The following is a 55,692-nucleotide window of genomic DNA, read 5'->3' as shown; positions in this document are numbered from 1 at the left end:
TCCCGCATGTGATCGTCACCCATCCGGTCGCGCCGCGCGACAACCTTGCGCTGTACCGGCTGCTGGGCGGCATCTTCGGCGCGCAGGCGCGGGCCGAACGCTTATGCGCAGAATTCGAACGGGAATACGCGGCGCTGCAGGCCGCCCGGAAAGGACCGCCGCAGACGGTGCTGTACTGCATCTGGAAGGATCCCTGGATGACGGTATCGCGCGACACGTATATCGCCCGCATGCTGGAAGAGATCGGCTGGCGGCAATGGGTGCCGGAGGCGCCGGAGGAAACGTCGGGAGCTCCTGCCGCGCGCTATCCTCGCTTCGACTGGTCCGACCGGCTGGCGGCCGGCATCGATGCGGTGCTGCTGTCGAGCGAGCCCTACCGCTTCACCGAGGCGCATGTCGATGCGCTGGAACGGCAGATCGGCAAGCCGGTGCAGCTGGTCGACGGCGAGATGATGTCCTGGTACGGCAGCCGGGCAATCGCCGGCCTGCGCTATCTGCGTTCGCTCGCGGGCGGCTGCTGAACATGGGCGGCTGACGAGCGGCGGGCGGCGTCCTACTTTTCCCGGTTCATCCTGACCAGCATGCGGATGAATTCGCGGGCCAGCGCCTGGTGATGCTTGTCGAGGCGCTGCAGGTCGGTCAGCAGCTTGACGTCGGTGGATTCGAAGCGGGAAGCGGAAGTGCCGGCTTCGGCCGCGGCCTGGTCGTCGCCGCCGAAACGCAGCCACTCGGTCGACACGCCCAGCCATTGCGCCAGGGTACGCAACTTTTCCTGGGTTGGGATGGCTTCGCCGACCAGCCACTTGCGGGCGGCGTGAACCGTGATCGGACGGCCTTCGAAACGGACATTGAATTCCCTCGCCAGCTGCGTCGGGCTGTCGGATGAATATTCTGCGTTGCGCAGCGCTTTCTGAAGCCGCTCGCTAAAGCCTTCTCGTTCTATAGTTGGATTCATGACCGCGCACTATTCCATGTCGACGCTTGACAGTCAGTCTACTGGCGACAGGAACTTCTTGTGACCAAATGTGTAAAGGAAAGGTAACACATTATGTATCAAGTAAACTGGCGCAATGAATAATATAAATTCAACATTTTCATAAAAGGTCGGATTGCTCAATAGTTGCGTCGAAATTTGCAGGCCGCGGCGCGCTGGAGCCGGAAAAAGAAAAAGGCCGGCGCTGCGGCCGGCCTTTCCATCTCCCGATCCAGCGTGCTGGCGTCAGGCGGTGCGAAAGCGGATAACGCCTGCGTCGTCGGTCTCCCTGACCAGCACGCCGTCATGCCAGAGCTTGTTCAGGTGGGCCAGCGCCTCGCCGAGCGCGAAGCTCATCTGGTGCGTGTCGAGCGGGCGGCGGAACATGATGGGCACGATGTCGGCCGCCGTCTGCGGGATCGCGCAGGCAGTGACGACTTCGGCCAGCCGGTCGCGGTGATGGTCGTTCAACTGGCCGATACGGGTATGCAGTCCGCGGAACGGCCGGCCATGGGACGGCAGCACCAGCGTGTCGGCCGGCAGGTGGCTGAATTTCTTCAATGAATCCAGGTACATCTGCACCGCGTTGGACTCGGGCTCGACCGCAAACACGGACACATTGGTCGAAATGCGCGGCAGCACCATGTCGCCGGAAATCAGCAGGTTGAGGCCGGCGCAGTAGAGCGCCGCATGCTCGGGCGAATGGCCGAAGCCGGTGATCACCTGCCAGTCATGGCCGCCGATGCGAAAGACCTGGTTGTCGACGATGCGGTGATACGACTCCGGCATAGCCGGCACCATGCTCGGATAGTAACTCTTGCGGCCCTCGACCTTTTCCCGCATCGACGCCTCGCTCAGGCCGTGGCGCACGAAGTGGGGAATCGCCGCCACGCCGTCGACGCCGGGCAGCGCCGCCGACATCATGCGGGCGAAACCGTAGTCGCCGGCGGTCATCCACAGCCGCACGTTCCAGCGCTTGCACAGCCAGTCGGCCAGGCCGACGTGGTCGGGATGGCAATGGGTGACGATGACCCGCAGCACCGGCAGGCCGCCGAGCGCGGTGGCGAACACCGATTCCCAGGCGTCGCGCGTGGCGTCGCTGCTGATGCCGCAGTCGACGATGGTCCAGCCGTCCCGGTCCTGTCCCCCTGCCTGGCCCGGGCCGTCGCGCAGCAGCCAGAGATTGATGTGGTCGAGCGCGAAAGGCAGGCCGGCACGCAGCCAGAACAGGCCGGGGGCGACTTCCATCACCGTTCCTGACGACGGCAGCTGATCGCCGAACGGATACTCGAGTTGGGATTCCAGGGGATTCATGAGGGCGGCTCCAGGGAAGCATGTTAAGGGCGGCGATCGCCGCAGTTTGCGCCGGTTCACATTTAGGGCGGACACGCCTACAATACGCCAGTGCGCGCCTTTACGTTAACGTAAACTGCAGTTGCTTTACAGTGATTCTAAACACATTCGTTTTTCACTGCTGACGACCCCGGAATTCCTTCATGCCAACCTATACCATCACCGAGCTCGCCCGCGAATTCGACATCACGCCCCGCGCCATCCGCTTCTACGAAGACCAGGGCCTGCTGAACCCCAAGCGCGAGGGCGCGGGCGGCCGCACCCGGGTCTACAGCGCCAGCGAACGCACCCGCCTCAAGCTTACCCTGCGCGGCAAGCGGCTCGGCCTGAGCCTCAGTGAAATCAAGGCCTTGGTCGACATGTACGAATCGCCGAAGGACACCGCGCCGCAGCTCAAGCGCTTCCTGGCGGTGCTGGCCCAGCACCGGGAAACCCTGGAGCGGCAGCGCGAGGATATCGATGTCACGCTCGCTGAAATTTCCGCGCACGAGGAAGAATGCAGGCGCCTGCTCAGCGATGAAAAGTCTCTGAAATCCCCGGAGAAAAAGCCGGCCGCGCGCAGGATCAAGGATGCCGCCTGAGCCGCCTCAACAAGGTAGTTTTACGGTACCCGCTTTACGTTTACGTTAACGTCATTTTGGCGGTATGATGCGCTGCATCGCGCCAGAAGTTTTGCCAACTCAAACAATCGCATCACTCCTATAAAACGAGGACGACATGATCCACTTGCCCGGCTTGACCTTTGACCATGGCGAAGACATCGCCGCGCTGCGCGAAACCGTGCAGCAATTCGCGCAGGCGGAAATCGCGCCGCGCGCCGCAGAAATCGACCGCACCGACCAGTTCCCGATGGACCTCTGGAAAAAGATGGGCGAGCTCGGCCTGCTCGGCATCACCGTCGGCGAGGAATACGGCGGCACCGACATGGGCTATCTCGCCCACATCGTGGCGATGGAGGAAATCTCCCGCGCCTCGGCCTCGGTCGGCCTGTCCTACGGCGCGCATTCCAACTTGTGCGTCAACCAGATCAAGCGCAACGGCACCGAGGAGCAGAAGCGGAAATACCTGCCCAAGCTGATTTCCGGCGAACACGTCGGCGCGCTGGCAATGTCGGAGCCGAACGCCGGCTCCGACGTGGTCAGCATGAAGCTGCGTGCCGATTTCAAGGGCGACCGCTGGGTATTGAACGGCACCAAGATGTGGATCACTAACGGACCCGACGCCGACACCTTGGTGGTCTATGCGAAGAACGACATCGAAGCCGGCCCGCGCGGCATGACCGCCTTCCTGATCGAAAAGGGATTCAAGGGATTCTCGATCGCGCAGAAGCTCGACAAGCTCGGCATGCGTGGCTCCCACACCGGCGAACTGGTGTTCCAGGATTGCGAAGTGCCGGCGGAAAACGTGCTCGGCGGCCTGGGCAAGGGCGTCAACGTGCTGATGTCCGGCCTCGATTTCGAGCGCACCGTGCTCTCCGGCGGTCCGCTCGGCATCATGCAGGCATGCATGGATGCGGTGGTGCCCTATATCCACGAACGCAAGCAGTTCGGCCAGCCGATCGGTGAATTCCAGCTGATGCAGGGCAAGATCGCCGACATGTATTCGACCATGATGGCTTGCAAGGCCTACGTGTACGCGGTCGGCCAGGCTTGCGACCGGGCGAAGAATCCGGAAGCGGTGCGGGCGCTGCGCAAGGATGCGGCCGGCGCCATCCTGTACTCGGCGGAAAAGGCGACCTGGATGGCCGGCGAGGCGATCCAGACCCTGGGCGGCAACGGCTACATCAATGAATACCCGGTCGGACGTCTGTGGCGCGACGCCAAGCTCTACGAAATCGGCGCCGGCACCAGCGAGATCCGCCGCATGCTGATCGGCCGCGAACTGTTCGCCGAAACCAAGTAAGGCCAAGCGGCATGAACGCGGCGCACCCTGCCTGACAAGGGTGCGCCGCAAGCGGAGCCCACATGGAGCGCATACAATGCATTCCCCCGATCCGAATTACCGCCGCGTCGTCGAACAGGGTTTCGGTGAGGCGGCTTTCCTGAACGAAATCGGCATCACCCTTGTCGATTGCGGTCCCGGCTGGTGTGAATCCATCCTTCGCATCGGGCCGCGTCATCTGCAGCACACCGGCGTCATCCACGCCGGTGTGCAGACGACGATCGCCGACCATACCGCGGGCGGCGCCGCGATGACCGTGACGCCGGCCGAGGGCTTCATCCTGACCGTGGAATTCAAGATGCATCTGCTGCGGCCGGGCATCGGCGAATCGCTCCGGTGCCGCGCGCAGGTGCTCAAGCCGGGCAAAGCCTTCCATGTCGTGGAATCCGAGGTTCATGCCGTCAGCGGCGACAGGGAAGTGCTCATCAGCAAATTCAGCGGGACCATGGCGGTCGTCGCCCGCACCGGCGAAGCGGCCGCAATCTAAAAAACTGAACGCCCGTATTTTTACGAGGTGTGGAACAGAGAAAGAACGGATTACCATCGCATCATGGCTTCATTGCACCTCACCACGCCGCTGCTGCGCCACGACAGCCTGTCCGCCGCCATCGGCAAGCAGATCCTGCTCAAGATGGAGAACCTGCAGCCGTCGGGCTCCTTCAAGATGCGCGGCATCGGCCTGTTCTGCCAGCGCGCCGCCGAGCGCGGCGTGCGCCACTTCGTCTGCCCGTCCGGCGGCAATGCCGGCTTCGCCGCTGCGGTGGCCGGCGTCGCGCTCGGCATGCAAACCACCATCGTGGTGCCGCAGACCACGCATGAATCGGTGCGACACCGCATCCGCGGCATCGGCGCCGAAGTGGTCGTGCACGGCAGCGTCTGGGACGAGAGCCACGAACACGCATTGCAATTGTGCGAACAGCCGGACACGGTCTATGTGCCGCCGTTCGACCATGAAGACATCTGGGACGGCAATGCCACCCTGATCGACGAAGCCGCGGTCCAGGGCGCCGACTTCGACGCGGTGATCTGCGCGGTCGGCGGCGGCGGACTGATGTGCGGCGTGATCGCCGGCCTGCACCGCAACGGCCTGGCGCACATCCCGGTGATCGCCGCCGAGACCGAAGGCGCCGCCTCGCTGCATGCCGCGATGAAAGCTAACGAACTGGTGACCTTGCCCGAGGTCAAGACCATCGCCACCTCGCTGGCCGCCCGGCGCGTCGCGCGCCAGGCTTTCGAATGGACGCGCAGGCACGATGTGCGCAGCGTGGTGGTGTCCGATGCGCAAACGGTAAGCGCCTGCCGCCGTTTCGCCGACGACATGCGCACGCTGGTGGAGCCGGCCTGCGGCGCCGCGCTGTCGGCGGTGTACCACAGCGTGCCGGCGCTGGCCGCGTTCGAAAAACCGCTGGTGGTCGTGTGCGGCGGGATCGGCGTGGATCTGGCTAAACTGGAAGCCTGGAAAACCCAATTCGAGCGCTAGCCATGGCACAGACCGCCCAGACTGCCCAGCCTGAATTCCCCAAGCTGCTCCGTTCCCAGATCGCGTTCGATATCGCGCGCGCCATCCTCGACGGCTTCGACAAGCATTACCGCCTGTTCCGCGACGCCAGCCAGGATGCCAAGCGCTATTTCGAAACCGGCGACTGGAAGACGGCGCAGGCCAAGGCGCGGGAAAGAATCGCGTTCTACGACAAGCGGGTGCAGGAATGCGTGCAGGCGCTGGAAGACGAATACGAGCCGGAGGAAATCGGCGGCGAGGTGTGGCGCGAGGTCAAGCTGCATTACATCGGCCTGCTGATCAACCACAAGCAGCCGGAACTGGCCGAAACCTTCTTCAACTCGGTCTGCTGCAACATCCTGCACCGCACCTATTTCCATAACGATTTCATCTTCGTGCGGCGCGCGGTCTCGACCGAATACATCGAGCCGGACGGCCTGCAGCCGACCTACCGGGTCTACTATCCGGCCAAGGACGGGCTGCACTACACCCTGAAGCGCATCGTTACCAATTTCCAACTGGCCGCCCCGTTTGCCGACCTCGACCGCGACATCGGCTTCGTCGAGGCGCGCATGCGGGCCATGTTCGGTTCCGACCTGCTGGAGCCGAACCACCAGATCCAGGTGCTGGCCAGCCTGTTCTACCGCAACAAGGGCGCCTACATCGTCGGCAAGGGCATCAACGGCAACCGCATCTATCCGTTCGTCGTGCCCATCCTGTACAACCGCAGGCGCGAGCTGGTGCTCGACACGGTGCTGTTCGATCCGACCCTGATCACGGTGCTGTTCTCGTTCACCCGCGCCTATTTCATGGTCGACATGGAAGTGCCATCGGCCTACGTGCATTTCCTGCGCACGCTGATGCCGTACAAGCCGAGCAGCGAGATCTACACCATCCTCGGCCTGCAGAAGCTGGGCAAGGCGGCGTTCTACCGCGACTTCCTGCATCACCTCAAGTATTCGTCGGACTGCTTCGAATCCGCGCCCGGCATACGCGGCCTGGTGATGGTGGTGTTCGCGCTGCCGTCCTTTCCCTACGTGTTCAAGGTGATCAAGGATTATTTCCCGCCGCCCAAGGACACCACGCGCGAACTGGTCAAGGAAAAATACCTGCTGGTGAAGAACCACGACCGCGTCGGCCGCATGGCCGACACGCTCGAATATTCCAGCGTCGCCTTTCCGCGCGCGCGCTTCTCGAACGAACTGCTGGCCGACCTGAAGAAGGTCGCTCCATCCATCATCGAGGAAGAGGGCGACGAAATCGTCATCAGGCACCTGTACATCGAGCGCCGCATGACTCCGCTCAACATGTGGCTCGCCGACGCCGAGAAGCGCGGCGACCATGCGGCCATCGAGCACGCGATTGTCGAATACGGCAATGCGATCAAGGATCTGGTCGGCGTCAACATCTTCCCCGGCGACATGTTGTACAAGAACTTCGGCGTCACCAAGCACGGTCGCGTGGTGTTCTACGACTACGACGAGATCGAATACATCACCGACTGCAACTTCCGCGCGATTCCCGCACCGCGCAACGAGGAAGATGAAATGGCCAGCGAGCCCTGGTATCCGGTGGCGAAGAACGATGTCTTTCCCGAACAGTTCGGCACCTTCCTGCTGGGTGTGCCGCAAGTCAGAAAATATTTCCTGAAGCACCATGCCGACCTGCTCACCCCGCAGTACTGGCAACAGGCCAAACAGCGCATCCTGGATGGCCATATCGAAGACGTATTCCCGTATCCGCAGGAATTGCGTTTCAGCTACAAACCCCTACCCCCCGCGGCGCATGCCGCTTGACCTCGGAGACTTCACATGAACAACGATCCTATTGTTATCGTCGGCGCCGCCCGCACCCCGATGGGCGCCTTCCAGGGCGACTTTGCCGGCCTGTCCGCATCCGACCTCGGCGCGGTCGCGATCCGCGCCGCCGTCGAGCGCGCCAATCTCGAACCCAGCCATGTCAACGAAGTCCTGTTCGGCAACTGCCTGATGGCGGGCCAGGGCCAGGCGCCCGCGCGCCAGGCCGCGATCAAGGCCGGCATTCCGACTTCCGCCGGCGCGGTCACGCTGTCGAAGATGTGCGGCTCGGCGATGAAGGCCGCGATGATCGGCTACGACTCGCTGCTGGCAGGCAGCAATGAGGTGGTCGTCGCCGGCGGCATGGAATCCATGACCAACGCGCCCTACCTGATTCCGAAGGCGCGCGGCGGCTACCGCATCGGCCACGGCATGATGTACGACCACATGATGCTCGACGGCCTGGAAGACGCCTATGAAAAGGGCCGTTCCATGGGCACCTTCGCCGAGGAATGCGTCGACAAGTACAAGTTCACCCGCGAAGAGCAGGACGCCTATGCGATCGAATCGGTCAAGCGCGCCCAGGCCGCCACCAACGACGGCTCCTTCAAGTGGGAAATCGCGCCGGTCACGGTGGCCGCGAAAGCAGGCGACGTCGTCATCGATAAGGATGAAGGCCCGCTCAAGGCCAAGCTCGACAAGATTCCCTCGCTCAAGCCGGCGTTCAAGAAAGACGGCACCATCACCGCAGCATCCTCCTCGTCGATCAACGACGGCGCCGCGGCGCTGGTGCTGATGCGCGAATCAACCGCCAAGAAGCTCGGCTGCAAGCCGATCGCCCGCGTGCTCGGCCACTCCACCCATGCGCAGGAACCGAACTGGTTCACCACCGCGCCGGTGGGCGCGATCGAGAAGCTGTACAAGAAGCTCAACCTGACCACCAAGGATGTGGACCTGTTCGAGATCAACGAAGCCTTCGCCGCGGTGCCGATGGCCGCGATGAAGGAACACGACATCCCGCACGACAAGATCAACATCCACGGCGGCGCCTGCGCGCTCGGCCATCCGATCGGCGCTTCCGGCGCGCGCATCATCGTCACCCTGATCGGCGCGCTGCAGAAGACCGGCGGCAAGCTGGGCGTGGCGGCGCTGTGCATCGGCGGCGGCGAAGGCACCGCGATGGCGATCGAGCTGGTGTAAGCCAGGGCGCTCAATGAGCGTCTAACGAAGAGGTCCGCCGGTATCCCGGCGGACATCCGCCCTTTACTCCGAACCGGGAGATCATCATGCCCACCGCACTCATCATCGGCGCCTCGCGCGGCATCGGCCACGAATTCGTGCGCCAGCTGCGCGCCGCCGGCTGGAAGGTCATCGCCACCGCGCGCAGCGACGATGCGCTGCAGGCCCTGCGCGACGAAGGCGCCGAAGCGCTCAAGCTCGACGTGCTCAAGCCGGAATCGCTGGCCGGGCTCGGCTGGCAGCTCGACGATGAAAAGCTAGACCTGGCCGTCTACGTCTCCGGCTTCTACGGCAGCGGCGGCCAGGCGACGGCGATGCCGACCGCCGAGGATTTCGACAAGGTCATGCGCACCAACGTGCTCGGCGCGATGCAGGCCATCCCGCTGATCGCGCCGCTGGTCGAAGCACGGCAGGGAAAATTCGTGTTCATCAGCAGCGGCATGGGCAGCATAGGCGAAACCGAATCCAGCCACGGCTGGGTCTACCGCGCTTCCAAGGCGGCACTCAACATGGCGGTCAAGAGCGCGTCCTTCGATTACCCGAAGGCCACGCTGGCGGCGATGAATCCCGGCTGGGTGAAGACAGACATGGGCGGGCCGGATGCGCCGACTTCGGTCGAGGACAGCGTGACCGGCATGCTGAAAGTGATCGCCGGCCTCGGCCCGGAACACAGCGGATCGTTCCAGAGCTACGACGGCCGCAGCATCGCCTGGTAACAATACACCGCACAACACAACATGGCACGGCCGGCGCAAGCGTGCCGTGCAAGGGGACAGCAGATGGTTCTATCCGAACAGCATGAAATGATCCGCGACGCGCTGCGCAGTTTTTCGCAGGAGCGCCTGGCGCCCAATGCGGCGCGCTGGGACAAGGAGCACCACTTCCCGGCCGACGAGTTGAAGGGCCTGGCCGCGCTCGGCGCCTTCGGCGTCGCGGTGCCGGAAGAACTCGGCGGCGCCGGCCTCGACTATGTGTCGCTGGCGCTGGTGCTGGAAGAAATCGCCGCCGGCGACGGCGGCACCTCGACCGTCATCTCGGTCAACAACTGCCCGGTTTGCAGCATCGGCATGATGTATGCCAACGACGAGCAGAAGGAGCGCTTCCTCAAGCCGCTGGCACGCGGCGACATGCTCGGCGCCTTCTGCCTGACCGAGCCGCATGTCGGCAGCGATGCCTCCGCATTGCGCACCAGCGCCGTGCGCGACGGCGACCATTATGTGCTCAACGGCGTCAAGCAATTCATCACCAGCGGCAAGACCGCCGACGTCGCCATCGTGATGGCGGTGACCGACAAGGCCGCCGGCAAGAAGGGCATCAGCGCCTTCTGGGTGCCGACCGACGCGCCCGGCTACATCGTCGCGCGCCTGGAAGAAAAGCTGGGCCAGCATTCATCGGACACCGCGCAGATCCTGTTCGAGAATTGCCGCATCCCGGCGCAAAACCTGATCGGCGAGGAAGGCCAGGGCTACAAGATCGCCCTGTCCGGCCTCGAGGGCGGGCGCATCGGCATCGCCTCGCAATCGGTCGGCATGGCGCGCGCCGCCTTCGAAGCGGCGCTGGCGTATGCGAAAGAGCGCACCAGCTTCGGCAAGACCCTGTTCGAGCACCAGGCGGTGCAGTTCAAGCTGTCGGAGATGGCAACGCAGATCGAAGCGGCGCGGCAGCTGATCATGCATGCGGCTAGCATGAAGGATGCCGGCAAGCCCTGCCTGAAGGAAGCCGCAATGGCCAAGCTGTTCGCCAGCGAAATGGCCGAGCGGGTCTGCTCGGACGCGATACAGATTCACGGCGGCTATGGCTATGTCAGCGATTTTCCGGTGGAACGGATTTACCGGGATGTGCGGGTGTGCCAGATTTACGAGGGGACGAGCGATATCCAGAAGATATTGATTGCGAGGGCGCTGCAGTAGGGCATATCGAGCGGCCCAGCGGCTCCCCCTTCAAGGGGGAGGTTGGGAGGGGGATGGGTCCAGTGCACGCACGAAAACCTATCCCCACCCCAACCCTCCCCTTGAAGGGGAGGGAGTGATGAGGCCTTGCGGACGGAGCAATGCCGCAAGACCAAAAAACCGAGGAGAACAGCAATGAAAAAAGGCTACAAGGCCCTCGTCGATGAAGCGATGGCTGAAATCAAGACCTATACCGTCGAACAGGCCCGCGCAAAATACGAAGACCCCAACGTGCAGTTCGTCGACATCCGCGATCCACGCGAGCTCGAGCGCGAAGGCGTGATTCCCGGCGCCTTCTCCGCGCCGCGCGGCATGCTGGAATTCTGGGTCGATCCGGAGTCGCCGTATTACAAGCCGGTGTTCGGCGAAGACAAGGAATACATCTTCTTCTGCGCCGGCGGCCTGCGCAGCGCGCTGGCCACCAAGACGCTGCTGGACATGGGCATGGACAAGGTCGCGCACATCGAAGGCGGCTTCGGCGCATGGAAGAAGGCCGGCGCGCCCACCGCGGACAAGACAGAGAAAGCGAAGACGGTCTGATGGTCGAAATGTTGCAGCAAGTATCGAAATGAACAAGCCGCAATCCACCGCCTGCCCCTGCGGCGGCAAGGACTATGCAGCCTGCTGCGGCCGCTTCATCGAAGGCGGCGTGCCGGCGCCGGCCGCCGACCTGTTGATGCGCTCGCGTTATACCGCCTATGTGCTGCGCAATGAAGCGTATCTGAAGGCTACATGGCATGCTACGACCCGGCCTGCCGAGCCGGTGGCGCAGGATGACGACATGAAATGGCTGGGGCTGGACGTGCGCAGGCATGTGCCGAATGCCGAAGATGGCGATCGCGCGACGGTGGAATTCGTCGCCCGCTACAAGATCGGCGGACGGGCGCACCGCCTGCATGAAATCAGCCGCTTCGTACGCGAGGACGGCAAGTGGTTTTACGTGGATGGCAGTTTTCCGGAAAAGACTTAAGACATCGCCGCACACCAGCACTTCACAAGGGTGCAAGGATGAAAGGCGAATGACGACAACATCGCTTGATCACGAATCAACAAGATAAAAAGGATGACAACAACATGCCGCAAATAGAAAGCAAACTGTCGCCGCGCAGCGAAGACTTCAAGGCCAATACCGCAGCGATGCAGGCGCTGGTCGACGACTTGAAAGCCAAGGTGGAGAAGCTGGCGCTGGGGGGCGGCGAAGAGGCGCGCAAGAAGCACACCGCGCGCGGCAAGCTGCTGCCGCGCGACCGGGTGCAGATGCTGCTCGATCCCGGCACGCCCTTCCTCGAACTGTCGCAGATGGCCGCCTACGAGATGTACGACAATGCCGCGCCGGCCGCCGGCGTGATCGCCGGCATCGGCCGCGTCGCCGGCCATGAATGCATGATTGTCTGCAACGACGCCACCGTGAAGGGCGGCACCTATTACCCGATGACGGTCAAGAAGCACCTGCGGGCGCAGGAAATCGCCGACCAGAACCACCTGCCCTGCATTTATCTCGTTGATTCCGGCGGCGCCAACCTGCCCAACCAGGATGATGTATTTCCCGACCGCGACCATTTCGGCCGCATCTTCTTCAACCAGGCCAACCTGTCGGCCAAGGGCATTCCGCAGATCGCCGTCGTCATGGGTTCCTGCACCGCCGGCGGCGCCTATGTGCCGGCGATGAGCGACGAATCCATCATCGTCAAGGAGCAGGGCACCATCTTCCTCGGCGGGCCGCCGCTGGTGAAGGCTGCCACTGGCGAAGTGGTCAGCGCCGAGGACCTGGGCGGCGGCGACGTCCATACCCGGCTGTCCGGCGTGGTCGACCACCTGGCGCAGAACGACCTGCATGCGCTGTCGCTGGCGCGCAAGATCGTCGGCAATCTCAACCGGAAAAAACCGCAGCAGCTGGTGCTGCGGGAGCCGGTGGCTCCGAAGTACGATCCGCGCGAAGTCTACGGCGTTATTCCCACCGATACCCGCAAGCCCTTCGACGTGCGCGAAATCATCGCCCGCATCGTCGACGGCAGCGAGTTCGACGAGTTCAAGGCGCGCTACGGCACCACGCTGGTCACCGGCTTCGCCCACATCTTCGGCATGCCGGTCGGCATCATCGCCAACAACGGCATCCTGTTCTCCGAGTCGGCACTGAAGGGCGCGCACTTCATCGAACTGTGCTGCCAGCGCAAGATCCCGCTGGTGTTCCTGCAGAACATCACTGGCTTCATGGTCGGCCGCAAGTACGAGAACGAAGGCATCGCCCGCAACGGCGCCAAGATGGTGACCGCGGTATCTACAGCTGCCGTGCCGAAGTTCACCGTCATCATCGGCGGCAGCTTCGGCGCCGGCAACTACGGCATGTGCGGCCGCGCCTACTCACCGCGTTTCCTGTGGATGTGGCCGAATGCGCGCATCTCGGTGATGGGCGGCGAACAGGCGGCCAGCGTGCTGGCGACCGTCAAGCGCGACGGCATCGAAGGCCGCGGCGGCAGCTGGAGCAAGGACGAGGAGGAAGCCTTCAAGCAGCCGATCCGCGAACAGTACGAGCACCAGGGCCATCCGTATTACGCGACGGCCCGGCTGTGGGATGACGGCGTGATCGATCCGGCCGATACCCGCATGGTGCTGGGACTGGGCTTGAGCGCCTCGCTCAATGCGCCGATTCCCGAGACCAAGTTCGGCGTGTTCCGCATGTAAGCGGCAATAAGCGGCTGTGACCAACAATAAAGGACAACCATGAACTGGCAGACACTGGATGTGAAGATCGAAGGCAAGCTGGCCACCGTCACGCTCAACCGCCCCGAGGTGCGCAATGCCTTCAACGAGACGACGATCGCCGAGATCACCCAGGTGTTCGGCGAACTCGGCAGGGATGAAAACCTGCGCGCCATCGTGCTGGCGGCGAACGGCCCGGCCTTCTGCGCCGGCGCCGACCTCAACTGGATGAAGAAGATGGCCGGCTACACCCACGAGGAGAACCGCGCCGACGCGGCCCAGCTGGCGGAAATGCTGCGGGCCATCTACGCCTGCCCCAAGCCGGTGGTGGCAAAGATCCAGGGCGACTGCTACGCCGGCGGCATGGGGCTGGCGGCCGCCTGCGACATTAGTGTTGCCTCCGAGACAGTGAATTTTTGCCTGTCCGAGGTAAAACTGGGCCTGATTCCTGCGACAATCTCGCCCTACGTCATCAAGGCCATGGGCGAAAACGCCGCGCGCCGGTATTTTTTGACGGCAGAACGTTTTTCCGCGCAGGAGGCGCACCGCATCGGTTTCGTGCACGCCGTCGCTGCCGCCGATGCGCTCGATGCGACCGTCGCCGAGATCGTCAAGGCGCTGGTGTCGAACAGTCCCCACGCAGTCAAGGAGGCCAAGCGCCTGGTGCAGGATGTGGCCGGCGCGCCGCTCTGCGCCGAGCTGATCGCCGACACGGCGCTGCGCATCGCCGATATCCGCAGCTCCGACGAGGGCCGCGAGGGCGTGCGTTCCTTCCTGGAAAAACGCAAGCCGGGGTGGCTGGAGTAATGGAGTCAGCGAGATAAGCTTCCTGCACCCCGTAACGGAAACACGCCCCCAGGGGTGCAACGAAGTTGTGGAGCCGCTTTTGAATACACGTCAACCTAGCGAACAAACCGGAGACTGGGTCGCGCGCAGCCTGGCCAGCGTCTGGCATCCGTGCACCCAGATGCAGCATCATGAATCGATGATGCCGCTGGTGCCGGTCAGCCACGGCCGCGGCGCCTGGCTGTTCGACGCCGACGGCCGGCGCTATCTCGACGCCATCAGTTCCTGGTGGGTCAACCTGTTCGGCCATGCCAATCCCCGCATCAATACCGCGCTCAAGGACCAGCTCGACCTGCTCGAGCATGCGATGCTCGCCGGCTTCACCCATGAGCCGGTGATCAAGCTGTCGGAAAAGCTGTCCGCGCTTACCGGCCATGCGCTCGGCCACTGCTTCTATGCATCCGACGGCGCCTCGGCGGTTGAAATCGCGCTGAAGATGAGCTTTCATTTCTGGCGCAACAGCGGCAAGACCGACAAGCGCGAATTCGTCTGCCTGCGAGGCAGCTACCACGGCGAAACCATCGGCGCGCTGGCGGTCACCGATGTGCAGCTGTTCCGCGACGCCTACGGTCCGCTGCTGCAGCAGGCGCATGTGGTCGCATCGCCCGATGCACGCGCCGCCGAAGCCGGCGAGAGCGCCGCCGACGTAGCGCGCCGCGCGGCGAAGCAGCTGGAGCAGTTGCTGGCGGAGCGCGGCGACAAGATTGCCGCCGTCATCGTCGAGCCGCTGGTGCAGTGCGCCGCCGGCATGGCGATGTACGACCCGGCTTATCTGGCCGAGGCGCGTGCGCTGTGCGACCGCTACGGCGTACACCTGATTGCCGACGAAATCGCTGTCGGCTGCGGCCGCACCGGCAGTTTCTTCGCCTGCGAGCAGGCCAACATCTGGCCCGACTTCGTCTGCCTGTCGAAGGGCATCAGCGGCGGCTACCTGCCGCTGTCGCTGGTGATGACGCGCGACGAGATCTACCAGGGCTTCTACGATGCCGACGTCAAGCGCGGCTTCCTGCATTCGCATTCCTACACCGGCAATCCGCTGGCCTGCCGCGCGGCGCTGGCCACGCTCGACATCTTCGAGCAGGACGATGTGCTCGAGCGCAACCGAGAGCGCGCGGCGAGGCTCACCACCGCCTTGATGCCGCTGGCCGAAGACGAGCGGGTAATGCATTTCCGCCAGCGCGGCATGATCTGGGCCTTCGATGCCATCACCGACGATCCCGCGTTCTCGAGCAAGTTCTTCGCCAGCGCGCTGCAGCATGAACTGCTGCTGCGCCCGATCGGCCGCACCGTCTACCTGATGCCGCCCTACATCCTCGACGACGAGGAAAGCGACAGCCTCGCCGCCCGCACGCATGCGGTGTTCGACGAAGTGATGAGGGGCTGATCATGCATCTGCTCTCCCAGCTCGAACAGCAACTGCACAGGCTTGATGAGCAAAAGCTGCTGCGCCGCCGCCGCGTCGCCGACACGCCGTGCGCACCGCACGTCACTGTCGACGGCAGGCCCATGCTCGCCTTCTGCAGCAACGATTATCTCGGCCTGGCCGCGCATCCGCGCCTGGTCGAGGCGCTGCAGGAAGGCGCGGCGAAGTACGGCGCCGGCAGCGGCGCCTCGCACCTGATCAGCGGCCATTCCCGCGCGCACGACCTGCTGGAGGAACGCTTCGCCGAACTGATGTCGCCGTACATCGAACAGGCGCGGGCGCTCACCTTCTGCACCGGCTACATGGCCAATCTCGCGGTGCTGACCGCGCTGGCCGCCGCGTCTGCTGCGTCGGGACGCGACACCGACCTGTTTTCCGAATCGCTGAACCATGCCTCGCTGATCGACGGCGCCCGCCTGTCGCGCGCCAATGTGAAGGTCTATGCACATGGCGACATCGAAGCGCTCGAAGGCTTGCTCAAGGCCAGCACATCGAAGACGAAGATCGTGGCGACCGACAGCGTGTTCAGCATGGACGGCGACCTCGCGCCGCTGCCGGCATTGCTTGCCTTGTGCGAACGGCACGATGCCTGGCTGGTGGTCGACGACGCCCACGGCTTCGGCGTGCTGGGCGAGCATGGCCACGGCGCGCTGGAACACTTCGGCCTGCGCTCGCCCAACCTGGTCTACATGGGCACGCTGGGCAAGGCCGCCGGCGTCGGCGGAGCCTTCGTCGCCGCCCATGCGACCGTGATCGAATGGCTGGTGCAGCGCGCGCGGCCCTACATCTACACCACCGCCGCGCCGCCGGCGCTGTCGCATGCGCTGCTGGCCAGCCTCGACCTGATCACCGGCGAAGAAGGCATGCAGCGGCGCGCGCATCTGCGGCAACTTGTCGCGCAGCTGCAGGACGGCTTGCGCCTGAAACACTGGCAATTGCTGCCGTCGCGGACCGCGATCCAGCCGGTGATCATCGGCTCCAACGAGCCGGCGCTGCGGGCCGCCGCGCTGCTGCATGAACAGGGACTCTGGGTGCCGGCGATCCGCCCGCCCACCGTGCCGGCCGGTACCGCGCGCCTGCGCATCACGCTGTCGGCCGCGCATGTCTCCGCCGACGTCGCCCGGTTGGCGCAAGCCTTCAATGCGGCCGAGCGCGAGATCGGAGAGATGCCATGACTGCAACGACAGCCTACTTCGTCACCGGCACCGATACCGAGATCGGCAAGACGCTCACCACAAGCGCGCTGCTGCATGCGCTGGCGCGCACCGGCGTGCGCGCCGCCGGCATGAAGCCGATCGCCGCCGGCACCGAACTGCGCGACGGCGTGCCCCGCAACGAGGATGTCGATGCGATCGCGGCTGCCGCCAATCTGGCTTTGCCGCTGTCGCTGACCACGCCCTACCTGCTGCAGGAACCGGCCGCGCCGCATATCGCCGCCGCGCTGGAAGGCGTGCGCTTCGATATCGACCGCATCCTCGACTGTTACCGGCAGGTCGCCGCAGCCGCCGACGCGGTGGTGGTCGAGGGCGTCGGCGGTTTCCGCGTGCCGCTGACCGAGGATTTCGATACCGCCGACCTCGCGCAAAAGCTGGCGCTGCCTGTGGTGATGGTGGTCGGCCTGCGGCTCGGCTGCATCAGCCATGCGCTTCTCACCGCCGAAGCCATTGAAGCGCGCGGACTGCGGCTGGCTGGCTGGGTCGCCAACGTGGTCGATGCGGAAATGCGCCATCAGATCGACAACATCGACACACTGCGCATGCGGCTGCCCGCGCCGCTGCTCGGCGTCATTCCTCGCCTGCCGGCTGTATCGGCATCGGCCGCCGCGGCCCACCTCGATTTTTCAAGACTGCCGAACTGGCCCGCTGCCGGTACGGCTGCAACGTCCCACCCGTTTTCACCAGAAGCAAAGGAAGCCTGATGTCATCGCAAGCCATTACCTTTCACGAACTCCGCACACCCGCCGCTGCCCGCGCCGAAGCCGCGCAAGCCTGGCCGGTGGAAAAGGTGCTGGAACTGTTCGAGCTGCCGTTCAACGAACTGATGTTCCGCGCCCAGCAGGTGCACCGTGAAAACTTCGATCCGCAGGAAGTCGAACTGGCGACCCTGCTGTCGATCAAGACCGGCGGCTGCCCGGAAGACTGCGGCTACTGCCCGCAGGCAGCGCGCTACGACACCGGCGTCACCGCGCAGAAGCTGCTGGAACTGGAAACCGTGCTCGAAGCCGCCCGTGCCGCCAAGGCGCACGGCGCCACCCGCTTCTGCATGGGCGCCGCCTGGCGCAGCCCGAAGGACCGCGATCTCGACCATGTCGAAGCGATGGTGCGCGGCGTGAAGGAACTCGGCCTGGAAGCCTGCGCCACGCTCGGCATGCTGGAAGAGGGCCAGGCCGAGCGCCTCGCCGCCGCCGGCCTCGACTACTACAACCACAACCTCGATACCGCGCCCGAGTTCTACAACGACATCATTTCCACCCGCCAGTACGAAGACCGCCTGAACACCCTGGACCGCGTGCGCAACGCCGGCATCAAGGTCTGCTGCGGCGGCATCGTAGGCATGGGCGAGTCGCGCAAGCAGCGCGCCGGCCTGGTGGCGCAGGTGGCCAACCTCGATCCCTACCCCGAGTCCGTGCCGATCAACCACCTAGTGCAGGTGCCCGGCACGCCGCTCTACGGCCAGGACCCGCTCGACCCGCTGGAATTCGTGCGCACCATCGCGGTGGCCCGCATCACCATGCCCAAGGCGCGGGTGCGCCTGTCGGCAGGCCGGCGCGAGCTGGGCGAGGCGGTGCAGGCGATGTGTTTCCAGGCCGGCGCCAATTCCATCTTCTACGGCGACAAGCTGCTGACCACCGGCAATCCGGATGCGGATGCCGACATGGCGCTGCTGCAGAAGCTCGGCATTCGCGTCAAGCACACGCAGGTCGATGCCAAGATGGTGGCAAACGGATAGGAAAACGCAGTACCGACGGCTTCTTCCATCCGGGGGAAGCCATCGCGCAGGACATGCATCACAACGAGAGACAACGAAGATAACAAGAGACAACCACCGCACCCCATAAGGAGATAGCGTGTTCACCAAGATCCTGATTGCCAATCGCGGCGAAATCGCCTGCCGCGTTGCTTCAACGGCCCACCGCCTCGGCGTCAAAAGCGTCGCGGTGTATTCCGAGGCCGATGCCAATGCCAAGCATGTCGCCGTTTGCGACGAATCCGTCCTGATCGGCCCCGCGCCGGCCAAGGAAAGCTACCTGCGCGCCGACAAGATCATCGAAGTCGCGAAGGCTACCGGAGCGCAAGCGATCCATCCCGGCTACGGCTTCCTGTCCGAGAACGAAGACTTCGCCGAAGCCTGCGCGAAAGCGGGCATCGCCTTCATCGGCCCGCCGGCTTCCGCCATCCGCGCGATGGGCTCCAAGTCGGCCGCCAAGGCGCTGATGGAAAAGGCCAACGTGCCGCTGGTGCCGGGTTATCACGGCGACAACCAGGATGCCGATTTCCTGCGAGAGCAGGCCGACAAGATCGGCTACCCGGTCCTGCTGAAAGCGTCCGCCGGCGGCGGCGGCAAGGGCATGCGCATCGTGGAAAAAAGCGAGGACTTCAAGGCAGCGCTCGAATCCTGCAAGCGCGAGGCGATCAACAGCTTCGGCGACGACAAGGTGCTGGTCGAGAAATACCTGACCCGGCCGCGCCACATCGAGATCCAGGTCTTTGCAGACCAGCAAGGCAACTGCGTGTATCTCTTCGAGCGCGACTGCTCGGTGCAGCGCCGCCACCAGAAGGTGCTGGAAGAAGCGCCGGCGCCCGGCATGACCGAAGAGCGCCGCCGCGCGATGGGCGAGGCCGCGGTGGCCGCCGCCAAGGCCGTCGGCTACGTCGGCGCCGGCACGGTGGAATTCATCGCCAACCAGGACGGCTCGTTCTACTTCATGGAAATGAACACCCGGCTGCAGGTCGAGCATCCGGTCACCGAGATGATCACCGGGCTCGACCTGGTGGAATGGCAGTTGCGCATCGCATTTGGCGAAGCGCTGCCGAAGAAGCAGGAAGAACTGACCATCCACGGCCATGCGCTGGAGGCGCGCATCTATGCGGAGAATCCGGAGAAGGGCTTCCTGCCGTCGATCGGCACGCTGCAGCACCTGCATACGCCGGACTCGGTCGCGTTCCAGCTGGGCAACGGCAGCGTGGCCGGCAATCCGGCCGCGGTGCGCATCGATTCCGGCGTGCGTGAAGGCGATGCGATTTCGCCGTTCTACGATCCGATGATCGCCAAGCTGATCGTGTGGGGCAACGACCGCGAGGAAGCGCTGGCGCACATGTCGCAGGCGCTGGCCGAATACCAGGTGGTCGGCCTGGCCACCAACGTGGCTTTCCTGAAGCGCCTGGTGGAAAGCCGGCCGTTCTCGCAGGCCGACCTCGACACCGGCCTGATCGAGCGCAACCACGATGCACTGTTCCCGGCACAGCAGCCGGTCTCGCTGCAGATTCTCGGCCTGGCGGCGGCCTCGCTGCTGTCGTCCGAGCAGAGCGCCGGGGCCGCGGCCAACGATCCCTGGGCCAACACCAGCGGCTGGCGCATGAACGGCGCCCTGCTGCGCTCCCTGGAATTCGCGGAAGAAGGCACCACCTATCCGGTGGCGGTTTCCTATCGCGACAGCGGCTGGTCGCTCGGCCTGAACGGCGCCTCCGCGGCGATGACGCTGGTCGAGCGCGCCGGCCAGCACCTGGTGATCAAGGTCGACGGCACGGCGGTGCGCGGCACGGTGGTGCGGACAGGAGACGTATTCCACGTGTTCAGCGGCGGCGCGCATACCGTGTTGAACTACAACGATCCGCTGGCCCATGCCGGTGAGAGCGAAGCCGAAGGCGGCCGCCTGACCGCGCCGATGCCGGGCAAGATCGTGGCGCTGCTGGTGGAGAAGGGCAAGACGGTGGAGAAGGGCGCGCCGCTGCTGATCATGGAAGCGATGAAGATGGAACACACGATCGCCGCGCCGGCCAACGGCACGGTCGAGGACCTGCTGTACGCGGTCGGCGACCAGGTGGCGGAAGGCGCGCAGTTGCTGGCGTTCAAGGCGGCGTAGGTAGCCGGAGTTATTGAACAGTTCCCTTTCTTTGAAGACAGAGGTTTGCCAACTTTGCCAAGACCTTGAGATTCCCTCCCCTTCAAGGGGAGGTTAGGGTGGGGATGGGTTGAATGCACGTTGTTTAACCCCATCCCCATCCCAACCTTCCCCTTGAAGGGGCAGGGGCGACTGAGGGCTTGCATGCGATCGGCAACGAATGGTCTGCAAAGGAAGGGTTGGATAAGGAATTTACCGAAAGGCACACCATGAGCCTCCCCAGTAAAGTGAAAATCGTCGAAGTCGGTCCCCGCGACGGCTTGCAGAACGAGAAGGAAACCATTTCCGCCGAGGTCAAGATCGAACTGGTCGACCGCCTGACCGATGCCGGCTTCGTCAACATCGAAGCCGCATCCTTCGTCTCGCCGAAGTGGGTGCCGCAGATGGCGACCTCAACCGAAGTGATGGACAGGATCCGCCGCAAGCCCGGCGTCGTCTATTCCGCGCTGACGCCCAACATGAAGGGCTTCGAAGCCGCGCTGGCGGCCAAAGCCGATGAAGTGGTGATCTTCGGCGCCGCCTCGGAAGCCTTTTCCCAGCGCAACATCAACTGCTCGATCGCCGAATCGATCGAGCGCTTCCGCGATGTGGCGCAAGCCGCCAAGCAGCACAACATCCGGCTGCGCGGCAGCATCAGCTGCTCGTTCGGCTGCCCCTACCAGGGCGAGGTGCCGGCCGACAGCGTGGCCGACGTTGTGCGCCGCCTGCGTGAACTCGGCTGCGACGAGATCGACATCGCCGACACTATCGGCGTCGGCACGCCGAGGAAGGTGCAGGCGGTGATGGAGCGGGTGGCGAAGGAATTTCCGATCGAGCGCCTGTCCGGCCATTTCCACGACACCTACGGCCAGGCCACCGCGAACATCTATGCCAGCCTGGAAGTCGGCATCTCGATCTTCCATTCCTCGGTGGCGGGCCTGGGCGGCTGTCCGTATGCGAAGGGCGCGACGGGCAACGTCTCGACCGAGGATGTGCTGTTCCTGCTGAACGGCCTGGGCATCGACACCGGCATCGATCTCGACAAGGTGGTCGACGCCGGCCAGTTCATCTCGCAGCATCTCGGCCGCAAGGCGGCCAGCCGCACCGGCAACGCGATTGCCGCGAAGCGGGCGGGGTAAAAGCTTTTGAAGGAAGCGCCGCTGCGCCCGTTGCCGGAACTGCTGGCCGCGATCCGCGCCTGCGAACGATGCAGCGCGCATCTGCCGCATGGTCCGCGCCCGGTGGTGCAGGCAAGTCCAAGCGCACGGCTGCTGATCGTCGGCCAGGCGCCGGGACGCCGCGTGCATGACACCGGCATTCCGTGGAACGACCCCTCCGGCGACCGCCTGCGCAACTGGCTGCAGATGCCGCGCGAAACGTTCTACGACGAAGGCAGGGTGGCCATCGTGCCGACCGGTTTCTGCTATCCCGGCAAGGGCAGGAGCGGCGACCTGCCGCCGCGCCCGGAATGCGCGCCGGCCTGGCATGCGCCGCTGCTGGAGCTGATGCCACGGGTGGAGCTGACGCTGCTGATCGGCCGCCATGCGCAGGAATATTATTTGCGGGACAATGGCCGGCGCACGCTGACCGAGACGGTGGCGGCCTGGCGTGACTACCTGCCCGGGTATCTCCCGCTGCCGCACCCGAGTCCGCGCAACATCGCCTGGTTTCAGGCCAATTCCTGGTTCGAACGGGAGGTGGTGCCGGAACTGCGGCAGCGCATCGCCCTTCTGATGAATGACTGAGATGAGCAACATGAGCAACACCGAAACGAAACTGCCCGACAGCGCGCGGCGCGTGGCCGATCTCCTGGCCGAGCTCGGCCACGACAAGCCGGTCGTGATGCTGCCGGAAACCGGCAAGACCTCCGCCGAAGCCGCTGCCGGCCTCGGCTGCAGCGTCGCCGAGATCGCCAAGTCCATCGTGTTCCGCCGCCTTGCCGATGATGCGGCGGTGATGGTGGTGGCCAGCGGCATCAACCGCGTCGATGAAAGCAAGGTGGCCGCCCGGGTCGGACCGCTCGGCCGCGCCGACGCGAAATTCGTGAAGACCCGCATCGGTTATGCGATCGGCGGGGTCTGCCCGATCGGGCACGTGGACAAGACCGTGATGCTGATCGATGAAGACCTGATGAAGCTGCCCAGCGTCTGGGCCGCGGCCGGGCATCCGCATGCGGTGTTCAACCTCACGCCGCAGCAGCTGCAGGCGATGACCGGCGCGCCGGTGGCGGATGTGGCGCTGCGATGATTTCCTACGATCCGGTTAATGATGAGGGCAGGGTGCCGTCGCCTTGCATCAGCTTGTGCAAGATGAATGCGCAGACGGGGTTGTGCGAGGGGTGCCTGCGGACGATTGATGAGATCGTGCAGTGGGGGGCGGCGAGTGAGGAGGTTAAGAGGGCGGTTTGGGTGGAGATCAAGCGTCGGGAAGAAGAGTTGTTTTAGGTTTTTCTTCGGTGATGCAAAGCGTCATGCTCTCCGTGGATGCTGGCTGGGTCTGGCCCCGGCGGGCCACCTACTTTTTTGCTTCGCCAAAAAAGTAGGCAAAAAAGGCGACACCCCTATCGCCGCCCCTGCGGGGTTCCCAAAAGTGCGGGCGACAAAGCGGGAAGCGCAGAAACTCGCCTGCGGCTCAGACAGTCTGCGCTTCTTTATCCGCTTTGCCGCCCGCACTTTTGGCGTCGCTAGAGGGGGAGCTAACAGCCTCTGTGTGCGAGCTTGGCCTGGTGTGCTTTGTTTGCGTGTTCTGGGCTGGGTTTTCGGGTGTTGGGAACCGTTATTCCCTTGCGACCGCCCTCACCCCCCAACCCCTCTCCCGCCTGCGGGAGAGGGGAGAGACCAAACTCGCGCATAGAGGCTGTTTTGCCGTTCACCGCTTGCGAGCAGCCGGAAAAGTAGGGGTTGAAGCGGATCAGAAGTGAAACTTGTCTGAGCCCGCAGGGCGAGTTTGTTTCACTTCCCGCTTCGGCCCCTACTTTTTCGGGAACCCCGAAGGGGCTGCTTGCCTGCGGCCGCCTTTCTTTGCTTACTTTCTTTGGCGGAGCAAAGAAAGTGAGCGGCTGCCGGGCCGCACCCGGCAAGCCTCCACAAAGAGACTAAGTTATTGCATCACCGGAGAAAAAGCTTACTAAATCAACACAACACAGAAATGGAGAAAAACATGAATGCCACAACCCCCATCATCTGGTACTTCGACTTCATCTCCCCCTTCTCCTACCTGCAGCACGAACAACTCTCCCAACTTCCCCCGCACACCCGGATCGACTTCAAGCCGGTGCTCATCGCCGCACTCCTCAATCACTGGGGCACCACCGGCCCCGCCGAACTCGCGCCCAAGCGGCAATGGACCTACGAGCACTGCCTGTGGCTCGCGCACAAGCACGGCATCCCGATGACGATGCCGCCCGAGCATCCGTTCAATCCGTTGCCGCTGCTGCGCCTGTGCATCGCCCTCGGCAGCACGCCTGAGGTGATACGCCGCCTGTTCCACTGGGTCTGGCGCGAGGGCAATACCCCATCCGATGAAACGCGCTTCCAGGCGCTGTTGCAGGAAATGCATGTCACGCCGGACATGCTGGCCGCCGACGAGGTCAAGCAGCAGCTGCGCGTCAATGCCGAACAGGCCATCGGCGCCGGCGTGTTTGGCGTGCCGAGCGCGGTAGTGGATAATCGCGTGTTCTGGGGATTCGATTCGACCGACATGCTGCTAGCCTATCTGGGCGGCGATCCCTTTTTCCAATCGCCGTCCTACCTGCGGGCCGCCGACCGTCCGGTGGGCATACAGCGGCGCAGATGAACATCCAACGCAACACCTAACGTAGTATCTAACGCAGTATCTAAGGCAATAGCAACCATGCAACTCAACTTCTACAAACCGGAGCAAACCGTCACCGGCCCCGCCTACAGTCTCTGGTTCAAGTTCCTGGCCACCGTCGTCACCATCGTTCTCGTGGTGTATGCCGGCAGCATCACCGCGCGCTTCCCGCTGCTTGAATACGGTTTCGGCATCAAGGCCCTGCTGGCGGCCGCGGCGCTGATGCTGGCCATCAGCTACTACTGGTTCCTGCGCTCCACGGTCACCATCGACGACACCGGCATCACGCAGCGCTGGATGTACAACCGCCATGTCGAATGGCGCGACATCCGCAGCGCCAAGCTGATCGGCGTTCCCTACCTGAGCGCGATCTTCCCGCCGCGCCTCGTGGTCCGCAGCGGCAACAGCTTCACCACCTTCAACGGCGGTTCGCAGGCGGTGCTGGTGGAGTTCGCGAAAATCTCGCTGGCCTACCAGATGAAGAAATGAAGCTGCCCGCCCAATGAAACTGCCATCGTCAATGCAGGTGTTCGAGCGCGGCTGGCTGTCGTCGAACAACATATTGTTCACCGGCCGCGACCGGACCGCGCTCATCGACAGCGGCTATGCGACACATGCGGAACAGACGGTGGCGCTGGTGCGGCATGCGCTGGGCAAGCGCGGGCTCGACCTGCTGGTCAATACCCACCTGCATTCCGACCATTGCGGCGGCAACGCGGCGCTGCAGCGCGCCTTTTCCTGCAGCACCGCAATCCCGGCCGCCGAAGCCGGCAAGGTGCGCGAGTGGAATGCCGAAACCCTCACCTACAAGGCCACCGGCCAGCAGTGCGAACGCTTCGGCTTCAGCGAGACCATCGACCCCGGCGACGTGCTGACCCTGGGCGACATGGCCTGGCAGGCGCTGGCCGCGCCGGGGCACGATCCGCATTCATTGATCTTTTTCTGCGCCGACGAAGGCATTCTGATCTCGGCCGACGCGTTGTGGGAAAACGGCTTCGGCGTGGTGTTCCCGGAACTGGAAGGCGAGTCGGGATTCGCCGAGGTGCGAGCGACACTGGAACTGATCGCGTCGCTCGACGTGAAGCTGGTTATCCCCGGCCACGGCGCGCCGTTCACCGATGTTGGCAAGGCGCTGACGACCGCCTTTTCCCGGCTCGACTATTTCGTCGCCGATCCGGCGCGCAATGCGCAGAACGCGATCAAGGTACTGCTGAAATTCCTGCTGCTCGACAGGCAGGGCATCGCCATGGCCGAGGTCGAAACCCTGATGGGCGACATGCTGCTGGTGCGCGAGGCCAACCGGCGTTACCTCGGCAAGCCCGCGGCCGAACTCGCGCAGTGGGCGGTGGCCCAGCTGCTGCGCGCCGGCGCCGCGCAGGTGCAGGGCGACCGGCTGCTCAACCGGGACTGAGCAGCCCGCCGGGAAGCCTTGCCTCAGGTATCAGGCGCTGCGCTGCTCCCTGTCCTTCTTGTTCTGCGCCTCGATGCGGTCGCGCGCTTCCTTCCACTGTTCTTCGCTCCAGCTGCGCAGGCTGTAGAAATTGCCGCCGGTCGCAAGGTGGTTGCCGCCGTCCATCATGATGGCCTGGCCGGTCAGCCAGTCGCAGCCGTCGCTCATCAGGAAGGTCGCGAGGTTTTGCAGCTCCTCCATCTTTCCGGCACGCCCCATCGGGTTGATCGCGGCCGAACGCGCGCCCGGCTCCTCGCCCGGATTCAGTCGCTTGCTCATGCCCTCGGTGGGAATCTCGCCAGGGCCGATCGCATTCAGGCGCACGCCGTACTGCGCCCATTCGGTCGCCAATGACATGGTCATCGTATGGATCGCCGCCTTGCTCATCGATGAAGGCACGACGAAGGGGCCGCCGTTGAGCACCCAGGTGACGATGATGGAGACCACGCTGCGGTAGCCGTCTTCCGGTTTCCATTGTCCCTTGGCCGCCATCTCCACCCAGCGCCGGCCCACCGCATGCGTGACGTAGAAGGTGCCGTGCATGACAATGTTGGCGATCGCATCGAAGCCGCGCGGCGACAGGGCCGAGGTCGGCGAGATGAAGTTGCCGGCCGCGTTGTTGACCAGGCCGGTCAGCGGTCCCTCGGCGAAGATCTGCTCGATCATGTCGTCGACCGCCGCCGCGTCGCGGATGTCGATGCCGAAGGTTTTCACCGAGCCGCCGTGGGCTGCCATCATTTCCTTCGCGGTATCGTCGCAGACCTGCTTGCGGCGTCCGCAGATATAGATATCGGCGCCGAGCGACAGATATTTCTCTGCCATCGCGCGGCCGAGGCCGGTGCCGCCGCCGGTGACGAGAATGCGTTTGCCCTGCATCAGTTTGGGTTGGAACATGATGGTCTCCTGTGTGTTTGCGGTTTGCGGTGCGGTGTTTACTTCAACTCGTACTTGCCTTCTTCAAAGGAACGCAGCGGCGCAAGATCGTCGAACTGCGCGGCGCGGCCCTGCTGCCTGGCGGTGAAGGCTTCCACCAGGTTGCCGGTCTGCCAGATACCGGACTGCAGCCAGCCCATCTGCTGCAGGGCATCGTGGGTGGAATGGTCGCGCGCATAGTGGATCGCCTGCTTGCTGCCCCAGATCGCCACCGGCGGCTTCTCCGCGATTTCGCGCGCCATCTGCAGGGCCGCCTCGATCATCTTTTCCTGCGTGTCGAACAGCTCATTGACCAAACCGACGGCGAGTGCGCGCTGCGCCGGCAGACGGCGGCCGGTGTACGCGAGTTCATGCACGATGCCCTCGGGAATGAGCTTCGGCAGGCGCTGCAGCGTGCCGAGGTCGGCGGTCATGCCGATGTTGATTTCCTGGATGCAGAAGAAGGCATCGTTCGTGGCGAGGCGGATGTCGCAGGCGGAGATCATGTCGACGCCGCCGCCGATGCAGCCACCCTGGATCGCGGCGATCACCGGCATGCGCAGCTGCTCGATCAGGGTGAAGGCCCGCTGCATGTCGGCAAGCTGCGGCACGATGTTGGCGCGGCCGGCTGCGCTGTTGTCGTTGAGCGAGATGCCGCTGTCGGCGCCGAAGACGTCGAGCGCCATGCCGGCGGTGAAGTGCTTGCCTGTCGAGGAGATGACGAGCGCGCGGGCGGGTGCTTCTCTTTGCAGGGTGGTGAGGGCGTGGGTGAGTTCGCGCCAGAGCACGGGGTGCATGGTGTTGAGGGTGGCGGGGCGGTTTAGGGTGAGGTGGGCGATCTTGTTGGTGATGGTTAGAGTGATCGTTTCGTAGGTCATGATTGTCTCCTGCTTTTATGTGGTCATCTCTTCGGTGATGCAGAACGTCGTGTTCTCCGTGGAGGCTTGCCGGGACTGGCCCCGGCGGGCCACTCACTTTCTTTGCTTCGCCAAAGAAAGTAAGCAAAGAAAGGGGGCCGCCGAGGTGCGACACCCCTACCGCCGCCCCTGCGGGGTTCCCAAAAGAGCGATGCGTAAAGCGGGAAGCGCAGAAACTCGCCTTCGGCTCAAACATCTGCGCTTCTTTATCCGCTTTACGCATCGCTCTTTTGGCGTCGTTAGAGGGGAAATTTAAACAGCCTCTGAGCGCGAGCTTGGCCACTCCCCTCTCCCGCAAGCGGGACGGAGGCCGGGTTTCGCAAACCATGGTTTGCGCTGCCGTAGTCGAACTGGCTTGCAAGCCAGTTCGTGGAGAGGGGTGGGGGTGAGGGCGGTAGCAAGAGAACCTTCAGTTCAATTTCCCTCTATCTGCAACGACTTCAACACCGCACCCACCGCCGCATCGAACAACTCATCCGCCCGCTCCGTCTTCAGGTAATACCCCTTCAGCTCCAGGCTCACCGCGCCATGCATCGCCGCCCATAGCAACCTTGCCGCCGCCGTCGGATTCGACTTCGGCAACGCCCCGCTTTCCATCACCCGCTCAAAGGTTTCGATCAACGCCGCCAGCGACTCCCAGGCCTGGTTGCGCGATTCCACCGGCGGCACGAAGCCGGCGATGGCGTCGCCGAACATCACCATGTAGTAGCTGGGATTGCGCCTTGCATATTCGTGATACACCTTCGCATGCAGCAGCAGCGGCTCCAGCCCCTGCTGCGACGATTTCTTCTTCGCCGCCTGCGCCGCCGCATCGGCGAACGCTGCCTTGAGCCGCGCGAAGCCTTCCAGATAAAGTTCGTTAGCCAGGCCGTCCTTGCCGCCGAACAGCGAGTACAGCAGCGTGGTCGAGCAGTTCACCGCCTCCGCCACGCGGCGCACCGTCAGCGCGGCCGGCCCTTCCTCGGTCAGCAGGCGCGTGGCCGCGTCCAGCATGCCCTGGCGCAAGGTGCCGCGCAGATCCTCCTGCGCCTGGCGAAAATCGACAACCGGTGTTTTTTTAGATTTCATGCTCGAATGAGGCGTGTAAATAACATTGTTTTTTCTGATAACATCATAAACAGAATTCCAGAAAACGCAATCGCGGACACATGCGAGTCCGTCGACAAGCGTCCTTCATCATTCCATCTGCCTGTCCTGCAGGCAGGATTCGCCAAGGAGAATCCATGAGCAACAGTCATTTGCCGGCCGTCTTGCAAAACCTCAGCCTGCCGGTCATCGCTTCACCGATGTTCATCGCCAGCGGACCGGCGCTGGTCAAGGCGCAGTGCAAGGCCGGCATCGTCGGTTCCTTTCCCGCGCTCAACGCCCGTCCCGCCGAACTGCTCGATACCTGGCTGACCGAGATCCAGGCCGAGCTGGAAGAATTCCGCCAGGCCAACCCCGGGGCCAAGGTCGGCCCGATCGCGGTAAACCAGATCGTGCACCAGTCCAACGACCGCCTCGCGCATGACGTCGAGGTTTGCGTCAAGCACCGGATCCCGATCATCATCTCCAGCCTGCGCGCGCCGCCGAAGGAAATGCTCGATGCGATCCACAGCTACGGAGGCATCGTGCTGCACGATGTGATCTCGATCCGCCATGCGCAGAAGGCGCTGGAAGCCGGAGTCGACGGCCTGATCCTGGTCGCGGCCGGCGCCGGCGGCCATGCGGGCGCGCTGTCGCCGTTCGCGCTGGTGGGCGAGGTGCGCAAGTTCTTCAAGGGACCGATCGCGCTGTCTGGTTCGATCGCCACCGGCGACGCCGTGCTCGCCGCGCAAGCCATGGGCGCGGACTTTGCCTACATCGGCTCGCGCTGGCTGGCGACGAAGGAATCGAACGTGGACGAAGCCTACCGCCAGGCCATCGTGGAATCGACCGCCGCCGACGTGGTGTACACCAACCTGTTCACCGGCGTGCACGGCAACTACCTGAAGAAATCCATCGTCGCCGCAGGCCTCGACCCGGACAACCTGCCGCAGGCCGACAAGACGGTGATGAACTTCGGCTCCGGTGGCGGCAGCAAGGCCAAGGCCTGGCGCGACATCTGGGGCGCGGGGCAGGGCGTGGGGCTGATGGATGCGGTGCTGAGCGTGCCGGAAGTGATGGAGAAGCTGAAGGCGGAGTATGCGGCTGCGAAGCTGCGGGTTGGGGTTTGAGATGGCAGCGGTCTTGCGGCCGCCCTTACCCCCAACCCCTCTCCACGAACTGGCTTGCAAGCCAGTTCGACTACGGCAGCGCAAACCATGGTTTGCGAAACCCTGCCTCCGTCCCGCTTGCGGGAGAGGGGAGTGGCTAAGCGCGCGCTCAGAGGCCGTTTAAATTTCCCCCTCTAACGACGCCAAAAGAGCGATGCGTAAAGCGGATAAAGAAGCGCAGATGTTTGAGCCGAAGGCGAGTTTCTGCGCTTCCCGCTTTACGCATCGCTCTTTTGGGAACCCCGCAGGGGCGGCGGTAGGGGTGTTGCACCTCGGCGGCCCCCTTTCTTTGCTTACTTTCTTTGGCGAAGCAAAGAAAGTGAGTGGCCGCCGGGCCACCCCCGGCAAGCATCTTCAGCGCGCCTACTCTCTTATTGATAGACGTCATTTGTGCAGGCACGGAGGCCTGCACTACCCCTTATCCACCGCAATCAGGCCGGATTGCCGCCTGTCTTGATCGCCCAGATCCCCGGCAAATTCCGCCAGTACCCATAAGCATCCATCCCATATCCCACCACGAACTTGTTCGGCAGCGTCAACCCGATATAGTCCGCCGTCACCGGCTTGGCCTTGCCGATATTCTTGTCCGCGAACACCGCAAGAATCACCTCCGCCGCACCCATCTCGAACAGGCGCTCCTTCACATGCGCCAGCGTCTCGCCCTCGTCGAGGATGTCGTCGAGCACGATCACGGTGCGTCCCTCGACGTTCGAGCGCGGAATGACCTTCCATTCGATCTTGCCGCCCTGATCCTTGCTGCCGTAGCGGGTCACGTGCATGTAGTCGAACTCGAGCGGAAATTTCAGGCGCGTCAGCAATTGGCCGCAGAACACGACCGCGCCGCCCATCACGCCCAGCACCAGCGGAAACGGCGCGCCTTCGTCGCAGTCGAAGCGGGCATTGAGTTTTGCCGCCACGTCATCGACCGCGCGCTGCACGGCGGCTTCGTCGAAAATCAGTTCGGCATCCTTGAGCAGCGAACGGGCTTTGTCACGGTGGAATTCGGAATCGATATAAGGCATGGCGCCGGACCTCGGTACAAATGATGAAAATGCCGGCGCATCGGCTTGCAGTCTGATGCGCCGCGGGCGGCCATCATATGCCGCAGCAAGCAATGTGGCAAGATAATGACCTTGTTGAAACAAAGGAGCTTGTCAATGAAGAAAGCCTACGTCGTTGCAGAAATACAAGTGACCAACCCCCAGGACTATGAAGCTTACCGTACCCAGTCGACCGCCGCAGCGGCGCAGTACGGCGGCAAGTTCCTGGTGCGCGGCGGCCAGCGCATCCAGCTCGAGGGCGAGGACGAGATCCACAACGCCGGCTGGCGCACCGTGATCCAGGAATTCCCGTCGCTGGAAGCGGCGCAGCGCTGGTACAACTCGCCGGAATACCAGAAGGCGCTGCCGATCCGGCAGGCCAATTCCGTCGGCAGGCTGTACATCGTCGAGGGCCCGGAAGAGGCCTGATTGATTCATGTTGCCTGATCGGCATTTGGATGGAATCTTTCCGCATCGCTGCCCTCGAACAGTTTTCCCATAGTTATTTCTTCATCAAGCGAGGGAGCGATGGACAGAACACTCAAGCAGCACCAGATTTCCACCCAGCGGCCGTACAAGGAAGGTTCGACACCGCGCATGCCGCACGAGCGCGACGAGTCGAACGACCTGTACGACGACAATGTGCGCGATGACATGAAGCAAGCCTACAAGGACTTGCAGAATGGACAGGTCGATACCGACCTGCGCGAAACCGGCGGCGTCGATGAGGTGGTCAACGACCGGCCGGGCAAGTCGCCGGACAAGGTCGTGAAGAAGGACTTCTGATTCCTGGCCGTTCGGCAGTAATTTGGCAATAAAAAGCGCCGCTACGGCAATCCCGCCGGCAGCGGCGCTTTTCATCTAGCTCCTTCACTGCGCTAAGTTCATCCGCGCCTATTCGTACTTGCGCGCATCCTCGATCACCTTGCCGTCGTTCGGCAAGCTCCCGCGCGCAACGAAGCGCACCTCGCCGCGCAGCTTGGTGATTTCACGGATCGAATCCACGACGGCTTCGGTTGCCACGGCATTGGCCTGGTCGACTTCGCAATGCAGCGTCATCACGTCATTGGCCATCTCGCCGCTGACCACTAGCCGCGCCTTCAGGATCTGCGGATGCCGCTTCACCACCTCCGCCACCTGCGACGGATGCACGAACATCGCGCGCACCTTGGTGGTCTGGTCGGCGCGTCCCATCCATCCCTTGATGCGGGTATTGGTGCGTCCGCAGGGCGAAACGCCCGCCAGCACCGCCGACATGTCGCCGGTGCCGAAGCGGATCAGCGGATAGTCGGGATTGAACGAGGTGATCACCACTTCGCCGACCTCGCCCTCGGCCACCGGATCGCCGGTGCCGGGACGCACGATTTCCAGCAGCAGGTCTTCATCGAGCACCATGCCGGGATTGACCTGGCCGCCGGTCTCGGTCTCGTAGGCGATGTTGCCGATGTCGGCCGAACCGTACATCTGCAGCACATGCGGCACGCCGTTGTCCTGCAGCCACTTGCGCAATGACGGCGGCAGGGCTTCCGCGCCCACCAGCGCGCGCTGCACGCTGCTGATGTCGGCATCCATCTCTCGCGCCTTCTCGATGATGATCTTCAGGAAGGATGGCGTGCCCACATAGGCATCCGGCTTCAGGGCGGCCATCGCCTGCACCTGCATCTCGGTCTGGCCGATGCCGGTGGGGATCACCGGGCAGCCGAGCCTGGCCGCGCCGCCCTCGGCCATGAAGGCGGCAGGCGTGAAATGATAGGAAAAGCAATTCTGCAGCACATGGCCGGCGCGCAGGCCGAGCGCGGTGAATGGCCTGGCAAAGCGCCACCAGTCCTGTCCTTGTCCCTCCGGATCGAAGATCGGGCCGGGCGACATGAACAGCCTGCGCAGCTGCGGCGTGGCGGTCGTGGTCAGGCCGCCAAAGGGGAAGTCCGCCTGCTGCAGGTCCTTCAGGTCGGACTTGCGGGTGACCGGCAACTGCGCCAGCGCCGCGCGCGATGCGATGTCGCCGGCGTTCACGCCGGACAAAATGCGCGCCCAGCCCGGGGCGGCTTGCGCGCGGCCGACCAGCTGCGGCAGCGCCTGCATCAGGCTGCGCTCGCGCTCCTGCGGGTCGCGCGTTTCCAGGGAATCGAAATAGTCGGACATGGTTTGCCTGCGGTTGCGATGATGGGAGTCGATGTGGCAGCGGCGCCGGCCGCGCCGGCGTTCAGGCCAGCCAGCGCTTGCGCCGCTTGTAGCTCTTCACGTCCCTGAAGCTCTTGCGCTCTTCGCCGCCGACGCCGAGGTAGAACTCCTTGACGTCTTCATTGCTGGCGAGGTCCGTGGCGCTGCCATCCATCACGATGCGGCCGCTTTCCATGATGTAGCCGTAGTCGGCGTATTTCAGCGCCATGTTGGTGTTCTGTTCCGCCAGCAGGAAAGTCACCTTTTCCTTCTGGTTCAGGTCCCGCACGATGTCGAACACTTCCTCGACGATGCGCGGCGCCAGGCCCATCGAGGGTTCGTCCAGCAGCACCATGCGCGGACTGGTCATCAGTGCGCGGCCGATCGCGCACATCTGCTGCTCGCCGCCGGAGGTGTAGGCGGCCTGCGAGGTGCGGCGCGTCTTCAGGCGCGGGAAATAGCTGTACACCTTGTCCAGGTTGGCCGAGATATCGCCCTTGTTCTTCAGCGTGTAGCCGCCGGTCAGCAGGTTCTCTTCAATCGTCAGGTGGGCGAAGCAGTGCCGGCCTTCCATCACCTGCACCACGCCGCGCTGCACCAGGTCGGCGGGCGACAGATTCTCGATGCGCTCGCCGCGCAGCTGGATCATGCCCTTGGTGACTTCGCCGCGTTCGCCGCGCAGCAGGTTCGACACCGCGCGCAAAGTCGTGGTCTTGCCGGCGCCGTTGCCGCCCAGCAGCGCAACGATGCGGCCCTCGGGCACGTTCAGCGACACGCCCTTGAGTACCAGGATCACATGGTTGTAGATGACTTCAATGCCATTGACTTCCAGCAGATTGGCAAGCTGCGGCGATGGCGCGGATTGAGCGGGCGCGCTCGCGGGCGCGGCGGACAGCACGGCGGAGGTCATAGGATTTCCTTGTTGCTTGATCGTTGAACCGGTAGAAACCTGCAGAGGCTGCCCGATGAAAGGGCGCCTCTGCAGCAGACATCAATGACGCATCAGCAGCTGCGCGGCTTGACGTTCTTTTCCTTCGCATACTTCTCCGCATACTCCTTGACCAGCGGATCGATCAGCGACTTGTCGGACTGGTACCAGTCGGAAGTGATGTTCCACTTCTTGCCATCCCACTGCACGATGCGGGCCCAGTCGGCGCCCATGTGGTTGCTGCAGGAAGTCTGCACCGGACGCATGATTTCGCCGAAGCCCAGCGCCTTCAGGCGCTCGGCGGTCAGGTTCAGGTTCTCGAAGCCCCAGCGCACCTGCTCCGGCGTCAGCGGCTTGCCCTTGCCGTATTTCTCCTGCGCGGTGCGGATCGCCTCGACCTGCATCATCGAGATCATCATGCCGCGGGTATGCGCCAGCGTGCCGATCTCGCTCGCGTCGGACGCGGTGCCCTGGCCCTTGTCGTAGACCAGCTTCTTCAGGTCTTCATGCACCTTGTCGCGCGCGGCGCTGTTGTGGATGGTGATCGCGTTGTAGCCCTTGGCGCCGTCGCCGAGGTCTTTCACGTCATGGTCGGAGCCGGCCCACCAGATCGCATACATCTTGTCGCGCGGATAACCCGTGGCCTGCGCCTCGCGGATCGCCGCCGGCGTCATCACGCCCGCGCTCCAGAACAGCACATAGTCGGGACGCTGCTGGCGGATCTGCAGCCAGGTCGACTTCTGTTCCACGCCAGGCGGCGTGACCGGGAACAGCGACAGCGTGAAGCCATCCTTGGCGGCGCGCTTCTGCAGCAGCGGAATCGGTTCCTTGCCATAGGGCGAGTCGTGATAGACCAGCGCGATCTTCTTGCCCTTCAGGTTGCCCTTTTCCTTCTTCATGATGTCCTGGATCATGACGTCGGCCGCGGTCCAGTAGGTGCCCAGCAACGGGAAGTTCCATTCGAACACGGTGCCGTCGACCGACTGCGACAAGCCGTAGCCCAGCGTCTCGATCGGCATCTTGTCGGCATAGGCCTTGTCGGTCACGGCGAAGGTGATGCCGGTCGACTGCGGGTCGAAGCCGGCGGCGCCGGTACCGCGTCCCTTCAGGCGCTCGTAGCATTCGACACCTTTGGCCGCGTCATAGGCGGTTTCGCATTCCTCGTACGTCAGCTTGACGCCGTTGACGCCGCCGTCGCGCGCATTGATCAGCTTCAGGTAATCCTGCTTGCCGTTGGCCCAGGGAATGCCGAGCGGCGCGAACTGGCCGGTGCGGTACACCAGCAGCGGAATGAACTGTTCGGCATTCTGCGCGTAGGACAGCGACGCGGTGGTCAGTGCCGAGAAGCCGGCGACTGCGATGGCGGCGGTGGCAGCGATGTTCTTCAACTTCATGTTGGTCTCCTTGTTGTGGGCGTGCTTTGCGGTACGGGGTCAAACCTGTTTTAGCTCCCTCCCCTTCAAGGGGAGGGTTGGGGAGGGGATGGTTTTTGATCTGCGCATTAAACCCATCCCCCTCCCAGCCTCCCCCTTGAAGGGGGAGGAGTTTTCTTTATCCATGCTCAATGCGGGAACGGCCAGACCCGCAGCTTCTGCCGTGCCGTCTGCCACAGCCTTGCCAGGCCGTGCGGCTCGACGATCAGGAAGAATACGATCAGCGCGCCGAAGATCATGTGCTCCAGGTGCGAAGCGGTCGCGGTCGACAGCGGCAGGCCGAGCCAGTGCGGCACGTAATTGAGCAGCAGCGGCAGCAGCACCATGAAGGCAGCGCCGAAGAAGCTGCCGACGATCGAGCCCAGGCCGCCGATGATCACCATGAACAGCAGCTGGAAGGACTTGTCGATGTTGAACGCCGCCGGCTCCCAGGCGCCGAGGTGGATGAAGCCCCACAGCGCGCCGGCCACGCCGATGATGAAGGAACTCACCGCGAAGGCCGACAGCTTGGCGAACACCGGGCGGATGCCGATCACCGCGGCGGCCACGTCCATGTCGCGGATCGCCATCCATTCGCGGCCGATGGCGCTGCGCACCAGGTTCTTGGCCAGCAGGCCGAACACCAGCACCACGCTCAGGCAGAACACGTATTTTTCCATCGGCGTATCGAGCGTGATGCCGAGGAAGTTGAGCGTGCCGACGCTGACCGAACCGGACGAGGAGTTGTTTGTGACCCATGCCACGCGGTTGGTGAACCAGTCGGTGAAGAACTGCGCGGCCAGCGTGGCCACGGCAAGATACAGGCCGCGGATGCGCAGGCTGGGAATGCCGAAGAACACGCCGAACACCGTTGCGCAAAGGCCGCCGCCGATCAGTGACACCAGCAGCGGCATGCCGGGAAAGCGCGCATGCAGGTTGAAGGCCGCATAGGCGCCGATGGCCATGAAGGCGCCGGTGCCGAGCGAAATCTGGCCGCAATAGCCGACCAAGATGTTGAGTCCGATCGCCGCCAGCGACAGCACCAGAAAGGGAATCAGCACCGCGCGGAAGAAATAGTCGCTGGCGAAGGCCGGCAGCACGACGAAGCCGACGATGAGCAGCAGCCACATCGCGATGCGGTCCTGCGAGACCGGGAAGATCTGCTGGTCGGTGAGATAGCTGGTTTTGAACTGACCGTTTTCGCGGTAAAACATGATGCCGTCTCCAGTGTGCCGGGTGGTCCCGGTGATGTTTGTTGCTGCCTCGCTCCCTTCTCCCGCAGGCGGGAGAAGGGCTGGGGATGAGGGGGCTCGCGAGACCTGCTGCCTTGGCACTCCCCCTCACCCCTGCCCCTCTCCCGCCTGCGGGAGAGGGGTTCTATTCTTGCCGCTTAATGAGTGAATACTTCATCAAACCCGATCAATAATCTTGTCCCCGAACAAGCCCTGCGGACGCACCAGCAGGAACCCCAGCGCCAGCACATACGCAAACCAGTTCTCAATGCCGCCGCCGAAGAAAGGCCCGATATAAACCTCCGACAATTTCTCCCCCGCGCCGATGATCAGCCCGCCGATGATCGCGCCCGGCACCGAAGTCAGGCCGCCGAGGATCACCACCGGCAGCGCCTTCAGCGCCACCTGCGAGATCGAGAACTGCACGCCCAGCTTCGAGCCCCAGATGATGCCCGCCACCAGCGCGACGATGCCGCCGACCGACCAGACGATCACCCAGATCCGCGACAGCGGAATGCCGATCGACTGCGCCGCCTGGTGGTCGTCGGCCACCGCGCGCAGCGCGCGGCCGGTCGCCGTCTTCTGGAAGAAGATCGACAGCGCGGCAACCAGCGTGGCCGCGATCAGCGCCGCATACAGGTCTTCCTTGCTGATCAGCAGGCCGCCTTCGAAGGTGCTCTCGAACAGCATCATCGGGTCCTTCGGCATGCCGACGTCGATCTTGTAGGTGGCGCTGCCGAACAGCAGCTGGCCCGCGCCGTCCATGAAGTAGCCGATGCCGAGCGTGGCCATCAGCAGCGCGATCGGTTCCTGGTTGACCAGCTTGCGCAGCGCGAAGCGCTCGATCAGCCAAGCCACCACCACCATGATTGCGATCGATACGATCAGCGCCAGCGCATTGGCAAGAAACATATTGCTGAAGCCCAGCCACTGCGGCAGCCATTCGGAAAAGCGCGCCATCGCCAGCGCGGCGAACAGCACCATCGCGCCCTGCGCAAAGTTGAATACGCCGGAGGCCTTGAAGATCAGCACGAAGCCCAATGCCACCAGCGCATAGAGCATGCCGGCCATCAGCCCGCCAAACAGTGTTTCAATGAAAAAACCCATGATGCCGCCCCTAGTCTCTTAGTCTCGTATGTTTCTTGTCGGTGCAGTCGATGCGATCAGTGCTCGGTGCCCAGGTAGGCGGCGATCACATCCTCGTTGCGACGGACTTCGTCCGGGGTGCCGTCGCCGATCTTCTTGCCGTAGTCGAGCACCACCACGCGGTCGGAGATATCCATCACCACGCCCATGTCATGCTCGATGAGCACGATGGTGGTGCCGAACTGGTCGTTGACGTCGAGGATGAAGCGGCACATGTCCTGCTTCTCTTCCACGTTCATGCCGGCCATCGGTTCGTCGAGCAGCAGGATGGAAGGCTCGGCGGCCAGCGCGCGGCCGAGTTCGACTCGCTTCTGCAAGCCGTAGGGCAGGCGGCTCACCGGCGTCTTGCGGATGTGCTGGATCTCCAGGAAGTCGATGATTTCCTCGACCTTCTTGCGATGCTCGATTTCTTCCCTCTGCGCCGGCCCCCAGTACAGCGCCTGCAGCAGGAAGCTGGTCTGCATCTTCAGGTTGCGGCCGGTCATGATGTTGTCGAGCACCGACATGCCCTTGAACAGCGCGATGTTCTGGAAGGTGCGGGCGATGCCGCTCTTGGCCGCCGCGTAAGTGTTCATATCCTTGCGCTGCTGTCCGCGGTAGGTGATCACGCCCTGCTGCGGGCGGTAGACGCCGTTGATCACGTTGAGCATCGAGCTCTTGCCGGCGCCGTTGGGGCCGATGATGGAGCGGATCTCGTGCTCGCGCACGTCGAAGGAAATGTCGGTCAGCGCCTTGACGCCGCCGAAGGACAGCGAGATGTTCTTCAGGTCGAGAATGACGTCGCCGATCTTGCGTGTACTGCTCATGTCAGGCCGCCTTCTTCAGAGTGGAAAACGTCTTCACGTCGACGATGCGCAGATCGGCCGCCACCATGCCTTCGCGGCCGTCCTCGAACTTCACCTGCGTTTCGATGTACTGAGAAGTCCGGCCGCCGTACAGCGCGTCGATCAGCACCTTGTACTTCTCGGCGACGAAGCGGCGCCGCACCTTGCGGGTGCGGGTCAGTTCGTCGTCGTCGGCGTCGAGCTCCTTGTGCAGCACCAGGAAACGGTGGATCTGGGTGTCGGCCATCATCGGTTCCGAGGCAAGGTCGGCATTCACCTTTTCCACGCATTCGGCGATCAGGTCGTAGGTCTCGTGCTTGCCGGCGAGATCGGTGTAGCCGGAGTAGGCGATGCCGCGCCGCTCCGCCCAGTTGCCCACCGCCTCGAGGTCGATGTTGATGAAGGCGCACACCATGTCGCGCTCGTTGCCGAAGGCCACCGCTTCCTTGATGAAGGGGAAGAACTTCAGCTTGTTCTCGATGTAGTTGGGTGCGAATATCGCGCCGCTGTTCATGCGGCCGACGTCGGCCGCGCGGTCGATGATCTTCAGGTGGCCGTCTTCGTCGAACATGCCGGCATCGCCGGTATGGAAATAGCCATCGCTGTCGATCACTTCCGCGGTCGCATCCGGCCGCTTGTAGTATTCCTTGAGCATGGCGGCGGACCGCACCAGCACTTCGCCGTTGGGCGCGAGCTTGACTTCGACGCCGGGCGCCGGCAGGCCGACGCTGTCGAACTTGATGTTGCCGTTCGGCTGCAGGCAGACATAGGCGCAGGTTTCGGTGGCGCCGTACAGCTGCTTGAGGTTGACGCCGATGGAGCGGTAGAAGCGGAACAGGTCGGGGCCGATCGCCGCGCCCGCGGTATAGGCCACGCGCACCCGCGACAGGCCCAGCACGTTCTTCAGCGGCCCGTAAACCAGCAGCTTGCCCATCGCATAGCTGAAGCGGTCCATCGCGCCGACCGGCTTGCCGTCGAGCAGATCGGAGCCGACGCGGCGCGCGACTTCCATGTAGTGATGGAAGATCTTGCGCTTGATGGCGCCGGCGTCTTCCATGCGGATCATCACCGTGGTCAGCATGTTCTCGAAGACGCGCGGCGGCGCGAAGTAATAGGTGGGGCCGATCTCGCGCAGGTCGTTGAGCACCGTCTCTCCCGATTCCGGGCAGTTGACCGTATAGCCGGCCACCAGCGCCTGCGCGAAGGAGAACAGATGGTCGCCGCACCAGGCCATCGGCAGGTAGGACAGGATGTCCTCGTCCGGCGTCAGTGCATCGAATTCGATGCTGCCGCGCGCGGCGGTGATGAAGGCGCCGTGCGTCTGGCATACGCCTTTCGGCTTGCCGGTGGTGCCGGAGGTGTACAGCATCACCGCGATATCGTTCTCGTCGCCGGCATTGATTTCATTGAGGAAGAAGTCGGGATGGCTGCGCTCGAATTCGCGGCCGAACTCCTGCACTTTCCGGAAGTAGGACAGTTCCGGCTGGTTGTAATGGCGCATGCCGCGGTCATCGTCATAGATGATGTGTTGCAGCAGCGTAGTGCCGGGCAGGAGGTCTTCCTTGATCTCGAACAGCTTGTCGACCTGCTCCTGGTCTTCCGCCACCACGAACGTCACTTCCGCATCCTGCAGCACGAAGGCCATGTCGGCCGCGCGCGCATCCTGGTACAGCGGTACCGCGACGCCGCCCAAACATTGCGCGGCGATCATCGACCAGTACAGCCGGGGCCGGTTGTCGCCGATGATGGCCAGGTTCATTCCCCGCTTGAAACCCATCGCGGCAAGGCCGCAGGCCAATGTGCGCACCTCGTCGACCACCTGCGACCAGTTCCAGCTTTGCCAGATGCCGAGGTCCTTTTCACGGAAGGCAGGCCGGTCCGGGCGGGCCTGGCCGTGTTGCAGCAGCATGCGGGGGAAGGTGCTTCCGCCCGTCTTGATCATCTCTACCATCGTCCCACTCGCTCTCTGATAACAGGTGTACCGTCATGAAGCATCGGAGTCCGGAGTGCCGAGGATTGCTCAGGGCGTGCAAGCGGCATTGCCATGCATGGGGCAAGTCGGCTTACAATGTCTCCGTTGTTTGTATTCTTTTGTTGTCAGCATACTAGACAGAGGAAGGTCTGTGCGCTGTCATCTGACCGACAATCTCCATTCGATCACAAGACTATCGTTGATGCAGCGCACCATGAATCCGCCCAAGTCCCAGTCGCAGCCTCTGCTCAGGGATGTGCTGCGCCAGTCGATCTGGGCCAAGGGCCTGACGCCCGAGCAGATGGCGCGCGTCGAGGCGGAGACGGTGGAAGCCTTCGTGCCCAAGGGCGGCTATGTGTGCCGCAAGGGGGAGCCGGTCGATGCCTGGATGGGCATCATCGAAGGCTTGGCGAAGATGACCAACCTGTCACCCGAAGGCAAGTCGATCACCTTCACCGGCATGCAGGCCGGCGCCTGGTTCGGCGAAGGCTCGCTGCTGAAGAAGGAGCCTCGCAAATACGATGTGACGGCCCTGCGCGACAGCCGCATCGCCCGCATGCCGGCCTCCACCTTCCAGTGGCTGCTCGATACCAGTTTGCCCTTCACGCATTTCCTGTTGATGCAGCTCAACGAACGCCTTGGCCAGTTCATCGGCATGGTCGAGTTCGACCGCCTGCTCGATGTCGATTCGCGCGTGGCCCGCTGCCTGGCGGCGATGTTCAATTCCCACCTGTATCCCGGCGCCAATCCGCTGCTGCAGATTTCGCAGGAAGAAATCGGCTATCTCTCCGGCGCATCGCGCCAGCGCGTCAACCAGGCGCTGCAGGTGCTGGAGAAGGAAGGCTTGCTGCGGGTGGATTACGGCGGCATCCACATTCTCGATCTCGACGGCCTGCGCCGTTTCCAGGCCTGATACCGGGGACAAGCCATTTGATGACTTGGGATCGCATCGTTCCCTGTCAACTTATGGTGGAGACCTGCGCGATGGATCGGCATATCGCCGTGGCGGCATTCAAGCACTCCGGCGACACGTGGAGCGACGGCACGGCGTAGGACATGCCGGCGGTCGAAGTATGGCATGGATGCCACCTTGCGCATGCGCGTAACGGAATGAAGAATGAAGCACGATGGATGCGCGGACCGTGCATGATGCGGGCGGGAGAGAATGACTGCGGCGCGCGCCAGGCACCTAACCGCCACAGTCCTTGATGCCGAGGGGCAGCCGCATCAGCTGCCGGCGAGACCCACCGCATGCTCGTCCCCGGTGCCGCGCAGATGCTCCTGCATGCGGTTGGCGATCACTTCCACCATCTTGTCGTTGAATGCGGGAATGTCTTCCGGCGTGCGGCTGCTGACGAGGTTGCCGTCGACCACCACTTCCTGGTCCACCCAGTTACCGCCGGCGCTGCGGATATCCTGCTCCAGCGCGGGAAAGCTGGTCATGGTGCGGCCTTCCACCAGGCCCGCCGATACCAGCAGCCAGCCGCCGTGGCAGATCACCGCGATCGGCTTGTTGTCTTCCTCGATGTTCTGCACGAAGCGCTGTGCCTCGTCCATTTCACGCAATGCCGCCGCATTGACCTTGCCGCCGGGAAGCAGCACCGCGTCGAACGCCTTGGCGTCGGCTTCGCGCAGCAGCAGGTCGACGGTGAACTGGTCGCCAGGCTGGTCGTGATTCATGCCCTGCACCTTATCGAATTTGTCCGACACGATCCGGGTCAGCGCGCCTGCGGCTTCCAGCGCCTTCTTCGGTTCCGTCAATTCGACTTGCTCGAAACCGTCGGTGACGAGAATGGCGATATTCATGCCGTTCAATGCTGGATCCATGATTGACTCCTGAAGCTGAAAATCAGGTGGAGTGAAGCGCATGGGGAAAAGTTCGGGCAGCTTGAAGTTGGCTTGCTGCAAAGCAGGAAAGGGCCTGATTGATGCAACTCGGTTATAAGGAAAACTTGCGCCGGCGCTAAACCCGCGCGGTGTCTCAAGCCAGGGGTACACCAGGCATGCACACGATCTCTTCGACCACCATGCGAGTATATGTTCGTCGAATGCCGGGACAGGCATGCAGCATGCTGGAAAGAAATGCGGTGCAGGCACTGACGTCCTTGGCCCGCATCTTGACCAAAAAATCGAATTTACCGGTTACCCGGTGACACTCCAGCACCTCGGGCACTTCGGAAAGTACCTTGGGCAAGCGGCCGAACGCCTCGGGATGCGTACGGTCGAGTGTAATCTCGATGAACATCAAAAGCGGCATGCCAAGCTTCACCGGATCGAGCAGCGCGGTGTAATCCAGAATGTAGCCCGCCCGCTCGAGATGCTGCAGGCGGTTGCGGCAACTCGTTGGTGTGGAATCGACATGCGAAGCAAGCTCGGTATGGCTCAAGCGTGCATTCGACTGGATCACAGCAAGAATATGCTTGTCGAGGGGGGCGAGCATGCAGGTGGTATTGATCCTATGTAGCGACGTGCATGCGGGCGGACCGCATGCACTGGCGGAGGTGGCAGCATTGGTGGCATCTGTTGCATCCATGGCGCCTGCAGCGGCGTCCGGGAGCGTTTCCGGCAGGCGCTCTATCGTTGGTTTTCATTGCCCTGTCCGGCGTCTTTCAGGCGCAGCAGACTGAGCGACGGTTTCCATGTCAACACCATGCCGAACAGCACGCCGGCCAGCAATCCCCACAGCGCCGAGCCGAGTCCGAAAAAGGACATGCCCGATACCGTGACCAGGAAAGTGATCAGCGAAGCTTCACGCTGGCTGTCGGCTGCAAGCGAACTGGTCAGACTCGAGACCAGCGTGCCGAGCAGCGCAAGACCCGCCAGCGTGGTCGTCAGGCCCGGGGGCAGCAGGGCAAACAGCGCAACGACCGACGCGCCGAAGATACCGACAGCCAGATAACCGACGCCGCACACGACCCCGGAAATGTAGCGACGCTTCGGATCGTCATGGCATTCGGAACTCGCGCAGATGGCGCCGACGATCGCGGCGGGATTGATGCCGCAGGACCCGAACAGGGAAAGCGGGATCGAGATCAATCCGCAGGTGCCGACGACCGAGCGGGGGGAAATGTCATAACCGGCGTGGCGCAAAATATGGATCGAGGTTGCATACTGGGTCAGTCCCAGCAGCAGCAAGGGCAGGCCCAGGCCTAGCAGGGCGTCCGGGGCAAAGGTGGGAAGCGTCAGCAAGGGCACCGCGATGCGCAGGTCGATCGACTGCGGATCAACCTGCATTCCGGGCAGGGCGCAGGCAAGGCCGGCAAACAGGGCGAAAGCGACGGCGTAGCGTGGAATGAAGCGCCGGCAGACCACGTAGGCGGCAATCACAGGGAGTACGACGTCGGGAAAGGATTGCAGCGACTGGAAGATCTTCGCGCAAAATTGAAACAGGACGCCCGCGATCATGGCCGACAGTAGATGTGCCGGAAGCACCGCCATGAAGCGCGTGAACAGGCCGGACAAGCCGAGTGCCGCAACGATGATGGTCAATACCAGAAAGCATCCGATCACATCGCTGAACGGATATTGCGCCAGGCCGGTGATCAGCAGCGCCACGCCGGGCGTCGACCAGGCGCCGATGACTGGCATCCTGTGCTTCAGGCTGAGCAGCAAGCCTGCCGCACCCGCGCCGATGGACAGCGCCCAGATCCAGGTCGACAGCAATTCATGCGGCAGGTGCCCGGCTTGCGCGGCCTGCACCACGATGAGTACCGGACCGCTGTAAGTGGCAAATAGTGCGATCAGCCCGGCAATGGCCGCGGAGACGGAAAAATCGTTCTTCAGTCTTGAAAGCATGCATCTTCCTGTCAGGTCGGCCGCGTATCGGTATTGCGGCGGGGCGCGTCACGGCGGCGAGTAGTTTAAGTACGGATTAGATCACAAGATAATTTACATTTAGTAAACATAGTGTCTAAAATTCAACAAATGTCGTGATGCGGGTAAATACCGGCCCGACTTCAACTGCTCATGCAAAAGTTCTACACCGGTTTCCGCGTGATCGATAAACGATTCCCGTTGCGTGAAGGGCTGGTCAAAGTCTGACGCGGGACGCTGGAGCGGTTTCACCCTGACCTGCTTGCCGATCCCGGGCGTGGCCTTTGGTACCGCGTTGCGTGGGGCCGCCGCCATGCCGGTGCGCAGAGCACCGTCCCGGCACTGGTATCGGTCCTCAAGGAAAGTTGCCCGATTGGTTTAAGCTACGCGCCTTGGAGCCGCCTGCGCGAGCAGGCGAATGCCCGTTCCAGCGCCAGTCTGTTCAACTCAATGACTCCGTTCCATTGCCATCCGCCATGAATGCCGCCGTCCTGCAGCTCCACCTTGCCACCTTCCTGTTTGGCCTGTCCGGCGTCGTCGGCCAGCTCAACACGCTGGATGTGCTCATGGTGGTCGCCGGGCGGGCAGGTCTCGCAGCACTCGGGCTGTTCGCGTGGGCGCGCATCAGGGGCATCGGCCTGCGCGCAAGCCGCGCGCAGCAATGGCGCTTCCTGCTGATCGGCATATTGCTGGCCTTCCACTGGACCAGTTTTTTCCTGTCGATCCGCTTGTCGAGCGTGGCGGTCGGCCTGTTGACGTTTTCCTGCTTTCCGATCTTTGTCATCCTGCTCGGCCCGCTGTTCGGCAACGCGCGCATGCGTCTCGGCGATTTCGTGCTGGTGGCGGTGCTGATGGCGGGCCTCAGGCTGGTGGTGCCGGGCTCGCTCGATGATGCGTCCGATCTGGCGGGCCCGCTGTGGGGCATCGCCTCCGGCCTGTCGTTCGCGGTAATCCAGCTGCTCAATCATGCGCTGGTGCAAAGCGAAGATCCGGTCAAGATCTCGGTCTATCAAAACGGCGTCGCATCGCTTGTGCTGCTTCCACTGCTCGATGCATCGATGTTGCCCGCCTCCGCTTCCGACCTGGCGCAACTGGTCTTTCTCGGCCTGGCCTGCACGGCGCTGGCGCATACCCTGTTCATCGCCGGCATGCGCCGCGTCAGCGCGCAGACTGCCAGCATGTTCACCTATCTCGAGCCGGTGTACGGCATCGCGCTGGCGGCGCTGCTGCTGGGAGAGATACCGACGCCGGGCATGATGGCGGGCGGCGCGATCATACTCGGCGCGGTGTTCTTTGCTGCCAGGAGGCAGCAGGCGGCAAGCTGCTCATGAGGAGTGACCGCGGGCAGCTTAATTGCGGAAAAGCTTGATGCGGGTCTGACTTCTTGCGGATAGGAAGAACATGCGGCGCTTGATGATGTCGCAATGAAAACGGCTTGATGCATGCGGCTTGATGCATGCGGCTTGATGCATGGAATTCGCCTGCCGGGTCGTTGGAATCCACGAACATTTTCAAGCGAGGCCATCATGAACAAACCCAGCAGTGTCCTGCTCGCATGCGCGGCGTTTGCGCTGCTCGCGGGCTGTCAGAAAACCCCGGAACCGAAAACCTCGGACGTCACCAGCGGCGCGCCGTCGATCACGCCGTCGTCTTCCAGTGCCAGCCAGTCGGTTGCATTGCCAGCCAACCAGATGCCGCCTTCGGATGCCGCAATCGCGCCGCAGGCTGCCGCCGCACCCGGCACCAGCGGCAGCGCCAATACACCGACCCAGGCCAATCCGGTTACGCTCACCGAGCAACAGGAAAAGACCACGCTGCCGCATTCCGGCCAGGTGAACAATCATTCGGTGCCCGAGACGACGGGAGAGAAGAAGCAGTAAAGTTTTTCCTGTCTCGCCGCAGCATTACGCACGGCGGTCAGGGAAACTTCCCTCAAAGGTAGTGCGGCCTCCGTGCCTGCACCAGCCTCGCTCGCCTGGAGCACGTGCAGGCACGGAGGCCGCACTACCGGATCGTGTTTTCCGGCGAGGTTTTTCCGCCAAGCTTATTGCATTGAATCAAGCCGCGCGCACGCGCTGCTGGCGCATCTGCAGCCGTCCTTCGCGCAGCTTCAGCCGCTGCACGCCGGGCAGCGCGATCAGGTCGCGGTCATGGCAAGCCATGATGACGCTGCTTCCGCCGCGCACCAGCGACGGAATCAGCGAGATCACCTGTTCCCGCGCGGCGCCGTCGAGGTTGGAAGTCGGCTCGTCGAGCAGCAGCAGCTTGGGCGACAGCACCTTGGCGCGCGCCAGCGCGATGCGCTGCTTTTCCCCGCCGGACAAGGTCAGCGGCTTGCTGTCGCGCAGGTGTTCGACGCCGGCCCATTGCATCGCCTCTTCCACCAGCCGCGCAATTTCCGCTTTCGGCATGCCGCGCGCTTCCAGCCCGTAGGCGATATTGTGCGCAACGCTGGTGGAAAACATTACCGGGTGCTGGTGCACGTAGACCACCGCTTCGCGCATCGCGCGGCAGTAGGGCGACAGGCTCGCGTCCTTTCCCAGGAAGCTGACGCGCTGCGCGTCCGCCTGCTCCAGGCCCGCCAGCACCCGCAGCAGCGTGCTCTTGCCGGCGCCGTTGAGCCCGGTCAGCACATAGGCGGCGGCCTGGTGGATGAACAGCCTGTCGATATTGAACAGTTCCCGCTCGCCGAAGCGCTTGCACAGGCGTTCGATGCTGAGCAGCTCGCTCATGCCGCACCTCGCGCGGCACGCGGATCGCCCTGCACCGCCACCATGAACGCATTGATTGCCAGCGCGATGGTCACCAGCACGATGCCGAGCGCGATGCCCTGCGCGAACTCGCCCTTGCTGGTCTCGAGCGCGATGGCGGTGGTGATGGTGCGCGTCTCGCCGGCGATGTTGCCTCCCACCATGATCGCGCAGCCGACCTCCGAGATGACGCGGCCGAAGCCGCTGATCACCGCCGCCATCACGCCGTAGCGCACCTCGTGCAGCACGGTGCGCATCACCCGCCATGGCGAGGCGCCGAGCGTGACGGCGGTTTCGGCCACGCGCAGGTCGGCCGCCTGCACGGCGGCCAGCGTGAAGGCGGTCAGCACCGGCAGCGAGATCAGCACCTGCCCGGCCACGATAGCGGATTGCGAAAACAGCCAGCGCAGGTCGCCCAGCGGCCCCTGGCGCGACAGCGTCAGGTAAAGCAGCAGGCCGATCAGCACGGTAGGCAGTGACATCGATGCCTGCACCAGCCAGATCAGGATGCGGCGTCCGGCGAAGGAACGGGCGGCGATCAGGTAGCCGAGCAGCACGGCCAGCGGCGCGGCGATCAACAGCGCGAGCAGGGTGGTCTTGATCGAGAGCCAGATAATGCCCCACAGGTCGGCATCGCCGGATAGCAGCAGGAGAAAGGCATCGCGGATGGCGTCGAGCAAATGCATGGGGTGCGGCGGAGATTGACCGAAACGGAATAGGGCAAGTGTGCCAGAGCGGCGGCGCTTATGCTATTAGGCTTTCAGGGGATTACGCGATGCGCAGCACGTCGGCCAGGTGCGGCTCCATGATCAACCGTTCGCGCCCCGTCAGCGCCAGGAAATGCTTGCCGGTGCAGCGCGCCAGCAGCGACATGCCGAGCTTGGCGGCCACCATGTGGCCCATCTGGGTGGTGCCCGAGCGCGACAGCAGGAAGGGAATGCCCATCTGCGCGCCCTTGATCACCATTTCCGAAGTCAGCCGGCCGGTGGTGTAGAACACCTTGTCGTTGCCGCCGACGTCGTCGAGCCACATGCGGCCGGCGATGGAGTCGACCGCATTGTGGCGGCCCACGTCCTCGACGAAATGCAGCAGCTCGCCGTCGCCGGAAAACAGCGCGCAGCCGTGCACCGAGCCGGCCTGCTTGTAGATCGACTGCTGGGTGCGGATGGTGTCGACGATCCGGTACAGCGTCGATTGCTTGAGCCGCGCCTCCGGCGGCAGGGTGATCTGGTCGACCTCATCCATCAGTCCGCCGAACACCGAGCCCTGGCCGCAGCCGGTGGTGACCACCTTCTTCGAAGTGCGTTCCTCGATGTCGGCGATGCCGGTGTAAGTCTTCACGGCCACCGCGCCCACTTCCCAGTCCACGGTGACCGATTCGATGTCTTCCACCGAGCGCACCAGGCGCTGGTTGCGCAGGTAGCCGAGCGTCAGCGCTTCCGGCGCGCCGCCCAGCGTCATCAGCGTGACCAGTTCGCGCTTGTCGACATAGACGGTGAGCGGCCGCTCGGCGGGAATGGAAATCGTGGAAAGCCTGCCGCGCTCGTCCATGACCTCGACTTCCTGCGTCAGATTGGCGGCGGCATTGGTGAGGTGAGGGCGGCGTGGCATGCGGGAGGCTTTTCTGCTTGGGACGGCAAACAGTGTATCAGCGATACGCGGGTTACTTCGTGGCAGGCGCGCCTGTTGTTGATGCTGTCGATGTTGCCGGGGTTGCAACTGCAGCAGCGGGGGTTGCAGCTGCAGGCGCGGCCGGAGTTGCCGGAGCCGCCGCTGCTGCCTGCGGCGCCGGCGGCACATACGGTCCGGGGTCGGTGCAGGCCGGCGTTTCCACGGTCGGCTTCTTCGCGCCTTCCTTGTTCTTCTGGTAATACGCAGCGGTCTTGTCCTGCGACAGGCAAAGTTTATAGGCCGCTACCTTCTCGCCCCATGCCGCCTTGTCCTTCGCGGCATCGGCGGCGGCCTTGGCTTCCGGCGTGGGAGGCGGCAGCTTGGCATGCGCCGCGCCGGCCGCCAGACCGAAAGCTGTGAAGGCAGCCAGTGTCAGACCAGATAAGCATTTCTTCATTGCATTCTCCTCAAACCGTCTTGACCGGTGCGCCGCCGCCTGCGGGCGGATTCGAGCGCACGCGCGGCACTTCGCCGCTCTGCACCTGCTCGTACCACAGCTCATGGTGTTCCCTGGCCCAGGTGTCGTCAACATAGCCGCTGCGCATCGCTTCATAGGCGCCCTCGGTGCCGATCGAGCCCATGTAGATGTGGCCGAGCGACATCGCGAACACCAGCACCGCCGCCACCAGGTGGATTACGTTGGCGACCTGCATCGTGCCTCGGGTATACAGCATGCCGGGCACCAGCATGTCGAGCACGAAGCCGGAGGCGCTGACGATCAGGCCGAGCAGCGTGACGCCGCCCCAGAACCACATCTTTTCGCCGGCATTGAAACGGCCGGATTTGACATGCTCCTTGCCGATAGCGCCGCCCAGGCGCTTGATCCATACCGCATCGGAACGGTTGGGCAGGTTGTCCTTGACGAAAATGACGAACATCACGATCAGCGACAGCGAGAACAGCGGGCCGACGAAGTTGTGGATGTTCTTGCAGGCATAGGCCAGCCAGCCGAACAGCGTATGGCCGAACACCGGCAGCAGCACGTATTTGCCGAATAGCATGATGACGCCGGAGATGGCGAGCGTCAGGAAGGTAATGGCCACCGTCCAGTGAGTGATGCGCTCGAGCGAGGTGAAGCGCTCGATCAGGCGGCCGGTGCGGGCGCCCTTCAATCTGATCGGACCCTTGATGAAGTACACCGCGGCCAGCGCGAGCACCGCGAGGATCAGCAGCCAGCCGCCGATCTGCATCAGCGGGCCGTTGCGGTATTGCCTCCATGCCTCGCCGGCGGTGGTCGCGCGGTCCTGTCCCGGGAACTGCGCCTTGGGCTGGATCAGCACGCCCATCTCCGGGCCGGGCAGGCTGGTATAGTGGTTCGTGCCTTCCTTGACCTGGCGCCAGACCGGCGCGTTGTTGCCGGGCTGGGTGAGGCTGCGTTCGGCCTGGTTCTGCTTCAGGATGTCGATCGATTCGACATTGAGCGGCGTTTGCGCCTGCGCTGCCGGCGCTGCGGCTGCGGAAGCCGGTGCTGCAACCGGCGTCTTCGCCTCTTGCGCATGCGCCGCGCCGCCGAGCATCAGCGACAGGGCAAGGCCGGTGATCCATGTTTTCATGATGGTTTCCCTTCTGCGGACCGGAGCGGCGCCGAGGCGCCGCCCTGACTGGAACGCTAGTTGGACTTCAGGTATTCGTTCTGCGCCTGTCCGCGCGTCTGCAGCTGCTTTTCCCAGCTGGCCTTGTCGCCGGCCTTCCAGCCCTGCTCCACATAGCTGTTCTTCGCGCCCTGCCAGGGAGCGGCATCGCTGCGGTTGGTGTTGTCGGCCGTCATGCTCTGGTCGAGTTCGCCGCAGCCGGCAAGTCCGGCCAGCATGGCCGCGCAGGCGGCGGATATCAGGATGCGCATCATGACTTGGTTCCTTCCGGCGCCTTGGCCTCACCGTTGGGCGCCTTGCCGTAGGCGGTGCCCCAGCCCCAGACTTCGCTGCCCTTGCCGCGCCGCAGGACGCGGCTGCGGAAGATGTCGGCCACCATGTCGCCGTCGCCGCCGAGCAGCGCCTTGGTCGAGCACATTTCGGCGCAGGCCGGCAGCTTGCCTTCGGCCAGGCGGTTGCGGCCGTACTTGTCGAACTCGGCCTTGGATCCGTTCTCCTCGGGGCCGCCGGCGCAGAAGGTGCACTTGTCCATCTTGCCGCGCAGGCCGAAGGTGCCGGAGGAGGGGAACTGCGGCGCGCCGAACGGGCAGGCATACGAGCAGTAGCCGCAGCCGATGCAGGTATCCTTGTTGTGCAGCACCACGCCTTCGTCGGTGCGGTAGAAGCAGTCGACCGGGCAGACCGCCATGCAGGGCGCATCCGAGCAATGCATGCAGGCCACCGAGACCGATTTTTCCTGGCCGACGATGCCGTCGTTGACGGTCACCACCCGGCGGCGGTTCACGCCCCACGGAACCTCATGCTCGTTCTTGCAGGCAGTGACGCAGCTGTTGCACTCGATGCAGCGCTCCGAGTCGCAGATGAATTTCATTCGTGCCATGTCGTGTCTCCGTCAGGCAGTAAAGCGTTCGATGTTGCAGATGGTGGTCTTGGTTTCCTGCATCATGGTCACCGAGTCGTAGCCGTAGGTGGTCGCGGTATTGACCGCCTCGCCGCGCACCACCGGGGCCGCGCCCTGGGGGTAGTACTCGAGCATGTCCTTGCCCTGCCACCAGCCCGAGAAATGGAACGGGATGAACGCGGTATCGGCGCCGACGCGCTGCGTCACCAGCGCTTTCACCTTGATGCGGGCGCCGGTCGGGGTCGACACGATTACGTATTCGCCGTCCCGGATGCCGCGGTCGGCCGCCGCCTTCGGATTGATCTCCACGAAGTTGTCCTGCTGCAGTTCGGCCAGCCACGGGTTGGAGCGGGTTTCCTCGCCGCCGCCTTCGTATTCCACCAGCCGTCCCGACGTCAGGATGATCGGGAATTTCTCGTGCAGCTTGGCTTCCACGTTCTTCTGCTGCACCGATTTGTACAGCGTCGGCAGCCGCCAGAAGGCCATCTTGTCGTCATGCGTCGGATACTTGGCCACCAGATCCGGACGCGTGCCGTACAGCGGCTCGCGGTGCTTCGGCACCGGGTCGGGGAAGTTCCATACCACCGCGCGCGCCTTGGCATTGCCGAACGGATGCACGCCGTGCACCTTGATGCAGACGCGCTGGATGCCGCCCGACAGATCGGTCTTCCAGTTCTTGCCTTCGGCCGCCTTCTTCTCCGCATCGGTGAGGTCGTCCCACCAGCCGAGCTTCTTCAGCAGCACATGGTCGAATTCCGGATAGCCGGTGGTGATGTCGGCGCCCACCGAATGCGAGCCGTCCTCGGCCAGCAGATTGACGCCGTCGCGCTCGACGCCGAAGTTGGCGCGGAAGTTGCCGCCGCCGTCCATCACGTGCTGGTTGGTGTTGTACAGGATGTGGGTGCCCGGATGCTTCATCTCCGGCGTCCCGTAGCAGGGCCAGGGCAGGCCGAAGTAGTCGCCGGTCATGTCGTAGCCGGTGGCCGCATCCTTGCCGCCCTTGCAGCGCAGCGTCTTCACGTCGAACAGGTGCATGTTCTTCATGTGCGCCTTGAGCCGCTCGGGCGACTGGCCGGTGTAACCGATGGTCCAGGTGCCGCGGTTGATCTCGCGCAGCATGTCTTCCGGCTCCGGTTCCATCATGCCGCCCTTGCCGGGCACCAGCTTGATCTTGGCGACGAGCTCCTTGCCGAAGCCGAGCTTTTCCGCCAGCTGATACATGATCATGTGGTCGGTGCGCGATTCGAACAGCGGCTCGATGACTTTTTCGCGCCACTGGATCGAGCGGTTCGACGCGGTGACCGAACCGGAGGTCTCGAACTGCGTCGCCGCCGGCAGCAGGTACACCGCGCGGTTCGGATTGAGTTCCTGGCCGTCGACCTTCATCGCCGCCATCGCCGCGGTGGCCGACGGATAGGGGTCGATCACCACTAGCATGTCGAGCTTGTCGAGCGCCTTCTTCATGTCCAGGCCGCGCGTCTGCGAGTTCGGCGCATGGCCCCAGAACAGCATCGCCTTGACGTTGTTGTCCTGGTCGATCAGCTCGTTCTTTTCCAGCACCGCATCGACCCAGCGCGAGACGGTGGTGCCGGACTTTTCCATCATCGCCTGCGACACGAACTGCTTCTTGATCCATTCATAATCCACGCCCCACACCGCCGCCCAGTGCTTCCAGGAGCCGGTGGCCAGGCCGTAGTAGCCGGGCAGGGAATCGGGGTTGGGGCCGACGTCGGTGGCGCCCTGCACGTTGTCGTGGCCGCGGAAGATGTTGGCGCCGCCGCCGGAGACGCCGATGTTGCCCAGCGCCAGCTGCACCAGGCAGGAAGCGCGCACCATCGCATTGCCGATGGTGTGCTGGGTTTGGCCCATGCACCAGACCAGCGAGGACGGCCGGTTCTTGGCCATGGTCTCGGCCGCCTTGTACAGCTCGGCTTCGGTCACGCCGCAGGCTTCCTCGACGCGTTCCGGCGTCCAGGTCATCACCTCTTCGCGGATCTTGTCCATGCCGTAGACGCGGTCGTTGATGTACTGCTTGTCTTCCCAGCCGTTCTTGAAGATGTGGTACAGCATGCCGTACAGGTACGGGATGTCGGTGCCGGAACGGATGCGGATGTACTGGTCGGCCTTGGCCGCGGTGCGGGTAAAGCGCGGATCGACCACGATCATCTTGGTGCCGTTTTCCTTCGCATGCAGCATGTGCAGCATCGACACCGGGTGCGCCTCGGCGGCATTGGAACCGATATACATGACCGCCTTGGCGTTCTGCATATCGTTGTAGCTGTTGGTCATCGCGCCGTAGCCCCAGGTGTTGGCAACGCCGGCGACGGTGGTCGAGTGGCAGATGCGGGCCTGGTGGTCGGTGTTGTTGGTGCCGAAGAAGGACACGAACTTGCGCAGCAGCGCCGCCTGTTCGTTGTTGTGCTTGGAGGAGCCGACGAAGAACACCGAATCCGGGCCGCTGGTCTTCCTGATATCGAGCATCCTGGCCGAGATCTCGTTGAGCGCCTGGTCCCAGCTGATGCGCTGGTACTTGCCGTTGACCAGCTTCATCGGGTATTTCAGCCGGTATTCACCGTGGCCGTGCTCACGCAGCGCCGCGCCTTTCGCGCAGTGCGCGCCGAGGTTGATCGGCGAATCGAACACCGGTTCCTGCCGCACCCAGACGCCGTTCTCCACCACCGCATCCACCGCGCAGCCGACCGAGCAATGGGTGCAGACCGTGCGCCGCACCTCGACCTTGCCGTTGCCGGTCGGCTTGGCGCCGTCGGCCGCCCTGGCCTTCTGGATCAGGTTGAGCTGGGAAGCGGCGATGCCGGCGCCGATGCCGATGCCGGAACGTTTAAGGAAAGTGCGCCGGTCCATTGTCGGCAGCGCGCGCGACAGGCTCTCGGACAGGCTGGACGTGAATCGATTGGGCGAGCGCTGGCCTGACTGGCCTTTGCGAGTCAACAGCATGGTCGTCTCCCGTAAGGGTTGAACGGTGGATTAAATGGTGGTAGTTCGGTAGTACTTCTTGATGTGTTCGGTCAGGCGGTAGCCGTCGCCCTGGGGCTCGGCGGCCTTGCCGTCCGCCTCGGGTGCGCTGGTCTTGGGGGAAAACTTTGCGGCGATGCCGGCCGCGGCGGCCAGGCCCAGTCCCGCGAAGAAAGTCCTGCGGGCTACCTTGTTCTGCTCTGCCATGATGTCGTCTCCTGGAGCGTTGTTCGCTCTGCCTGCTATTTTTTTTGAAACGCGTGAATTGCGTTTGGGTTGTTTCATGTACGCATATTGTGCATTTCAAAGTAGCACAATTTTTGTTGAATTGCACTGATTAGAACATTTGTCCATGTAGATTGATTGCAGGTGAAAAATTTTCATCTACGGAAAGTGTTCCCGTTTCAAGCCATGTCGAATGCCTGCATCTCCACCTCGAAAAAGCTCTTCGCCAATTGTGCGACCGCAGCATAGAAGCCTGCCTGCGGATGCTCGATGACGGCATCGCACATCTGTATCACCCACGGCTGCAGGTGGTCGGCGAAGAATTGCTTCTGTGTCGCCAGGTTGGCGTGCAGCGCATCATCCGACGCGATCAGGTAGCGCATCACTTCACACAGCGTGGCGATATGGTCTTCGCTTTCGGGCACATGTTCGTCGCGCTGCAGGCCCATCCGGTCGAGATCGGCGCGCAGTGCCGCCAACGGCTTTTCCATCAGGAAGCCGGACATGTAATATGAACCGTAGAGCATGAGGTCCGGCTTGCCCACGCCGATGAAGAGCGACTCGTACAGTTCGCGCAGGGATTCCGGATCGGTTTGCCTGCAAGCGGCTGCGACCTCGCCCCAGGCCTGCTGCAGGATGCCTTCGCCTTCCGTGGAGGAAGCGGCGATGGCCGCCAGCAGCTCTGCCGGCGGCGGCGCATAAAACAGCGCTGCCAGCAAGCCGTAGAGGTCGGCGCGGGCGGTTTCCTCGCCCTGGTCGGGAGCTTCGAATTTGAGCGCTTGGGCAGTAGTCATGTGTTCGTCGGCTTATCGGAGGTCGGTGCGATCGGCTTCGCGGCTTTAGCTTTACTGAAGCGCGCCATCATCGCTTCAGCTCCAGGATCGAGGTTTCCTTCCTGTTGTCCATCA

General features: G+C 63.5%; 58 protein-coding genes (2 of these 58 running past the window's edge). 31 read left to right on the top strand and 27 right to left on the bottom strand.

The genetic code is table 11. The features are described from left to right. On the top strand, window positions 1-521 hold the 3' portion of the coding sequence (locus tag RY831_RS07595) for a helical backbone metal receptor (RefSeq protein WP_326505716.1). 298 nt of this gene lie to the left of the window's left edge; only the last 521 of its 819 coding nucleotides appear in the window; its start codon lies off the left edge, out of view; it ends in the stop codon at window positions 519-521. Between the two features lie 32 nt (window positions 522-553). Here RY831_RS07595 and RY831_RS07590 read toward each other — a convergent pair whose 3' ends face one another. Together RY831_RS07590 and RY831_RS07585 are read right to left on the bottom strand one after the other, a co-directional pair. Next, window positions 554-955 (bottom strand): hypothetical protein, encoded by a 402-nt coding sequence (locus RY831_RS07590; RefSeq protein WP_326505715.1) that lies wholly within the window; start codon window positions 953-955, stop codon window positions 554-556. 264 nt (window positions 956-1,219) lie between these two features. Further along, complete coding sequence (locus tag RY831_RS07585) at window positions 1,220-2,287, bottom strand: MBL fold metallo-hydrolase (RefSeq protein ID WP_326505714.1); 1,068 nt, start codon at window positions 2,285-2,287, stop codon at window positions 1,220-1,222. A gap of 182 nt (window positions 2,288-2,469) precedes the next feature. Between RY831_RS07585 and RY831_RS07580 the strand changes: the two genes are divergently transcribed. From RY831_RS07580 to RY831_RS07465, 24 genes are all read left to right on the top strand, one after another. Further along, window positions 2,470-2,907: a MerR family transcriptional regulator gene (locus tag RY831_RS07580; RefSeq protein WP_326505713.1), complete on the top strand. Its 438-nt coding sequence runs from the start codon at window positions 2,470-2,472 to the stop codon at window positions 2,905-2,907. A gap of 136 nt (window positions 2,908-3,043) precedes the next feature. Beyond that, the gene (locus RY831_RS07575) at window positions 3,044-4,228 is read left to right on the top strand and encodes an isovaleryl-CoA dehydrogenase (RefSeq protein ID WP_326505712.1); all 1,185 of its coding nucleotides are present in this window, start codon (window positions 3,044-3,046) and stop codon (window positions 4,226-4,228) included. Window positions 4,229-4,304: 76 nt separating this feature from the next. Further along, window positions 4,305-4,754: a PaaI family thioesterase gene (locus tag RY831_RS07570; protein ID WP_326505711.1), complete on the top strand. Its 450-nt coding sequence runs from the start codon at window positions 4,305-4,307 to the stop codon at window positions 4,752-4,754. A gap of 63 nt (window positions 4,755-4,817) precedes the next feature. Beyond that, entirely contained in the window at window positions 4,818-5,747 is a 930-nt protein-coding gene (locus RY831_RS07565; RefSeq protein WP_326505710.1) for a pyridoxal-phosphate dependent enzyme, read from the top strand. Between the two features lie 2 nt (window positions 5,748-5,749). Next, a complete protein-coding gene (gene aceK / locus RY831_RS07560; protein WP_326505709.1) occupies window positions 5,750-7,561 on the top strand; it encodes a bifunctional isocitrate dehydrogenase kinase/phosphatase in 1,812 nt (603 codons plus the stop codon). Between the two features lie 15 nt (window positions 7,562-7,576). Beyond that, a complete protein-coding gene (locus RY831_RS07555; protein ID WP_326505708.1) occupies window positions 7,577-8,761 on the top strand; it encodes an acetyl-CoA C-acetyltransferase in 1,185 nt (394 codons plus the stop codon). Between the two features lie 86 nt (window positions 8,762-8,847). Further along, entirely contained in the window at window positions 8,848-9,516 is a 669-nt protein-coding gene (locus RY831_RS07550) for an SDR family oxidoreductase (protein WP_326505707.1), read from the top strand. Window positions 9,517-9,579: 63 nt separating this feature from the next. Further along, on the top strand, window positions 9,580-10,710 hold the full coding sequence (locus RY831_RS07545) for an acyl-CoA dehydrogenase family protein (RefSeq protein ID WP_326505706.1): 1,131 nt from the start codon (window positions 9,580-9,582) through the stop codon (window positions 10,708-10,710). 174 nt (window positions 10,711-10,884) lie between these two features. After that, a complete protein-coding gene (locus tag RY831_RS07540) occupies window positions 10,885-11,289 on the top strand; it encodes a rhodanese-like domain-containing protein (RefSeq protein WP_326505705.1) in 405 nt (134 codons plus the stop codon). A 28-nt stretch (window positions 11,290-11,317) separates the two neighbouring features. Then, complete coding sequence (locus RY831_RS07535) at window positions 11,318-11,719, top strand: YchJ family protein (protein WP_326505704.1); 402 nt, start codon at window positions 11,318-11,320, stop codon at window positions 11,717-11,719. Between the two features lie 104 nt (window positions 11,720-11,823). Beyond that, window positions 11,824-13,431: a carboxyl transferase domain-containing protein gene (locus tag RY831_RS07530; protein WP_326505703.1), complete on the top strand. Its 1,608-nt coding sequence runs from the start codon at window positions 11,824-11,826 to the stop codon at window positions 13,429-13,431. Window positions 13,432-13,470: 39 nt separating this feature from the next. After that, window positions 13,471-14,256 (top strand): enoyl-CoA hydratase/isomerase family protein, encoded by a 786-nt coding sequence (locus RY831_RS07525; RefSeq protein ID WP_326505702.1) that lies wholly within the window; start codon window positions 13,471-13,473, stop codon window positions 14,254-14,256. Window positions 14,257-14,335: 79 nt separating this feature from the next. After that, window positions 14,336-15,679: an adenosylmethionine--8-amino-7-oxononanoate transaminase gene (gene bioA / locus RY831_RS07520; RefSeq protein WP_326505701.1), complete on the top strand. Its 1,344-nt coding sequence runs from the start codon at window positions 14,336-14,338 to the stop codon at window positions 15,677-15,679. Between the two features lie 2 nt (window positions 15,680-15,681). Beyond that, on the top strand, window positions 15,682-16,893 hold the full coding sequence (bioF, locus tag RY831_RS07515; protein ID WP_326505700.1) for an 8-amino-7-oxononanoate synthase: 1,212 nt from the start codon (window positions 15,682-15,684) through the stop codon (window positions 16,891-16,893). After that, a complete protein-coding gene (gene bioD / locus RY831_RS07510; RefSeq protein ID WP_326505699.1) occupies window positions 16,890-17,636 on the top strand; it encodes a dethiobiotin synthase in 747 nt (248 codons plus the stop codon). Before bioF ends, bioD begins: the two co-directional genes overlap by 4 nt. Further along, complete coding sequence (gene bioB, locus RY831_RS07505; protein ID WP_326505698.1) at window positions 17,636-18,667, top strand: biotin synthase BioB; 1,032 nt, start codon at window positions 17,636-17,638, stop codon at window positions 18,665-18,667. The genes bioD and bioB overlap by 1 nt, the downstream gene beginning before the upstream one ends. A 118-nt stretch (window positions 18,668-18,785) precedes the next feature. Beyond that, window positions 18,786-20,801 carry an acetyl/propionyl/methylcrotonyl-CoA carboxylase subunit alpha gene (locus RY831_RS07500; protein WP_326505697.1) on the top strand — a complete coding sequence of 672 codons (2,016 nt, stop codon included), beginning with the start codon at window positions 18,786-18,788 and terminating at the stop codon, window positions 20,799-20,801. 248 nt (window positions 20,802-21,049) lie between these two features. After that, window positions 21,050-21,958, top strand: coding sequence for a hydroxymethylglutaryl-CoA lyase (locus RY831_RS07495; protein WP_326505696.1), 909 nt, complete (start codon window positions 21,050-21,052; stop codon window positions 21,956-21,958). A gap of 6 nt (window positions 21,959-21,964) precedes the next feature. Further along, a complete protein-coding gene (locus RY831_RS07490) occupies window positions 21,965-22,564 on the top strand; it encodes a uracil-DNA glycosylase family protein (protein ID WP_326505695.1) in 600 nt (199 codons plus the stop codon). 10 nt (window positions 22,565-22,574) lie between these two features. Beyond that, window positions 22,575-23,066: a YbaK/EbsC family protein gene (locus RY831_RS07485; RefSeq protein WP_326505694.1), complete on the top strand. Its 492-nt coding sequence runs from the start codon at window positions 22,575-22,577 to the stop codon at window positions 23,064-23,066. Beyond that, window positions 23,063-23,263, top strand: coding sequence for a DUF1289 domain-containing protein (locus tag RY831_RS07480; RefSeq protein ID WP_326505693.1), 201 nt, complete (start codon window positions 23,063-23,065; stop codon window positions 23,261-23,263). The genes RY831_RS07485 and RY831_RS07480 overlap by 4 nt, the downstream gene beginning before the upstream one ends. Before the next feature lie 715 nt (window positions 23,264-23,978). Continuing rightward, window positions 23,979-24,614 carry a 2-hydroxychromene-2-carboxylate isomerase gene (locus tag RY831_RS07475; RefSeq protein ID WP_326505692.1) on the top strand — a complete coding sequence of 212 codons (636 nt, stop codon included), beginning with the start codon at window positions 23,979-23,981 and terminating at the stop codon, window positions 24,612-24,614. A gap of 57 nt (window positions 24,615-24,671) precedes the next feature. Next, window positions 24,672-25,121 (top strand): hypothetical protein, encoded by a 450-nt coding sequence (locus RY831_RS07470; RefSeq protein WP_326505691.1) that lies wholly within the window; start codon window positions 24,672-24,674, stop codon window positions 25,119-25,121. Between the two features lie 13 nt (window positions 25,122-25,134). Continuing rightward, entirely contained in the window at window positions 25,135-26,043 is a 909-nt protein-coding gene (locus tag RY831_RS07465) for an MBL fold metallo-hydrolase (protein WP_326505690.1), read from the top strand. Window positions 26,044-26,073: 30 nt separating this feature from the next. Here the strand turns inward: RY831_RS07465 and RY831_RS07460 are convergent, their stop codons facing one another. The 3 genes from RY831_RS07460 to RY831_RS07450 form a co-directional block, all read right to left on the bottom strand. Then, on the bottom strand, window positions 26,074-26,976 hold the full coding sequence (locus RY831_RS07460) for an SDR family oxidoreductase (protein ID WP_326505689.1): 903 nt from the start codon (window positions 26,974-26,976) through the stop codon (window positions 26,074-26,076). A 38-nt stretch (window positions 26,977-27,014) separates the two neighbouring features. Further along, the gene (locus RY831_RS07455; RefSeq protein ID WP_326505688.1) at window positions 27,015-27,872 is read right to left on the bottom strand and encodes an enoyl-CoA hydratase-related protein; all 858 of its coding nucleotides are present in this window, start codon (window positions 27,870-27,872) and stop codon (window positions 27,015-27,017) included. Window positions 27,873-28,325: 453 nt separating this feature from the next. Further along, window positions 28,326-28,979 carry a TetR/AcrR family transcriptional regulator gene (locus RY831_RS07450; protein WP_326505687.1) on the bottom strand — a complete coding sequence of 218 codons (654 nt, stop codon included), beginning with the start codon at window positions 28,977-28,979 and terminating at the stop codon, window positions 28,326-28,328. 155 nt (window positions 28,980-29,134) lie between these two features. On the opposite strand from RY831_RS07450, the gene RY831_RS07445 reads away from it, so the two are divergent. Further along, window positions 29,135-30,106, top strand: coding sequence for an NAD(P)H-dependent flavin oxidoreductase (locus tag RY831_RS07445; protein WP_326505686.1), 972 nt, complete (start codon window positions 29,135-29,137; stop codon window positions 30,104-30,106). A 470-nt stretch (window positions 30,107-30,576) separates the two neighbouring features. Here the strand turns inward: RY831_RS07445 and RY831_RS07440 are convergent, their stop codons facing one another. Then, complete coding sequence (locus RY831_RS07440; RefSeq protein ID WP_326505685.1) at window positions 30,577-31,167, bottom strand: hypoxanthine-guanine phosphoribosyltransferase; 591 nt, start codon at window positions 31,165-31,167, stop codon at window positions 30,577-30,579. Between the two features lie 135 nt (window positions 31,168-31,302). On the opposite strand from RY831_RS07440, the gene RY831_RS07435 reads away from it, so the two are divergent. Next, window positions 31,303-31,614: a DUF1330 domain-containing protein gene (locus tag RY831_RS07435; RefSeq protein ID WP_326505684.1), complete on the top strand. Its 312-nt coding sequence runs from the start codon at window positions 31,303-31,305 to the stop codon at window positions 31,612-31,614. A gap of 99 nt (window positions 31,615-31,713) precedes the next feature. Then, window positions 31,714-31,971: a hypothetical protein gene (locus tag RY831_RS07430; RefSeq protein ID WP_326505683.1), complete on the top strand. Its 258-nt coding sequence runs from the start codon at window positions 31,714-31,716 to the stop codon at window positions 31,969-31,971. A gap of 108 nt (window positions 31,972-32,079) precedes the next feature. On the opposite strand, the gene RY831_RS07425 is transcribed toward RY831_RS07430, so the two are convergent. From RY831_RS07425 to RY831_RS07395, 7 genes are all read right to left on the bottom strand, one after another. Next, window positions 32,080-33,327 carry a phenylacetate--CoA ligase family protein gene (locus RY831_RS07425; protein ID WP_326505682.1) on the bottom strand — a complete coding sequence of 416 codons (1,248 nt, stop codon included), beginning with the start codon at window positions 33,325-33,327 and terminating at the stop codon, window positions 32,080-32,082. Window positions 33,328-33,388: 61 nt separating this feature from the next. After that, window positions 33,389-34,255, bottom strand: coding sequence for an ABC transporter ATP-binding protein (locus RY831_RS07420; protein WP_326505681.1), 867 nt, complete (start codon window positions 34,253-34,255; stop codon window positions 33,389-33,391). A gap of 92 nt (window positions 34,256-34,347) precedes the next feature. Further along, the gene (locus tag RY831_RS07415; protein ID WP_326505680.1) at window positions 34,348-35,667 is read right to left on the bottom strand and encodes an ABC transporter substrate-binding protein; all 1,320 of its coding nucleotides are present in this window, start codon (window positions 35,665-35,667) and stop codon (window positions 34,348-34,350) included. A gap of 167 nt (window positions 35,668-35,834) precedes the next feature. Next, on the bottom strand, window positions 35,835-36,899 hold the full coding sequence (locus tag RY831_RS07410; RefSeq protein ID WP_326505679.1) for a branched-chain amino acid ABC transporter permease: 1,065 nt from the start codon (window positions 36,897-36,899) through the stop codon (window positions 35,835-35,837). A gap of 195 nt (window positions 36,900-37,094) precedes the next feature. Then, window positions 37,095-38,024: a branched-chain amino acid ABC transporter permease gene (locus RY831_RS07405; protein WP_326505678.1), complete on the bottom strand. Its 930-nt coding sequence runs from the start codon at window positions 38,022-38,024 to the stop codon at window positions 37,095-37,097. Between the two features lie 56 nt (window positions 38,025-38,080). Further along, entirely contained in the window at window positions 38,081-38,869 is a 789-nt protein-coding gene (locus RY831_RS07400; RefSeq protein WP_326505677.1) for an ABC transporter ATP-binding protein, read from the bottom strand. Between the two features lies 1 nt (window position 38,870). Continuing rightward, the gene (locus RY831_RS07395) at window positions 38,871-40,829 is read right to left on the bottom strand and encodes an AMP-dependent synthetase/ligase (RefSeq protein ID WP_437126232.1); all 1,959 of its coding nucleotides are present in this window, start codon (window positions 40,827-40,829) and stop codon (window positions 38,871-38,873) included. A 244-nt stretch (window positions 40,830-41,073) separates the two neighbouring features. Here RY831_RS07395 and RY831_RS07390 point away from each other — a divergent pair, with 244 nt between their 5' ends. Further along, window positions 41,074-41,772, top strand: a complete 699-nt coding sequence (locus tag RY831_RS07390; protein ID WP_326505675.1) for a Crp/Fnr family transcriptional regulator — start codon at window positions 41,074-41,076, stop codon at window positions 41,770-41,772. 314 nt (window positions 41,773-42,086) lie between these two features. On the opposite strand, the gene RY831_RS07385 is transcribed toward RY831_RS07390, so the two are convergent. The 3 genes from RY831_RS07385 to RY831_RS07375 form a co-directional block, all read right to left on the bottom strand. Continuing rightward, window positions 42,087-42,686: a type 1 glutamine amidotransferase domain-containing protein gene (locus tag RY831_RS07385; protein WP_326505674.1), complete on the bottom strand. Its 600-nt coding sequence runs from the start codon at window positions 42,684-42,686 to the stop codon at window positions 42,087-42,089. Between the two features lie 154 nt (window positions 42,687-42,840). Beyond that, window positions 42,841-43,392, bottom strand: coding sequence for an Lrp/AsnC family transcriptional regulator (locus tag RY831_RS07380; RefSeq protein ID WP_326505673.1), 552 nt, complete (start codon window positions 43,390-43,392; stop codon window positions 42,841-42,843). Between the two features lie 41 nt (window positions 43,393-43,433). Continuing rightward, a complete protein-coding gene (locus RY831_RS07375) occupies window positions 43,434-44,654 on the bottom strand; it encodes a benzoate/H(+) symporter BenE family transporter (RefSeq protein WP_326505672.1) in 1,221 nt (406 codons plus the stop codon). A 494-nt stretch (window positions 44,655-45,148) separates the two neighbouring features. On the opposite strand from RY831_RS07375, the gene RY831_RS07370 reads away from it, so the two are divergent. Both RY831_RS07370 and RY831_RS07365 read left to right on the top strand, forming a co-directional pair. Then, on the top strand, window positions 45,149-46,003 hold the full coding sequence (locus tag RY831_RS07370) for a DMT family transporter (RefSeq protein WP_326505671.1): 855 nt from the start codon (window positions 45,149-45,151) through the stop codon (window positions 46,001-46,003). 195 nt (window positions 46,004-46,198) lie between these two features. Then, entirely contained in the window at window positions 46,199-46,552 is a 354-nt protein-coding gene (locus RY831_RS07365; protein WP_326505670.1) for a hypothetical protein, read from the top strand. Between the two features lie 177 nt (window positions 46,553-46,729). On the opposite strand, the gene RY831_RS07360 is transcribed toward RY831_RS07365, so the two are convergent. The 11 genes from RY831_RS07360 to RY831_RS07310 form a co-directional block, all read right to left on the bottom strand. Next, window positions 46,730-47,404: an energy-coupling factor ABC transporter ATP-binding protein gene (locus RY831_RS07360; protein ID WP_326505669.1), complete on the bottom strand. Its 675-nt coding sequence runs from the start codon at window positions 47,402-47,404 to the stop codon at window positions 46,730-46,732. Further along, window positions 47,401-48,108 carry an ABC transporter permease gene (locus RY831_RS07355; protein ID WP_326505668.1) on the bottom strand — a complete coding sequence of 236 codons (708 nt, stop codon included), beginning with the start codon at window positions 48,106-48,108 and terminating at the stop codon, window positions 47,401-47,403. Before RY831_RS07355 ends, RY831_RS07360 begins: the two co-directional genes overlap by 4 nt. Window positions 48,109-48,190: 82 nt before the next feature. After that, the gene (locus RY831_RS07350) at window positions 48,191-49,033 is read right to left on the bottom strand and encodes a formate dehydrogenase accessory sulfurtransferase FdhD (RefSeq protein ID WP_326505667.1); all 843 of its coding nucleotides are present in this window, start codon (window positions 49,031-49,033) and stop codon (window positions 48,191-48,193) included. A gap of 52 nt (window positions 49,034-49,085) precedes the next feature. Further along, on the bottom strand, window positions 49,086-49,490 hold the full coding sequence (locus tag RY831_RS07345; protein WP_326505666.1) for a hypothetical protein: 405 nt from the start codon (window positions 49,488-49,490) through the stop codon (window positions 49,086-49,088). A 10-nt stretch (window positions 49,491-49,500) separates the two neighbouring features. Then, window positions 49,501-50,646, bottom strand: coding sequence for a formate dehydrogenase subunit gamma (locus RY831_RS07340; protein ID WP_326505665.1), 1,146 nt, complete (start codon window positions 50,644-50,646; stop codon window positions 49,501-49,503). Between the two features lie 56 nt (window positions 50,647-50,702). Continuing rightward, the gene (locus RY831_RS07335; RefSeq protein ID WP_326505664.1) at window positions 50,703-50,939 is read right to left on the bottom strand and encodes a hypothetical protein; all 237 of its coding nucleotides are present in this window, start codon (window positions 50,937-50,939) and stop codon (window positions 50,703-50,705) included. Then, window positions 50,936-51,565, bottom strand: coding sequence for a formate dehydrogenase FDH3 subunit beta (fdh3B, locus tag RY831_RS07330; RefSeq protein ID WP_326505663.1), 630 nt, complete (start codon window positions 51,563-51,565; stop codon window positions 50,936-50,938). The genes RY831_RS07335 and fdh3B overlap by 4 nt, the downstream gene beginning before the upstream one ends. Before the next feature lie 12 nt (window positions 51,566-51,577). Continuing rightward, the gene (locus RY831_RS07325) at window positions 51,578-54,541 is read right to left on the bottom strand and encodes a formate dehydrogenase subunit alpha (protein ID WP_326505662.1); all 2,964 of its coding nucleotides are present in this window, start codon (window positions 54,539-54,541) and stop codon (window positions 51,578-51,580) included. A gap of 30 nt (window positions 54,542-54,571) precedes the next feature. Beyond that, window positions 54,572-54,766 (bottom strand): hypothetical protein, encoded by a 195-nt coding sequence (locus RY831_RS07320; RefSeq protein ID WP_326505661.1) that lies wholly within the window; start codon window positions 54,764-54,766, stop codon window positions 54,572-54,574. A gap of 197 nt (window positions 54,767-54,963) precedes the next feature. Further along, complete coding sequence (locus tag RY831_RS07315) at window positions 54,964-55,578, bottom strand: TorD/DmsD family molecular chaperone (protein WP_326505660.1); 615 nt, start codon at window positions 55,576-55,578, stop codon at window positions 54,964-54,966. 67 nt (window positions 55,579-55,645) lie between these two features. After that, window positions 55,646-55,692, bottom strand: the final stretch of a protein-coding gene (locus tag RY831_RS07310; protein WP_326505659.1) for a 4Fe-4S binding protein. Its footprint extends 2,056 nt past the window's final position; only the last 47 of its 2,103 coding nucleotides appear in the window; its start codon lies off the right edge, out of view — the gene reads right to left on this strand; the stop codon is at window positions 55,646-55,648.

This window comes from Noviherbaspirillum album (assembly GCF_035916955.1).
Lineage (GTDB): Bacteria > Pseudomonadota > Gammaproteobacteria > Burkholderiales > Burkholderiaceae_D > Noviherbaspirillum > Noviherbaspirillum album.
This window is presented reverse-complemented; position numbering and strand designations above follow the sequence as displayed.

Excerpts from the sequence above, each read along its gene's own strand:
- RY831_RS07450 (WP_326505687.1), bottom strand. The coding sequence starts at position 28,979 with ATGAAATCTAAAAAAACACCGGTTGTCGATTTTCGCCAGGCGCAGGAG.
- RY831_RS07400 (WP_326505677.1), bottom strand. The coding sequence starts at position 38,869 with ATGAGCAGTACACGCAAGATCGGCGACGTCATTCTCGACCTGAAGAAC.
- RY831_RS07360 (WP_326505669.1), bottom strand. The coding sequence starts at position 47,404 with ATGAGCGAGCTGCTCAGCATCGAACGCCTGTGCAAGCGCTTCGGCGAG.
- RY831_RS07470 (WP_326505691.1), top strand. The coding sequence starts at position 24,672 with ATGCAACTCAACTTCTACAAACCGGAGCAAACCGTCACCGGCCCCGCC.
- RY831_RS07540 (WP_326505705.1), top strand. The coding sequence starts at position 10,885 with ATGAAAAAAGGCTACAAGGCCCTCGTCGATGAAGCGATGGCTGAAATC.
- RY831_RS07355 (WP_326505668.1), bottom strand. The coding sequence starts at position 48,108 with ATGCATTTGCTCGACGCCATCCGCGATGCCTTTCTCCTGCTGCTATCC.
- RY831_RS07420 (WP_326505681.1), bottom strand. The coding sequence starts at position 34,255 with ATGACCTCCGCCGTGCTGTCCGCCGCGCCCGCGAGCGCGCCCGCTCAA.
- RY831_RS07555 (WP_326505708.1), top strand. The coding sequence starts at position 7,577 with ATGAACAACGATCCTATTGTTATCGTCGGCGCCGCCCGCACCCCGATG.
- RY831_RS07395 (WP_437126232.1), bottom strand. The coding sequence starts at position 40,829 with ATGATCAAGACGGGCGGAAGCACCTTCCCCCGCATGCTGCTGCAACAC.
- RY831_RS07315 (WP_326505660.1), bottom strand. The coding sequence starts at position 55,578 with ATGACTACTGCCCAAGCGCTCAAATTCGAAGCTCCCGACCAGGGCGAG.
- RY831_RS07580 (WP_326505713.1), top strand. The coding sequence starts at position 2,470 with ATGCCAACCTATACCATCACCGAGCTCGCCCGCGAATTCGACATCACG.
- RY831_RS07590 (WP_326505715.1), bottom strand. The coding sequence starts at position 955 with ATGAATCCAACTATAGAACGAGAAGGCTTTAGCGAGCGGCTTCAGAAA.
- RY831_RS07485 (WP_326505694.1), top strand. The coding sequence starts at position 22,575 with ATGAGCAACACCGAAACGAAACTGCCCGACAGCGCGCGGCGCGTGGCC.
- RY831_RS07415 (WP_326505680.1), bottom strand. The coding sequence starts at position 35,667 with ATGAAGTTGAAGAACATCGCTGCCACCGCCGCCATCGCAGTCGCCGGC.
- RY831_RS07465 (WP_326505690.1), top strand. The coding sequence starts at position 25,135 with ATGAAACTGCCATCGTCAATGCAGGTGTTCGAGCGCGGCTGGCTGTCG.
- RY831_RS07340 (WP_326505665.1), bottom strand. The coding sequence starts at position 50,646 with ATGAAAACATGGATCACCGGCCTTGCCCTGTCGCTGATGCTCGGCGGC.
- bioB (WP_326505698.1), top strand. The coding sequence starts at position 17,636 with ATGTCATCGCAAGCCATTACCTTTCACGAACTCCGCACACCCGCCGCT.
- aceK (WP_326505709.1), top strand. The coding sequence starts at position 5,750 with ATGGCACAGACCGCCCAGACTGCCCAGCCTGAATTCCCCAAGCTGCTC.
- RY831_RS07530 (WP_326505703.1), top strand. The coding sequence starts at position 11,824 with ATGCCGCAAATAGAAAGCAAACTGTCGCCGCGCAGCGAAGACTTCAAG.
- RY831_RS07565 (WP_326505710.1), top strand. The coding sequence starts at position 4,818 with ATGGCTTCATTGCACCTCACCACGCCGCTGCTGCGCCACGACAGCCTG.
- RY831_RS07325 (WP_326505662.1), bottom strand. The coding sequence starts at position 54,541 with ATGCTGTTGACTCGCAAAGGCCAGTCAGGCCAGCGCTCGCCCAATCGA.
- RY831_RS07585 (WP_326505714.1), bottom strand. The coding sequence starts at position 2,287 with ATGAATCCCCTGGAATCCCAACTCGAGTATCCGTTCGGCGATCAGCTG.
- RY831_RS07380 (WP_326505673.1), bottom strand. The coding sequence starts at position 43,392 with ATGGATGCAACAGATGCCACCAATGCTGCCACCTCCGCCAGTGCATGC.
- RY831_RS07370 (WP_326505671.1), top strand. The coding sequence starts at position 45,149 with ATGAATGCCGCCGTCCTGCAGCTCCACCTTGCCACCTTCCTGTTTGGC.
- RY831_RS07525 (WP_326505702.1), top strand. The coding sequence starts at position 13,471 with ATGAACTGGCAGACACTGGATGTGAAGATCGAAGGCAAGCTGGCCACC.
- RY831_RS07430 (WP_326505683.1), top strand. The coding sequence starts at position 31,714 with ATGGACAGAACACTCAAGCAGCACCAGATTTCCACCCAGCGGCCGTAC.
- RY831_RS07345 (WP_326505666.1), bottom strand. The coding sequence starts at position 49,490 with ATGAAGAAATGCTTATCTGGTCTGACACTGGCTGCCTTCACAGCTTTC.
- RY831_RS07545 (WP_326505706.1), top strand. The coding sequence starts at position 9,580 with ATGGTTCTATCCGAACAGCATGAAATGATCCGCGACGCGCTGCGCAGT.
- bioF (WP_326505700.1), top strand. The coding sequence starts at position 15,682 with ATGCATCTGCTCTCCCAGCTCGAACAGCAACTGCACAGGCTTGATGAG.
- RY831_RS07550 (WP_326505707.1), top strand. The coding sequence starts at position 8,848 with ATGCCCACCGCACTCATCATCGGCGCCTCGCGCGGCATCGGCCACGAA.
- RY831_RS07390 (WP_326505675.1), top strand. The coding sequence starts at position 41,074 with ATGAATCCGCCCAAGTCCCAGTCGCAGCCTCTGCTCAGGGATGTGCTG.
- RY831_RS07440 (WP_326505685.1), bottom strand. The coding sequence starts at position 31,167 with ATGCCTTATATCGATTCCGAATTCCACCGTGACAAAGCCCGTTCGCTG.
- RY831_RS07350 (WP_326505667.1), bottom strand. The coding sequence starts at position 49,033 with ATGCCACGCCGCCCTCACCTCACCAATGCCGCCGCCAATCTGACGCAG.
- RY831_RS07570 (WP_326505711.1), top strand. The coding sequence starts at position 4,305 with ATGCATTCCCCCGATCCGAATTACCGCCGCGTCGTCGAACAGGGTTTC.
- RY831_RS07425 (WP_326505682.1), bottom strand. The coding sequence starts at position 33,327 with ATGTCCGACTATTTCGATTCCCTGGAAACGCGCGACCCGCAGGAGCGC.
- RY831_RS07455 (WP_326505688.1), bottom strand. The coding sequence starts at position 27,872 with ATGACCTACGAAACGATCACTCTAACCATCACCAACAAGATCGCCCAC.
- RY831_RS07335 (WP_326505664.1), bottom strand. The coding sequence starts at position 50,939 with ATGATGCGCATCCTGATATCCGCCGCCTGCGCGGCCATGCTGGCCGGA.
- RY831_RS07410 (WP_326505679.1), bottom strand. The coding sequence starts at position 36,899 with ATGTTTTACCGCGAAAACGGTCAGTTCAAAACCAGCTATCTCACCGAC.
- RY831_RS07475 (WP_326505692.1), top strand. The coding sequence starts at position 23,979 with ATGAATGCCACAACCCCCATCATCTGGTACTTCGACTTCATCTCCCCC.
- RY831_RS07385 (WP_326505674.1), bottom strand. The coding sequence starts at position 42,686 with ATGGATCCAGCATTGAACGGCATGAATATCGCCATTCTCGTCACCGAC.
- RY831_RS07480 (WP_326505693.1), top strand. The coding sequence starts at position 23,063 with ATGATTTCCTACGATCCGGTTAATGATGAGGGCAGGGTGCCGTCGCCT.
- bioD (WP_326505699.1), top strand. The coding sequence starts at position 16,890 with ATGACTGCAACGACAGCCTACTTCGTCACCGGCACCGATACCGAGATC.
- RY831_RS07320 (WP_326505661.1), bottom strand. The coding sequence starts at position 54,766 with ATGGCAGAGCAGAACAAGGTAGCCCGCAGGACTTTCTTCGCGGGACTG.
- RY831_RS07460 (WP_326505689.1), bottom strand. The coding sequence starts at position 26,976 with ATGTTCCAACCCAAACTGATGCAGGGCAAACGCATTCTCGTCACCGGC.
- RY831_RS07575 (WP_326505712.1), top strand. The coding sequence starts at position 3,044 with ATGATCCACTTGCCCGGCTTGACCTTTGACCATGGCGAAGACATCGCC.
- RY831_RS07495 (WP_326505696.1), top strand. The coding sequence starts at position 21,050 with ATGAGCCTCCCCAGTAAAGTGAAAATCGTCGAAGTCGGTCCCCGCGAC.
- RY831_RS07365 (WP_326505670.1), top strand. The coding sequence starts at position 46,199 with ATGAACAAACCCAGCAGTGTCCTGCTCGCATGCGCGGCGTTTGCGCTG.
- RY831_RS07435 (WP_326505684.1), top strand. The coding sequence starts at position 31,303 with ATGAAGAAAGCCTACGTCGTTGCAGAAATACAAGTGACCAACCCCCAG.
- RY831_RS07405 (WP_326505678.1), bottom strand. The coding sequence starts at position 38,024 with ATGGGTTTTTTCATTGAAACACTGTTTGGCGGGCTGATGGCCGGCATG.
- RY831_RS07375 (WP_326505672.1), bottom strand. The coding sequence starts at position 44,654 with ATGCTTTCAAGACTGAAGAACGATTTTTCCGTCTCCGCGGCCATTGCC.
- fdh3B (WP_326505663.1), bottom strand. The coding sequence starts at position 51,565 with ATGGCACGAATGAAATTCATCTGCGACTCGGAGCGCTGCATCGAGTGC.
- RY831_RS07445 (WP_326505686.1), top strand. The coding sequence starts at position 29,135 with ATGAGCAACAGTCATTTGCCGGCCGTCTTGCAAAACCTCAGCCTGCCG.
- RY831_RS07535 (WP_326505704.1), top strand. The coding sequence starts at position 11,318 with ATGAACAAGCCGCAATCCACCGCCTGCCCCTGCGGCGGCAAGGACTAT.